At 52.4% G+C, this 56,928-nt stretch carries 57 protein-coding genes (2 of these 57 only partly in view); 37 read left to right on the forward strand and 20 right to left on the reverse strand.

The window, feature by feature from the left end; genetic code table 11:
* Together MUA00_RS16850 and greB are read right to left on the reverse strand one after the other, a co-directional pair.
* Positions 1–34, reverse strand: partial view of a Tex family protein gene (locus MUA00_RS16850; RefSeq protein ID WP_271124178.1) — the start only. 2,297 nt of this gene lie to the left of the window's left edge; the window shows 34 of its 2,331 coding nt (coding positions 1–34); its start codon is at positions 32–34; the stop codon falls past the left edge of the window.
* A gap of 120 nt (positions 35–154) precedes the next feature.
* Positions 155–628 carry a transcription elongation factor GreB gene (gene greB, locus MUA00_RS16855; protein WP_271124179.1) on the reverse strand — a complete coding sequence of 158 codons (474 nt, stop codon included), beginning with the start codon at positions 626–628 and terminating at the stop codon, positions 155–157.
* A 235-nt stretch (positions 629–863) separates the two neighbouring features.
* Between greB and ompR the strand changes: the two genes are divergently transcribed.
* Positions 864–1,583 (forward strand): osmolarity response regulator transcription factor OmpR, encoded by a 720-nt coding sequence (gene ompR / locus MUA00_RS16860; RefSeq protein WP_001157751.1) that lies wholly within the window; start codon positions 864–866, stop codon positions 1,581–1,583.
* Positions 1,580–2,932: a two-component system sensor histidine kinase EnvZ gene (gene envZ, locus MUA00_RS16865; protein ID WP_271124180.1), complete on the forward strand. Its 1,353-nt coding sequence runs from the start codon at positions 1,580–1,582 to the stop codon at positions 2,930–2,932. Before ompR ends, envZ begins: the two co-directional genes overlap by 4 nt.
* Before the next feature lie 164 nt (positions 2,933–3,096).
* Here envZ and pckA read toward each other — a convergent pair whose 3' ends face one another.
* From pckA to MUA00_RS16890, 5 genes are all read right to left on the reverse strand, one after another.
* Entirely contained in the window at positions 3,097–4,716 is a 1,620-nt protein-coding gene (pckA, locus tag MUA00_RS16870) for a phosphoenolpyruvate carboxykinase (ATP) (protein WP_271124181.1), read from the reverse strand.
* A gap of 302 nt (positions 4,717–5,018) precedes the next feature.
* Entirely contained in the window at positions 5,019–5,897 is an 879-nt protein-coding gene (gene hslO / locus MUA00_RS16875) for an Hsp33 family molecular chaperone HslO (protein ID WP_271124182.1), read from the reverse strand.
* Between the two features lie 24 nt (positions 5,898–5,921).
* Positions 5,922–6,323: a ribosome-associated heat shock protein Hsp15 gene (hslR, locus tag MUA00_RS16880; protein WP_271124183.1), complete on the reverse strand. Its 402-nt coding sequence runs from the start codon at positions 6,321–6,323 to the stop codon at positions 5,922–5,924.
* Entirely contained in the window at positions 6,320–7,003 is a 684-nt protein-coding gene (gene yrfG, locus MUA00_RS16885) for a GMP/IMP nucleotidase (RefSeq protein WP_271124184.1), read from the reverse strand. The genes hslR and yrfG overlap by 4 nt, the downstream gene beginning before the upstream one ends.
* A gap of 58 nt (positions 7,004–7,061) precedes the next feature.
* Positions 7,062–9,203 (reverse strand): intracellular growth attenuator family protein, encoded by a 2,142-nt coding sequence (locus MUA00_RS16890; protein WP_271124185.1) that lies wholly within the window; start codon positions 9,201–9,203, stop codon positions 7,062–7,064.
* A 334-nt stretch (positions 9,204–9,537) separates the two neighbouring features.
* Here MUA00_RS16890 and nudE point away from each other — a divergent pair, with 334 nt between their 5' ends.
* Positions 9,538–10,098: an ADP compounds hydrolase NudE gene (gene nudE, locus MUA00_RS16895; protein ID WP_271124186.1), complete on the forward strand. Its 561-nt coding sequence runs from the start codon at positions 9,538–9,540 to the stop codon at positions 10,096–10,098.
* Between the two features lie 43 nt (positions 10,099–10,141).
* On the opposite strand, the gene mrcA is transcribed toward nudE, so the two are convergent.
* Positions 10,142–12,694, reverse strand: coding sequence for a peptidoglycan glycosyltransferase/peptidoglycan DD-transpeptidase MrcA (mrcA, locus tag MUA00_RS16900; protein ID WP_271124187.1), 2,553 nt, complete (start codon positions 12,692–12,694; stop codon positions 10,142–10,144).
* A gap of 80 nt (positions 12,695–12,774) precedes the next feature.
* On the opposite strand from mrcA, the gene MUA00_RS16905 reads away from it, so the two are divergent.
* The 12 genes from MUA00_RS16905 to trpS all read left to right on the forward strand — a co-directional run bounded on the left by MUA00_RS16905 (position 12,775) and on the right by trpS (position 22,841).
* Positions 12,775–13,638 (forward strand): type IV pilus biogenesis protein PilM, encoded by an 864-nt coding sequence (locus MUA00_RS16905; protein ID WP_271124188.1) that lies wholly within the window; start codon positions 12,775–12,777, stop codon positions 13,636–13,638.
* Entirely contained in the window at positions 13,635–14,171 is a 537-nt protein-coding gene (locus MUA00_RS16910) for a PilN domain-containing protein (RefSeq protein ID WP_271124189.1), read from the forward strand. Before MUA00_RS16905 ends, MUA00_RS16910 begins: the two co-directional genes overlap by 4 nt.
* Positions 14,161–14,634 carry a HofO family protein gene (locus tag MUA00_RS16915; RefSeq protein ID WP_271124190.1) on the forward strand — a complete coding sequence of 158 codons (474 nt, stop codon included), beginning with the start codon at positions 14,161–14,163 and terminating at the stop codon, positions 14,632–14,634. Before MUA00_RS16910 ends, MUA00_RS16915 begins: the two co-directional genes overlap by 11 nt.
* Complete coding sequence (locus MUA00_RS16920; RefSeq protein ID WP_271124191.1) at positions 14,624–15,010, forward strand: HofP DNA utilization family protein; 387 nt, start codon at positions 14,624–14,626, stop codon at positions 15,008–15,010. Before MUA00_RS16915 ends, MUA00_RS16920 begins: the two co-directional genes overlap by 11 nt.
* Positions 14,949–16,196, forward strand: a complete 1,248-nt coding sequence (pilQ, locus tag MUA00_RS16925) for a type IV pilus secretin PilQ (protein WP_271124192.1) — start codon at positions 14,949–14,951, stop codon at positions 16,194–16,196. The genes MUA00_RS16920 and pilQ overlap by 62 nt, the downstream gene beginning before the upstream one ends.
* Before the next feature lie 320 nt (positions 16,197–16,516).
* Positions 16,517–17,038: a shikimate kinase AroK gene (aroK, locus tag MUA00_RS16930; protein ID WP_121267467.1), complete on the forward strand. Its 522-nt coding sequence runs from the start codon at positions 16,517–16,519 to the stop codon at positions 17,036–17,038.
* 57 nt (positions 17,039–17,095) lie between these two features.
* Positions 17,096–18,184 (forward strand): 3-dehydroquinate synthase, encoded by a 1,089-nt coding sequence (aroB, locus tag MUA00_RS16935; protein ID WP_271124193.1) that lies wholly within the window; start codon positions 17,096–17,098, stop codon positions 18,182–18,184.
* A gap of 98 nt (positions 18,185–18,282) precedes the next feature.
* Positions 18,283–19,536: a cell division protein DamX gene (gene damX / locus MUA00_RS16940; RefSeq protein ID WP_271124194.1), complete on the forward strand. Its 1,254-nt coding sequence runs from the start codon at positions 18,283–18,285 to the stop codon at positions 19,534–19,536.
* A gap of 64 nt (positions 19,537–19,600) precedes the next feature.
* Entirely contained in the window at positions 19,601–20,416 is an 816-nt protein-coding gene (gene dam / locus MUA00_RS16945; RefSeq protein WP_271124195.1) for an adenine-specific DNA-methyltransferase, read from the forward strand.
* A gap of 44 nt (positions 20,417–20,460) precedes the next feature.
* Positions 20,461–21,138: a ribulose-phosphate 3-epimerase gene (gene rpe, locus MUA00_RS16950; protein ID WP_271124196.1), complete on the forward strand. Its 678-nt coding sequence runs from the start codon at positions 20,461–20,463 to the stop codon at positions 21,136–21,138.
* On the forward strand, positions 21,131–21,844 hold the full coding sequence (locus MUA00_RS16955) for a phosphoglycolate phosphatase (protein ID WP_271124197.1): 714 nt from the start codon (positions 21,131–21,133) through the stop codon (positions 21,842–21,844). The genes rpe and MUA00_RS16955 overlap by 8 nt, the downstream gene beginning before the upstream one ends.
* Positions 21,837–22,841, forward strand: coding sequence for a tryptophan--tRNA ligase (trpS, locus tag MUA00_RS16960; protein ID WP_271124198.1), 1,005 nt, complete (start codon positions 21,837–21,839; stop codon positions 22,839–22,841). The genes MUA00_RS16955 and trpS overlap by 8 nt, the downstream gene beginning before the upstream one ends.
* Before the next feature lie 57 nt (positions 22,842–22,898).
* Here trpS and cysG read toward each other — a convergent pair whose 3' ends face one another.
* From cysG to nirB, 4 genes are all read right to left on the reverse strand, one after another.
* A complete protein-coding gene (cysG, locus tag MUA00_RS16965; RefSeq protein WP_271124199.1) occupies positions 22,899–24,272 on the reverse strand; it encodes a siroheme synthase CysG in 1,374 nt (457 codons plus the stop codon).
* Between the two features lie 13 nt (positions 24,273–24,285).
* On the reverse strand, positions 24,286–25,092 hold the full coding sequence (nirC, locus tag MUA00_RS16970) for a nitrite transporter NirC (RefSeq protein ID WP_271124200.1): 807 nt from the start codon (positions 25,090–25,092) through the stop codon (positions 24,286–24,288).
* A 168-nt stretch (positions 25,093–25,260) separates the two neighbouring features.
* On the reverse strand, positions 25,261–25,590 hold the full coding sequence (gene nirD / locus MUA00_RS16975; protein ID WP_271124201.1) for a nitrite reductase small subunit NirD: 330 nt from the start codon (positions 25,588–25,590) through the stop codon (positions 25,261–25,263).
* Complete coding sequence (nirB, locus tag MUA00_RS16980; protein ID WP_271124202.1) at positions 25,587–28,136, reverse strand: nitrite reductase large subunit NirB; 2,550 nt, start codon at positions 28,134–28,136, stop codon at positions 25,587–25,589. Before nirB ends, nirD begins: the two co-directional genes overlap by 4 nt.
* Before the next feature lie 228 nt (positions 28,137–28,364).
* Between nirB and MUA00_RS16985 the strand changes: the two genes are divergently transcribed.
* Entirely contained in the window at positions 28,365–29,660 is a 1,296-nt protein-coding gene (locus MUA00_RS16985; RefSeq protein WP_271124260.1) for a cytosine deaminase, read from the forward strand.
* 18 nt (positions 29,661–29,678) lie between these two features.
* On the opposite strand, the gene tsgA is transcribed toward MUA00_RS16985, so the two are convergent.
* Complete coding sequence (gene tsgA / locus MUA00_RS16990) at positions 29,679–30,866, reverse strand: MFS transporter TsgA (RefSeq protein ID WP_271124203.1); 1,188 nt, start codon at positions 30,864–30,866, stop codon at positions 29,679–29,681.
* Between the two features lie 280 nt (positions 30,867–31,146).
* Between tsgA and ppiA the strand changes: the two genes are divergently transcribed.
* The 12 genes from ppiA to argD all read left to right on the forward strand — a co-directional run bounded on the left by ppiA (position 31,147) and on the right by argD (position 42,629).
* Positions 31,147–31,719 (forward strand): peptidylprolyl isomerase A, encoded by a 573-nt coding sequence (ppiA, locus tag MUA00_RS16995; RefSeq protein ID WP_271124204.1) that lies wholly within the window; start codon positions 31,147–31,149, stop codon positions 31,717–31,719.
* Between the two features lie 106 nt (positions 31,720–31,825).
* Positions 31,826–31,996 (forward strand): YhfG family protein, encoded by a 171-nt coding sequence (locus MUA00_RS17000; RefSeq protein WP_271124205.1) that lies wholly within the window; start codon positions 31,826–31,828, stop codon positions 31,994–31,996.
* Positions 31,986–32,588, forward strand: coding sequence for a putative adenosine monophosphate-protein transferase Fic (locus MUA00_RS17005; RefSeq protein ID WP_271124206.1), 603 nt, complete (start codon positions 31,986–31,988; stop codon positions 32,586–32,588). Before MUA00_RS17000 ends, MUA00_RS17005 begins: the two co-directional genes overlap by 11 nt.
* Before the next feature lie 504 nt (positions 32,589–33,092).
* Positions 33,093–34,262 (forward strand): carbohydrate porin, encoded by a 1,170-nt coding sequence (locus MUA00_RS17010; protein ID WP_271124207.1) that lies wholly within the window; start codon positions 33,093–33,095, stop codon positions 34,260–34,262.
* Positions 34,263–34,440: 178 nt separating this feature from the next.
* Positions 34,441–35,820, forward strand: coding sequence for a glycoside hydrolase family 1 protein (locus MUA00_RS17015; protein WP_271124261.1), 1,380 nt, complete (start codon positions 34,441–34,443; stop codon positions 35,818–35,820).
* 10 nt (positions 35,821–35,830) lie between these two features.
* Entirely contained in the window at positions 35,831–36,136 is a 306-nt protein-coding gene (locus tag MUA00_RS17020; protein WP_271124208.1) for a PTS lactose/cellobiose transporter subunit IIA, read from the forward strand.
* A gap of 18 nt (positions 36,137–36,154) precedes the next feature.
* The gene (locus MUA00_RS17025; protein ID WP_271124209.1) at positions 36,155–37,867 is read left to right on the forward strand and encodes a PTS transporter subunit EIIC; all 1,713 of its coding nucleotides are present in this window, start codon (positions 36,155–36,157) and stop codon (positions 37,865–37,867) included.
* A gap of 9 nt (positions 37,868–37,876) precedes the next feature.
* Entirely contained in the window at positions 37,877–38,908 is a 1,032-nt protein-coding gene (locus MUA00_RS17030) for an oxidoreductase (RefSeq protein ID WP_271124210.1), read from the forward strand.
* A gap of 5 nt (positions 38,909–38,913) precedes the next feature.
* Positions 38,914–39,765 (forward strand): DUF7916 family protein, encoded by an 852-nt coding sequence (locus MUA00_RS17035; RefSeq protein ID WP_271124211.1) that lies wholly within the window; start codon positions 38,914–38,916, stop codon positions 39,763–39,765.
* A 64-nt stretch (positions 39,766–39,829) separates the two neighbouring features.
* Complete coding sequence (locus tag MUA00_RS17040; RefSeq protein WP_271124212.1) at positions 39,830–40,537, forward strand: GntR family transcriptional regulator; 708 nt, start codon at positions 39,830–39,832, stop codon at positions 40,535–40,537.
* Positions 40,538–40,755: 218 nt separating this feature from the next.
* On the forward strand, positions 40,756–41,319 hold the full coding sequence (gene pabA / locus MUA00_RS17045) for an aminodeoxychorismate synthase component 2 (protein ID WP_271124213.1): 564 nt from the start codon (positions 40,756–40,758) through the stop codon (positions 41,317–41,319).
* Between the two features lie 86 nt (positions 41,320–41,405).
* Positions 41,406–42,629 (forward strand): bifunctional acetylornithine/succinyldiaminopimelate transaminase, encoded by a 1,224-nt coding sequence (argD, locus tag MUA00_RS17050; RefSeq protein WP_271124214.1) that lies wholly within the window; start codon positions 41,406–41,408, stop codon positions 42,627–42,629.
* A gap of 49 nt (positions 42,630–42,678) precedes the next feature.
* On the opposite strand, the gene MUA00_RS17055 is transcribed toward argD, so the two are convergent.
* Both MUA00_RS17055 and crp read right to left on the reverse strand, forming a co-directional pair.
* Positions 42,679–44,769 (reverse strand): YccS/YhfK family putative transporter, encoded by a 2,091-nt coding sequence (locus MUA00_RS17055; protein ID WP_271124215.1) that lies wholly within the window; start codon positions 44,767–44,769, stop codon positions 42,679–42,681.
* A gap of 63 nt (positions 44,770–44,832) precedes the next feature.
* Complete coding sequence (gene crp / locus MUA00_RS17060; RefSeq protein WP_003852956.1) at positions 44,833–45,465, reverse strand: cAMP-activated global transcriptional regulator CRP; 633 nt, start codon at positions 45,463–45,465, stop codon at positions 44,833–44,835.
* Between the two features lie 314 nt (positions 45,466–45,779).
* On the opposite strand from crp, the gene MUA00_RS17065 reads away from it, so the two are divergent.
* The gene (locus MUA00_RS17065; RefSeq protein WP_271124216.1) at positions 45,780–46,184 is read left to right on the forward strand and encodes an OsmC family protein; all 405 of its coding nucleotides are present in this window, start codon (positions 45,780–45,782) and stop codon (positions 46,182–46,184) included.
* 33 nt (positions 46,185–46,217) lie between these two features.
* On the opposite strand, the gene MUA00_RS17070 is transcribed toward MUA00_RS17065, so the two are convergent.
* From MUA00_RS17070 to MUA00_RS17080, 3 genes are all read right to left on the reverse strand, one after another.
* The gene (locus MUA00_RS17070) at positions 46,218–47,087 is read right to left on the reverse strand and encodes a phosphoribulokinase (protein WP_271124217.1); all 870 of its coding nucleotides are present in this window, start codon (positions 47,085–47,087) and stop codon (positions 46,218–46,220) included.
* A 63-nt stretch (positions 47,088–47,150) separates the two neighbouring features.
* On the reverse strand, positions 47,151–47,369 hold the full coding sequence (locus MUA00_RS17075; protein ID WP_271124218.1) for a YheU family protein: 219 nt from the start codon (positions 47,367–47,369) through the stop codon (positions 47,151–47,153).
* Position 47,370: 1 nt separating this feature from the next.
* Complete coding sequence (locus MUA00_RS17080) at positions 47,371–48,387, reverse strand: hydrolase (RefSeq protein ID WP_271124219.1); 1,017 nt, start codon at positions 48,385–48,387, stop codon at positions 47,371–47,373.
* 62 nt (positions 48,388–48,449) lie between these two features.
* Between MUA00_RS17080 and MUA00_RS17085 the strand changes: the two genes are divergently transcribed.
* A complete protein-coding gene (locus tag MUA00_RS17085) occupies positions 48,450–49,049 on the forward strand; it encodes a LysE family translocator (protein WP_271124220.1) in 600 nt (199 codons plus the stop codon).
* Between the two features lie 20 nt (positions 49,050–49,069).
* On the opposite strand, the gene MUA00_RS17090 is transcribed toward MUA00_RS17085, so the two are convergent.
* Positions 49,070–50,974, reverse strand: coding sequence for an ABC transporter ATP-binding protein (locus MUA00_RS17090; protein WP_271124221.1), 1,905 nt, complete (start codon positions 50,972–50,974; stop codon positions 49,070–49,072).
* Positions 50,975–51,096: 122 nt separating this feature from the next.
* Between MUA00_RS17090 and kefG the strand changes: the two genes are divergently transcribed.
* From kefG to slyD, 4 genes are all read left to right on the forward strand, one after another.
* Positions 51,097–51,651 (forward strand): glutathione-regulated potassium-efflux system ancillary protein KefG, encoded by a 555-nt coding sequence (kefG, locus tag MUA00_RS17095; protein ID WP_271124222.1) that lies wholly within the window; start codon positions 51,097–51,099, stop codon positions 51,649–51,651.
* Positions 51,651–53,456 (forward strand): glutathione-regulated potassium-efflux system protein KefB, encoded by a 1,806-nt coding sequence (kefB, locus tag MUA00_RS17100; RefSeq protein ID WP_271124223.1) that lies wholly within the window; start codon positions 51,651–51,653, stop codon positions 53,454–53,456. The genes kefG and kefB overlap by 1 nt, the downstream gene beginning before the upstream one ends.
* 156 nt (positions 53,457–53,612) lie before the next feature.
* Entirely contained in the window at positions 53,613–53,813 is a 201-nt protein-coding gene (locus MUA00_RS17105; RefSeq protein WP_121267443.1) for a YheV family putative zinc ribbon protein, read from the forward strand.
* Between the two features lie 94 nt (positions 53,814–53,907).
* Positions 53,908–54,492 carry a peptidylprolyl isomerase gene (gene slyD / locus MUA00_RS17110; RefSeq protein ID WP_167614281.1) on the forward strand — a complete coding sequence of 195 codons (585 nt, stop codon included), beginning with the start codon at positions 53,908–53,910 and terminating at the stop codon, positions 54,490–54,492.
* Positions 54,493–54,550: 58 nt separating this feature from the next.
* On the opposite strand, the gene MUA00_RS17115 is transcribed toward slyD, so the two are convergent.
* Positions 54,551–54,769, reverse strand: coding sequence for a protein SlyX (locus tag MUA00_RS17115; protein ID WP_121267441.1), 219 nt, complete (start codon positions 54,767–54,769; stop codon positions 54,551–54,553).
* Positions 54,770–54,995: 226 nt separating this feature from the next.
* On the opposite strand from MUA00_RS17115, the gene fkpA reads away from it, so the two are divergent.
* The 3 genes from fkpA to tusD all read left to right on the forward strand — a co-directional run.
* The gene (fkpA, locus tag MUA00_RS17120; RefSeq protein ID WP_271124224.1) at positions 54,996–55,808 is read left to right on the forward strand and encodes an FKBP-type peptidyl-prolyl cis-trans isomerase; all 813 of its coding nucleotides are present in this window, start codon (positions 54,996–54,998) and stop codon (positions 55,806–55,808) included.
* A 178-nt stretch (positions 55,809–55,986) separates the two neighbouring features.
* Positions 55,987–56,715: a helix-turn-helix transcriptional regulator gene (locus MUA00_RS17125; RefSeq protein ID WP_271124225.1), complete on the forward strand. Its 729-nt coding sequence runs from the start codon at positions 55,987–55,989 to the stop codon at positions 56,713–56,715.
* Positions 56,716–56,928, forward strand: the 5' portion of a protein-coding gene (gene tusD, locus MUA00_RS17130) for a sulfurtransferase complex subunit TusD (protein ID WP_271124226.1). It continues 174 nt past the right edge of the window; only the first 213 of its 387 coding nucleotides appear in the window; the start codon lies at positions 56,716–56,718; the stop codon falls past the right edge of the window.

The raw sequence follows: 56,928 nt of genomic DNA on the forward strand, positions 1-56,928 counted from the left end.
CGGCAATAATGCGGCAGAGTGAATCATTCATCATGGCGTTATCATCTGTTTCATGCGGAAATTTCAGAGGACAGTTATACGGATTGGAAGGCAAAAATGCCAGCCACAGCGCCTTTGTTGCGCGGAATCGGACTGGTCTGCCTGTAAGCGCTGCTTATTTCACATACTCGATTTCATTGACGTACCACTGGGCTTCTCCAGCGGGTGTTTGCACTACGGCTAAATCACCCACTTCTTTTTTCAGCAGCGCGCGAGCCATGGGCGAGTCGATAGAGATGTAATCCTTGCGGCCAAAAATTTCATCGTAGCCCACGATACGAAAGCGCAGTTGGTTACCTTCGTCGTTTTCAATTTCGACCCAGGCGCCAAAGAAAACTTTGCCTTCCTGCTGGGGTGAATAATCGACGATTTTCAGGTTTTCCAGGCATTTCGTCAGATAACGTACCCGGCGATCTATCTCGCGCAGCCGTTTTTTGTTGTACTGGTAATCGGCATTTTCGCTGCGATCGCCAAGGCTCGCCGCCCAGGTGACTTTTTTAGTCACTTCCGGACGCTCTTCGCGCCATAAATAATCCTTTTCTTGTCTGAGCTTTTCGTAACCCTCACGGGTAATCAATGGCGTTTTCATCGTTGGGCCTGCAAGGTGGATGACAAAAAGTGATTTAAACCGATAAATCAGGGTGATGGCAATCCCGGCGATTTGCGAGGCAGGTCATCGTTTTAGCAAAAACGCGTCTATAACCGACTGTTTAATATGCTTTGTAACAATTTCGACTAGAATATATACCAGATTTGACTGGTCGTATTGACGCAGTTTTTTAAGAATACGCACTCAACTGTTCGAGCCTTTGGGAGTTATAAGAATGCAAGAGAACTATAAAATTCTGGTTGTGGATGACGACATGCGTCTGCGCGCGCTGTTAGAACGTTATCTCACAGAGCAAGGCTTCCAGGTCCGCAGCGTGGCCAACGCAGAACAGATGGATCGCCTGTTAACCCGTGAGTCTTTCCACCTGATGGTGCTGGATCTCATGCTGCCTGGCGAAGACGGCCTGTCTATTTGCCGCCGTCTGCGTAGCCAGAGCAACCCGATGCCGATAATCATGGTTACCGCAAAAGGCGAAGAGGTTGACCGTATTGTTGGCCTGGAAATCGGCGCTGATGACTACATTCCAAAACCTTTCAACCCGCGCGAACTGCTGGCCCGCATCCGTGCCGTGCTGCGTCGGCAGGCAAATGAACTGCCGGGCGCGCCTTCCCAGGAAGAAGCGGTTATCGCCTTCGGTAAGTTTAAGCTGAACCTTGGCACCCGCGAGATGTTCCGTGAAGATGAACCTATGCCGCTGACCAGCGGCGAGTTTGCCGTGCTCAAAGCGCTGGTGAGCCACCCGCGCGAGCCGCTTTCCCGCGATAAATTAATGAACCTGGCCCGCGGTCGCGAATACAGCGCCATGGAACGTTCGATTGATGTGCAAATCTCCCGCCTGCGTCGCATGGTGGAAGAAGACCCGGCGCACCCGCGTTATATCCAGACCGTATGGGGTCTGGGCTACGTATTCGTGCCGGACGGTTCTAAGGCATGAGGCGAGTCCGCTTCTCACCCAGAAGCTCGTTTGCCCGTACGCTGCTCCTGATCGTCACCTTGCTGTTCGTCAGCCTGGTGACGACCTATCTCGTGGTGCTTAACTTCGCGATTTTGCCGAGCCTGCAGCAGTTTAATAAGGTCCTCGCCTACGAAGTCCGTATGCTGATGACCGATAAACTGCAGCTTGAAGACGGTACGCAACTGGTGGTGCCACCGGCTTTTCGCCGTGAGATTTACCGCGAACTGGGGATTTCCCTGTATTCCAACGAGGCGGCGGAAGACGCGGGTCTGCGCTGGGCGCAGCATTATGAGTTTTTAAGCCATCAAATGGCGCAGCAGTTGGGCGGCCCGACGGAAGTGCGCGTTGAGGTCAACAAAAGCTCGCCCGTTGTGTGGCTGAAAACCTGGCTGTCGCCGAATATCTGGGTGCGGGTACCGCTGACGGAAATTCATCAGGGCGATTTCTCGCCGCTGTTCCGCTATACGCTGGCGATTATGCTGCTGGCGATAGGCGGCGCGTGGCTGTTTATCCGCATCCAAAACCGACCGCTGGTGGATCTGGAACACGCGGCCCTGCAGGTGGGCAAGGGGATTATTCCTCCGCCGCTGCGTGAATACGGTGCTTCGGAGGTGCGCTCTGTTACGCGAGCGTTCAACCATATGGCTGCGGGCGTTAAGCAACTGGCGGATGACCGCACGTTGCTGATGGCGGGCGTAAGCCACGACCTGCGCACGCCGCTGACGCGTATTCGTCTGGCAACGGAAATGATGGGCCAGGAAGACGGCTACCTTGCCGAGTCGATTAATAAAGATATCGAAGAATGTAACGCGATTATCGAACAGTTTATCGACTACCTGCGCACCGGACAGGAAATGCCGCTGGAAATCGCCGATCTTAACGGCGTGCTGGGCGAAGTGATTGCAGCCGAAAGCGGCTATGAACGTGAAATTGAAACCGCGCTGCAGGCGGGCGAGCTGCTGGTGAATATTCATCCGCTGTCGATTAAACGCGCCGTGGCCAATATGGTGGTCAACGCGGCTCGTTACGGCAATGGCTGGATAAAAGTCAGCAGCGGCGGCGAACTTAATCGCGCCTGGTTCCAGGTGGAAGATGACGGTCCGGGCATTAAGCCGGAACAACTTAAGCATCTGTTCCAGCCGTTTGTGCGCGGCGACAGCGCGCGCAGCACCAGCGGCACCGGGCTTGGGCTGGCGATAGTGCAGCGTATTGTCGACAACCATAACGGCATTCTGGATATTGGCGTTAGCGAGCGGGGCGGTTTGCGGATAAGAGCTTATTTGCCTTTACCGATAAGCAAAGTCGTCCAGCAGAGCAAAGAAAGCTAAGCGGTCTGCAATGAAAAACGAACCCCTCGGGGTTCGTTTTTTTATGGCTATTGTCGGATGGCGCTGCGCTTATCCGACCTACGAAGTGAGAGCATCGTCCGGGTGAATGTAGGGTGGATAAGCGCAGCGCTATCCACCTTGCCATCCACCATCCACCGAATGATTTAAATCTTTGGCCCTGCGCTCACCAATGCCGCACCCGCCGGGGTATCGGTGTACTTCTCAAAGTTAGATACAAACAGCCTGGCCAACTGCTCGGCTTTCTCCTGCCACTGTTCTGGCGACGCATAGGTACTGCGCGGGTCCAGAATGCGAGTATCGACGCCGGCAAGTTCGGTAGGGATCGCCAGATCGAACATCGGCAGCGTAAACGTCTCTGCGTCGTCAAGCGAGCCATCCAGAATCGCATCAATAATCGCGCGGGTGTCTTTGATGGAGATACGTTTACCCGTGCCGTTCCAGCCCGTATTAACCAGATAAGCCTGCGCGCCAGCAGCCTGCATGCGTTTTACCAGCACTTCCGCATACTGCGTCGGGTGCAGCGAGAGAAACGCCGCGCCAAAACAGGCTGAGAAGGTTGGCGTCGGCTCGGTTACGCCGCGCTCTGTGCCAGCGAGCTTGGCGGTAAAGCCGGACAGGAAGTGGTACTGAGTCTGGTTTGCCGTCAGGCGCGAAACCGGCGGCAGTACGCCAAACGCATCTGCCGTCAGGAAGATAACCTTCGTGGCATGTCCCGCTTTGGAAACCGGCTTAACAATGTTGTCGATGTGATAAATCGGGTAGGAGACGCGGGTGTTTTCAGTTTTTGAACTGTCGTCGAAGTCGATGGAGCCGTCTTCGCGCACGGTGACGTTTTCCAGCAGCGCATCACGGCGGATGGCGTGGAAAATATCCGGCTCGGCTTCTTCGGATAAACGAATGGTCTTCGCATAGCAGCCGCCTTCGAAGTTAAATACGCCGTCGTCATCCCAGCCGTGTTCGTCATCGCCAATCAGGCGACGTTTTGGATCGGTGGAAAGGGTTGTTTTACCCGTGCCGGATAAGCCAAAGAACACCGCGACATCGCCATCTTCGCCCACGTTTGCCGAGCAGTGCATAGAAGCAATGCCCTTCAACGGCAGCAGATAATTCATGATGGAGAACATCCCTTTCTTCATTTCGCCGCCGTACCAGGTGCCGCCAATTAGCTGCATCCGCTCGGTGAGATTAAAGGCGATGAAATTTTCGGAATTCAGTCCTTGCTCCTGCCAGTTGGGGTTGGTGCATTTAGCGCCGTTCATCACCACAAAGTCAGGTTCGAATGTTTCCAGCTCTTCAGGGGTTGGGCGGATAAACATATTCTTAACGAAATGAGCCTGCCAGGCCACTTCGGTAATAAAACGTACCGAAAGACGGGTGTCTGCATTGGCGCCGCAGAACGCGTCGACAATGAACAAGCGCTTGCCTGAGAGCTGTTGGGTGACGAGACCTTTAAGGCTTTGCCAGGTCTCCTCTGAGAGGGGTTTGTTGTCGTTCTTACCTTTGCCGTTATCCGCCCACCAGAGCGTGTCGCGGGTCGTGTCGTCACGAACAATGTACTTATCTTTCGGTGAGCGACCGGTAAAGATGCCGGTATCAACGGCGACAGCGCCGAGGTTGGTTTTTACGCCACGTTCAAAGCCTTCCAGACTGGGATCAAGCTCTTCGCGATACAGAGTGTCGTAATCGGGATTGTAGAGCACTTCACTCACATCGTTAATACCGTAAGCCTTGAGATCCTGCGGGGTTATACCTTTAACTCGCATGTCACTACTCCTTAGCCAATTTGTACTGCCTCAGATTGTAGGGTTGTTTATTGGTTGTTAACCGCGACCAAACTCATAGATTTGAGCATCCGACTCAAATCAAGTAGCGGAAAACGCTGTGAAGCTAGTCACAACGGGGTGAGAGTATGGCAGGAATTGGCTAAACGTCGGGTAAAATATTCCGAATATGTTAAAAAGTAGTGCGATAAACGGATGCTTTGTGAATGAGAGCGCTATCGTCAGAAACGCGTTGAAAAAGCAGGGCGGATAAGCGGGAAGTCGCTATCCGCCGCGGGGATAAATTAATGAACCTGCGGGTCCGCCGGGGAGGCATTGTTGCGAATTGCGGCAATGTCCATGGCGTCGAACACATAGTGATTACCGCAGTAGTCGCAGTTCATGTCGATTTCGCCATCGTCTGCGATGATGCTGTCCACTTCTTCGTCCGGCAGGGTTTTCAGCGCGTCGGCGCAGCGTTCGCGGGAACAGGTGCACTTAAACTCAACGGCTTGCGGATCGTAAAGCGTCACTTCTTCTTCATGATACAGGCGCCACAGCACGTCATTAGCTGGCAGCGTCAATAGCTCTTCAGCCTTGATGGTTTCAGTCAGCGCAGCCAGGTGAGTGAAGTCATCAGCCTGAGCATTTTGCGCCGGCAGAACCTGCAGCAGCATGCCGCCCGCGGCCGGCTGGCCTTCAACGTCGCCGGTACGGATGAACAGGCGTGTAGGTAGCTGCTCGGAGCGCAGGAAGTAATCTTCCAGGCAGTCGGCCAGCGTATCGCCTTCCAGCCCTACAACGCCCTGATAGCGCTCACCTTCAGCAGGGGTAATGGTAATAACCAGGTAACCGTTGCCGACCAGGGTTTTCAAATCGGCATCAGCCGGGATATCGCCCTGAACGCGAGCCACGCCGCGCATTTGCTGTTTGTTATTGCCGTTGATTACCGCGAGGGTCATCGGACCGTCGCCCTGCAACTGAACGGTGATGTCGCCGTCAAACTTCAGGGTTGCCGTCAGCAGGCTAGTCGCGACCAGCAGTTCGCCGAGGATTTTTTTTACCGGCTGCGGATAATCATGGTTTTCCATGATGTGCTGCCAGGTTTCGGATACCGTTACCAGTTCGCCGCGTACGGCATAGTTTTCAAACAGGTAACGATGGAGTTGGTCGTGTTGAGCCATAGTTTTCTCTCATTCAGGCGGCAGCTAGTCGTTGCCGCCGTGTTTAAATTTCATCAGGTCCCGGCGCTCTTTTTTGTCCGGGCGACGGTCCGGGTGCGGCATGGTCAGCGAGTTCATTTTGCGTGCCAGCGCCGTTTTTTCCCGTTTTTCGATACTCTCCGCCGTCTCTTCATAAAGCTGCATAGCTTCCGTTGCCGGGCGACGCTGCTCGGTGATGCCAAGCACTTTAACCGTGCGTTCGTCATTGCCCTGGCGCAGCGTTAGCATGGCGTTGAGTTCAACAATCTTACTGGGTTTACTGCGCTGCCCGTTGTAATGCACCTTACCGCCTTCAATCATTTCCCGGGCTACGGCGCGGGTTTTGTAGAAACGTGCTGCCCAAAGCCATTTATCAAGGCGTATGCCTTCGGACGATTTCTCTTTCATGGCGACTCCTTAACCCGAAGCGAGGGAATCAGGCGACGGTAATCATTCAACGCGGGATGACGCTGGTAGATTTTGTCTGCCATCCCGGAGTCCGGATTAGTGACGCCAAGGCAGTAACGAATACCAAACTTTGCCGCCGCATCCAGAATCGGCTCGCTGTCATCAATAAATACGGTTCTTGCTTCATCCAGCCCCGTATGTGCCGCAACGGCCTGCCACAAACGTTGATCCTCTTTCGGATAACCAAATGTGTGGGTGGAAAGCAATAAATCAAGGTGCTGCGCTAAACCGGTGTGTTCAAGTTTGACTGCCAGGTTATAGGGATGCGCGTTGGTCAGCAGAATTCGCCGTTTACCACAGGCTTTTAACGCATCAAGGAACGGGGCGGTATCTTCACGCAGCACGGCATTTGGTCCCTGAGCGGTGGTCATGGCGCAGATATCCAGCCCAAGCCTTTCGCTCCAGTAATCCAGACAGTACCAGTTTAGCGTATGTTGCACGGCATGATATTCACGGGCAATCAGCAGGTGTGCTTCATCCAGGGAAATGCCTCGCTCAAGGCTTACGGTTTCCGGAACCAGTTTTTGCCAGAAGTGGTTGTCAAATGCGAGATCCAGCAGCGTGCCGTCCATATCGAGCAAAACGGTGTCGACGTCCTGCCAGGCAATATCAATATGCATGGGTTAAACCTGATTGGGGGAAAACTGCGCGACAGGTTAGCACACTGTCGCGTGAAGTTTAGAACAGCGAACGCACTGCGGGGAGCGGCGTCAACGACGGATTTATGCAGCTTTCGTAGTATTGCTGGATCTGCGCCAGGCGATTACGGCTGCGGCGATAACGGCGCAGTGCAAGAATACCGTTAACCGCAAGGCTGACTAACATACTAAAAAGAAGCAACGTCGTGGCGATATAACGCCAAAGGCTGCCGCTGTCCGGGATGCGGTGCAGCGTGACGTGCTGCGTGCCGTTCGCATCGGTGCTCAGGCCGGTAATAATACCTTCGGCGCCAAAAGGCGTCTGAAGCAGCATATCGGCAAGGCGCTGGAATTCTTGCCATTGCTCCTGTGCGGGGTAGTCATACAGAGAAACCGGAGGCAGCGGTTGATCGACCAGATCGCTTCCTTCGTCGCTGATAATGACAAATCCGCCGGGCGCCGGGCTGTTGAGCTTCTGCGCGGCGCGGGCGGTTTCACGGACGAAGAACGGGGCGGTGGATGTGGTCACCAGATTATCGAGCGACTCGGCGCTGACCGGGCGTAACAGGACGTTTACGCCGTCGAGTTTGCCTGCGTCGGCTCGTTTGATCAGGGAATCCCAGTCTTTAGTATTGCCAAGGTTAATCAGAGCGTTTTTCAGCCGCACACATTCATCATCCGCCGTGCAAAGCGCCTGGGTTTTTTGCACGATACCGGCGAAATCATCCAGCAGCACCATCCCCGATTTTTGAATAGCGGTTCTTAACTGCGGATTAACCTTAGAGTCGGCTTCGGTTTGCGGGTGGATTTGACCGCTCACGGCCTGAATGAGGGCGGTGGCCTTATCCATGATATCTGATTCCGGCAGCGGTAACGGGCGTGCGGTATTCCAGACAATTTGCGAGCAGTCAAATGGCGTAAACGGGTAGTTCTGTCTGCTGGAGTAAGTGCCGGGCAAATGGATATTACACATGCCGGTGCCTTTGACGCGTAGCGTATCGCCGACGCGTAGCTTAGTGTTATTCAGATCTGCAACGCTTGTGGCTTCGATTGACTGCGCGCCTTTCAGCCAGGAGATACTTAACTTAAGCGGCATCTCAAGCGGAACCCAAATGGTCAGCATCAACAGCACCACCAGTGCACCGGTGGCAATCACCAGGTTGCGCACCCAGTGCTGAATCGGGAAGTTTTTGACCTCATCGTGCAGCGACAGAAAGCGCCCCTGGCGCACAACGTTGCGATCCAGATAGATATCAATGTCGGTTTCTTGCCCCAGATCCTGCGCCACGTAGGGCTGCCAGTGCGGGGGGTAAACCAGATCGATAATGCCCAGAGAGATGTTGTTGATCTGCTCCTGGTTGGATTCGCCAAATAAACCCCAGCGCTTTGGCGTGCCGCGCAGGCAGTGTATTTCGCGCAGCGTGTTCTTTGCAGGAGGCGCGAATAGCCCCCAAAGACTTGCTGCCAACAGCATGACTGCGCCGCCCAACAGCCACGGCAACACCACGGAAGGGCTAACCAGACAAAAGAATAACATCATGAACGCGACGCACATAAGAATGGCTTCACGCAGCCCGTCCGGCCGACTCAGCGCGGCTTCTTCCGGCGTTTCCTGGCGGATATTCAGCAGCTCGATTTGCTCGCTTTCTTCACCGCGAATGGAGGCCTGGCTGGCCGTGGTGCGTTCAAGGGCGAAGCCCCGATTTTCGCTGCTGTCTTCGCTTAGCGTGTGGCCATTGAGCGAGATCACCAGCGGCACGGTTTCAGTGCGGATCAGCTCAACGTTATTATCGTTGGTGATGTACTGCTCCCAGAAAGGAGGGAGATGAACTTCAACGGAATCAAGGTAATATCGCCATTTGTTGGCGTCGTCAGTGGACAGGCCATAGCGAGTGATAGAGCGAGTCAGAGAGAGAACCGTATTGCTCTGCGCATTAAGAACCAGCTTCACCGGCGCGGTACTGGCGCCAGAAGGCCCGACGATATCCTGCGTGCGGGTTAGCGTCTCAATGTAGTTTTCAACAGCAGTGCGTTCTTCGGCGGTTAACTTGCGCGAGGTCGCTCCGGTAAAGGATTGCGTGTGTGGCAAACGGGCACGCAGCCTGAGGCTGCGCCAGACCAACCATCCGGCAATCAATACACAGGCCAGCATAGCAGCTAAAAGAAGTAGTAAGGTGCTCATGCTTTCCCCATCAAATAATCGTTTTCTTATTCAAGCGCAGCAAGTTGCACCCCTTCACAATGTTATGGGTGTAAGAATTGTTATCGGCAGGTATGAATAAGAACTTGAGACATATTTATAAGGGCACAACCTGCGGTAAACTGATGTTAGCAAAGCGACTTCCCGGTAAATATCAGCAAATTCCTATTTCATTGCTGGCTATTGACATATAAGTCAGCGCCGTTCATGGCGATATGAAGTTACAAAAATGTAAATAATAACCAATGTACATTGCGCGAGATGTGCGGCATACCGCACAATAGCTTTCTGTTCCCACAGTTAAATCCAGCCCCCCATGAGCAAATCCTTACAAAAACCGACCATTTTACATGTTGAAACCGTGGCCCGTTCACGTCTGTTTAATGTCGAAACGGTGGACCTGGAGTTTAGCAATGGCGTTCGTCGCGTGTATGAACGTATGCGTCCTTCTTCGCGCGAAGCGGTGATGATAGTCCCAATTGTGGACGACCATGTGATCCTGATTCGTGAATACGCCGTTGGCACAGAATCTTATGAGCTTGGCTTTTCTAAAGGGCTGATTGATCCGGGTGAAACCGTATTTGAAGCGGCAAACCGCGAGCTTAAAGAAGAAGTGGGTTTTGGCGCAAATGAACTGACCTTCCTCAAAAAGCTCACCATGGCGCCGTCTTATTTCTCAAGCAAAATGAATATTGTGATTGCGGAAGGCCTTTATCCTGAATCTCTGGAAGGTGACGAGCCTGAAGAACTCCCGCAGGTTCGCTGGCCGCTGACGTCGTTAATGGATTTGCTGGATGAAGAAGATTTCAGCGAGGCGCGCAACGTCAGCGCCCTGTTCCTTGTCAGGGAATGGCTGAAAGAGCAGGGACGTTTGTAGAAATTCATAAAAAAGCCCTTCAATCTGAAGGGCTTTTTTTGCATCAGAACAGCTCGTGCTCTTCGCCGTTATCAATAATCGTTGTGCCCACTTCATGCACCGCCTGTTGCGTTGGCTGGGTGCCTTCAATGAAATATTCTTCACGACTGTTGCCGCCATTAGCCAACTGCCCGGTGCTGCGATCGATATTCACCGTCACAATGCCCGGCGGCGGGGTCAGCGGCTCTTCAGGTACGCCGTCCAGCGCCACTTTCATGAAATCATCCCATGCTGGTTGAGCGCTCTTGGCACCGCCTTCATAGCCTGAAATCTGATCTTTAATGGCGCCGCTTGCAGAGGTGCGGCCAAGATCGCGGCGATGATCGTCAAAGCCAATCCACACGGAAGTCACAACGCCCGGACCATAACCTGAGAACCATGCATCTTTTGAGCTGTTGGTCGTACCGGTTTTGCCGCCGATATCGCGGCGTTTTAAATCGCGTCCGGCGCGCCAGCCTGTACCCTGCCAGCCCGGTTCTCCATAGATATTGGTATTGAGCGCGCTTTTTATCAGGAACGACAGCGGCGTGTTAATCACATGCGGCGCGTATTCCGGCGCGGTTGTTTGGGCGACCAGTTCGTTGTTCGCCTGCTCCAGTTTTGGCATTGGCACGCTGGAATTTTGCTGCTCCTGAGAAACGGCCACATCTTCAACGTCCTGATTTTCCAGCACGTCAGATTTCTGCGTTTCGCCATAAATAACCGGCAGATCGCACTCGGCGCAGGCTATTTTCGGCTTAGCTTCAAAAATGGTTTGACCGTTATCGTCAACGATTTTGCTGATGAAATATGGGTCAACCAGGAAGCCGCCGTTTGCCATTACCGAATAGCCGCGAGCGACCTGCATCGGCGTGAATGAGGCGGAGCCCAGCGCTAAAGATTCGGTATGCACAATATTCTGCGCCGGGAAGCCGAAACGCTGCAAATACTCGGCGGCGTAATCCACGCCCATTGCACGCATCGCACGAACCATCACCACGTTTTTCGACTGGCCCAGGCCCTGACGCAGGCGAATCGGCCCGGCATATTCCGGCGGTGAGTTTTTAGGACGCCAGTCGGAACCGGCGCCAGCATCCCATCGTGAGACAGGCACATCGTTCAGGATGCTTGCCAGAGTTAAGCCTTTGTCCATCGCGGCGGTATAAAGGAACGGTTTAATATTCGAACCCACCTGGCGCAGAGCCTGCGTGGCCCGGTTAAATTTGCTTTGGTTGAAGTCGAATCCGCCGACCAGGGCCAGCACTGCGCCGTCGCGCGGGTTGATGGAAACCAGCGCGGAATTCACATCCGGAACCTGTCCTAGCCACCAGGCATCATCAACTTTGCGTACCCAAATCTGCTGCCCGGTCTGGATCACATCAGTGATTTTGCGCGGGGTAGGGCCTTGCGAGGTATCCGAACGATACGGGCGTGCCCAGCGTACGCCGCTCATGCCTAGCGATACAGAAGTACCGTCGGCCATTAGCGCCGTTGCTTCAGTTGGATTCGCAGCGGTAACAACCGCCGGGAACAGCGGACCATAAACAGGCAGATTTTTCAGGGAATCGATGATTTTCTTCTCATCCCAGGCGCTTTCACCCACTTTCCACAGCACGTTTGACGGGCCACGGTAGCCGTGGCGCATATCGTAAGCCATAACGTTGTTGCGTACGGCCTGCTGGGCGCCCTGCTGAATTTTGCGGGTAATGGTGGTGTAAACCTTATAGCCGTCTTCATAGGCTTTATCGCCGTAGCGGCTTACCAGATCCTGGCGCACCAGCTCTGACAAATAAGGCGCTGAGAAGGCTATTTCCGGCGCGTGATAGTTCGCAACGATTGGCTGGCTGCGAGCTTCATCGTATTGCGACTGGTTAATGTAGTTTTCACTTAACATACGAGAGAGAACAACATTGCGGCGCGCGGTTGATCTTTCCAGTGAATACAGCGGGTTAAATGTAGACGGCGCTTTTGGCAAACCGGCAATAACCGCCATTTCACTAAGCGTGAGCTGATCGACTGATTTACCGAAATAAACCTGAGCCGCCGCGCCAACACCGTACGCGCGATAACCCAGGTAAATTTTGTTCAGATAGAGTTCAAGGATTTCATCTTTGCTCAGCAGTTGCTCAATACGTACCGCCAGAAACGCTTCCTTTATCTTACGCATCATGGTGCGTTCGGGGCTCAGGAAGAAGTTACGCGCTAACTGCTGAGTAATGGTGCTCGCGCCCTGTGAAGCATGACCTGAAAAGAGAGCAACGCTTGCAGCACGGAAAATCCCAACCGGGTCAACGCCGTGATGCTCGTAGAAGCGGCTGTCTTCGGTAGCGATGAACGCTTTCACCATTTCCGGTGGGATTTGGTTGAGCGTCAGCGGAATACGACGTTTCTCACCGTACTGGGCAATCAGTTCCCCGTCAGCGCTGTAGACCTGCATTGGAATCTGCAGCCGCACATCTTTTAGCGTGGCGACATCAGGTAGCTGCGGCTCTATATATTTGTATAACCCGTAAATCGAGCCGGCTCCCAGCAGAATGCAACACACTGCAAGGATTAATAAATACTTTACGAACTTCACCTTAAATTTCCCATTACGTTTCCATTGGGCAGTTTATAAACAAACGCGCGGTAGTATAAATGCAAGCCAGAAGCTTTGATATGCCAAATTCGAAAGCAAAGGATACGGAGATCGTCACTATGGTTATCACTGCCTGGCAAATAGGCCTGGAAATTCAACATGAAACATTGCGCGCGGTGGCGGTACAGCGGCGGCGTCAGGGGTGGCAATTGCGCCACTGGTGGCTTATTCCACTGCCAGAAAACACCTTTCGGGAAGGGGTTCTGCAATCGCCAGAGAACCTGATAAAAGGGCTGGCGCAATGGCGGCGGGAGCTGCCGCTACGTCATCAACTTCGCGTCGCTTTCCCTACCCAACGCACCTTACAACGACCTGTTCCGACTCCAGATAATCGTCTGCAGGAACCGGCCCGTGAAAGCTATCTCGCCGCTGCCGCCGCAAGGCAGTTACAGATGACGCCAGCTCAACTGAGCTGGGATTACACGGCGATGCCGCAGGATCCGGCTCAATTACGGGTAATAGCCGCACGGTACAGCGAAGTTCAGGAAATGCTTACAAGCCTTGCAAAGCAACGCCTGTTTCCAGCGACGCTTACCCCCGGTGCGAGTGTGCTTCCCGCTCTCGGCAGCTTATGCGGCCCGGCTAAGCCGCGTTTTCTGGTGCATCGCGAGTGCGATCACTGGCTTTGGGCAACCTCAAGCGATGAGCCCGAGTGGGGCTGGGTGGATGCCCGTCAGGCGCAGACCTTCTCCGATTTATGCCTGCAACTGGCGGTAGAGCCACACGAAGTTGCCTTCAGCAGTGCGGTAGCGGAACCCGTGCCTTCGGGGGCGCTTCCCTTAGACGCCTGGCGTGCGTTGGTTCGGCTGCAGCCGCCATTACCACAACATGGCGGGAGTTTTACGGTGGCTATTGGACTGGCAATCGGGCGGGTCAGCCGATGACGCCTTATATCAATCTACTGCCCTGGAGAAAACAATGCCGCCAGCGGCAGTTACGCTACTGGATTTTATTTGCCGCAGGATGCGTGCTTTTGGTGATGCTGGCGGGTATCGCCAGACCTGCTTTGACTGCGTGGCAGGAGGATAAACAACGCATACGGGCCGAATATTTGTCGCAGCTTCGTAGCTCGTTGCAGCGCAAATATCAGGAGGCGCAGATGCTGGATAAGCGACAAAAATTACAGGAAAGGCGTAAAGCACAGCGGTTAGCGGTAAGCAGGTGGGAGCCGCGGTTTATCCAACTGGCTAGTTTATTGCCCGCCAGCGTCTGGCTTACCTCTCTTTCCATGAAAAATGGGCAGGTAGTCATTCACGGCCATGCGCAAAAGGCTGCGGATATTCGGCTGCTGGAACAAAATCTGCGGCAGCTTCCTGGCGCGGTTGATCTGGAGGCGAAGGGAATTCAAGGCAAAACAAACAGCCCGCTGGCATTCACCTTTACTTTTAAATCCACGGAGGCAGGTCATGCTGAGTGAGCGTTGGCTAACCGCGCCTCGCTGGGTGAAATGCGCGAGCATGGCCGCTGTTAACGGCGCTGCGATTATCCTGTTGGTATGCTTCGTTATGCAGCCGCAGCAGGCGAAGTTACAGAAATCTTTATTTAAAAATCAGCAAGAAAGCCGAAAGATAACCTTGCTGCGCCACAGCCTTGTCTCTTTGGTTTCGTCAACCCGTGAAACGGGTCAACATATTGCCGCCGCGCCGCTTGAGCATTTTTCAGCGGTGGATCTTGCCCACCACTGCGCAGGGAAACTTGAAAAATGGCAGCCGGAGAGCAAACCCGCAATGCTTGAAATGCTGTTGCCATGGGAAAAGCTCCCTTCTTTGTTTGCTCGTTTGTCTGGCTACCGCGCCGTTGCGCTGCAGAGTTTTATCGTCGAACCAAAAGGCGAACTGCTTAAGTTGACCATGGCCCTGGACTTTATCGATGAACCGTAACCTCCTTTTTGTTCTGCTGATGGTGGTTCATTCGGCCTCTTCCATGCCTCGAAATCCATTTCAACCGCTGCTTGCGCCTTGCGATGCCTTGCTTAAACAGTTGGCTCGCTGGTCAATCCATGGCGTGATTAGCTCTGAGAAAGGCGCAATTGCCGTAATGCATGATCCACAGCAAAACTGGCGCCGTATCACTCGCGGTATGCAGATGGAGCACGGTGTGCAGGTGCTCGAAATCAATCAACAGCTTTTATCCGTAACGGTGCCTGCAGAATGCGAGCAGCCTCTTTATTCATGGAAAATAGAAGGGAAAAAATATGGCATGGATGCGTACGCTCGTTCTGCTGATAGCGTGGCCGTTAGTCAGCCTCGCGGATAAAGGCGTGTCTCTGGTGCTGGATAATGCACCCGTGGCCCATGTTTTACAGGCGCTGGCAGAAAACCAGAACGTCAACCTACTGATTGCCCCCGGCGTGGAGGGCGTCGTGTCATTACATCTGCAAAACATTCCCCTGAAACAGGCCTTCAGGCTGGTGCTGGAAACCGCGGAGTTAACTCAGCTTCGCGAAGGAAACGTCCTGCAAATCGTACCGAAAGCAAGGCTTCAGCAACAACAGGCCGTGCAGGATGAGCGGCGAAAGCAGCAGGCGTTAAAGCAGCCATTGCTTAACCAGGTATTTTCACCGGCTCATGCCGACGCAGGCGAGTTAGCCGCATCGCTCAAAGCTGCGGGCGAGAAATTATTAAGCCCACGCGGGAGCATCACCGTGGACAAACGTACCAATCGTCTCATCGTTAGGGATAACAAACTCGCTTTAAAGCAGATAGCCGGCTGGATGAAAGAAATGGATCTCCCTATGGGTCAGGTGGAAATCGCGGCGCATATCGTCACGATTAACCAGAACAAGCTGCATGAACTGGGGGTGAAATGGAACCATGCGCAGGATAACAAGAGTAGCGCTGCCCCTGATTTCACAGGGTTAGGGGCCGATGTTTCCGTAAACAATGCCACAACGCGTATCGGATTTAATATTGCGCGCATTGATGGGCGATTCCTTGAAATGGAACTGTCTGCTCTTGAGCAACAGCAGCAGCTTGAGATTATTGCGAGTCCTCGTCTGATGGCCGCCCATCAGCAGCCAGCGAGTATCAAGCAGGGTACGGAGATCCCTTATCAGGTTTCCAGCGGGGACAAAGGGTCAACGTCCGTTGAATTTAAAGAAGCAGTGCTGGGTATGGAAGTGACGCCAACCATCCAGCCGCAGGGTAACATTCGTTTAAAACTGCGAATTAGCCAGAATATGCCGGGACGCAGCATTGAGCAGGCTAATGGAGAAGCGCTGGCAATAGATAAGCAAGAAATCGAGACCGTCGTGTCAGTGAAAAATGGAGAAACGCTCGCGTTGGGGGGAATTTTTCAGCAACATAATAAAGACAGTCGCGACAGTGTTCCCTTGCTAAGCGGTATTCCGCTGCTTGGAGGCCTGTTTCGCCACGATGCGAAAGATAGCCAACGCCGCGAGCTTGTGGTTTTTATTACACCCCGACTTATCCCGATTCCGTAGCGTTTTCTAAAGTCGCCGAGGGATTTTTCTCGTAATCGTCGCTCAGGTGTTTGACGCCAGAGAGGAATTAGCTTACAAGGTGTACCGTTTCGAGAGGCAGGGTAATAATTTCCTGCGACCGATAAACCTGATTTATACTTTTCGTCCCTCACCTGGGACGTTGAGTGATTTAATCGGTTGCCAAACTACCTTGAGTGTTGAGATAATTTTTAGTCTGACTCTCGCACTATCGCTTATGAGGTTTCAGTTCATGTCCCGCCGCAGCAGGTTGTTACCGGGCGGGTTTATCATCAACGAATTGTCTTAGTAGTACCGAAAAAATGGCAGAGAAACGCAATATCTTTCTGGTTGGGCCTATGGGTGCCGGCAAAAGCACTATTGGGCGTCAGTTAGCTCAGCAACTCAATATGGAATTTTTCGATTCTGATCAAGAGATTGAGAAACGTACCGGAGCTGATGTGGGCTGGGTATTCGACGTTGAAGGCGAAGAAGGCTTCCGCGATCGCGAAGAAAAAATCATCAACGAACTCACTGAAAAACAGGGCATTGTGCTGGCGACTGGTGGCGGCTCTGTGAAGTCTCGCGAAACCCGTAACCGTCTCTCGGCCCGTGGCGTTGTGGTTTATCTTGAAACCACAATTGAGAAGCAACTTGCTCGCACTCAGCGCGATAAAAAGCGCCCGCTGCTGCAGGTTGAGACGCCACCTCGTGAAGTTCTTGAGGCCCTGGCGCAAGAACGCAATCCTCTTTACGAAGAGATTGCTGATGTGACGATTCGCACTGACGACCAAAGTGCCAAAGTGGTTGCTAACCAGATTATTCATATGTTGGAAAGCAATTGATTCTGGCTTAATCGAACAACGCCTGCGGGCAAAGCTTCTTAAGGTGGACTTCGCGTTATGGAGAGGTTAGCTGTTACTCTCGGGGAACGTAGTTACCCTATCACCATCGCTGCCGGGTTATTTAATGACTCGGCGTCCTTTTGGCCGCTGAAAGCTGGCGACCAGACGATGCTGGTGACCAACGAGACCCTTGCGCCACTTTACCTGGATAAGGTTCGTGGTTTGCTTGAGCAAGCGGGCGTTAAAGTCGATACCGTCATTCTTCCGGATGGCGAAAAATTCAAAAGCCTTGCTGTACTCGATACCGTCTTTACGGCACTGCTGGAAAAACCGCACGGTCGTGACACAACGCTAATTGCCCTGGGCGGCGGCGTAGTGGGCGATCTGACCGGTTTTGCGGCAGCGAGCTATCAGCGCGGTGTACGTTTTATTCAGGTTCCCACCACTTTGCTTTCGCAGGTGGACTCCTCCGTTGGCGGCAAAACAGCCGTTAACCATCCCCTCGGTAAAAATATGATTGGCGCGTTCTACCAGCCTGCTTCGGTGGTGGTGGATCTCGACTGTCTGAGCACGTTGCCGAAACGGGAGCTGGCGTCGGGCCTGGCTGAAGTTATCAAATACGGCATTATCCTGGATGCGGCGTTCTTTAGCTGGCTTGAGGATAACCTTGATGCTTTGTTAGCGCTGGACGGCAAAACGATGGCTTATTGCATTCGCCGTTGTTGTGAGCTGAAAGCAGAAGTTGTTGCCGCCGACGAGCGTGAAAGCGGCTTACGTGCTTTACTCAATCTGGGCCATACCTTTGGCCATGCGATTGAAGCCGAAATGGGCTATGGCAACTGGTTACACGGCGAAGCGGTTGCAGCCGGTATGGTCATGGCCGCACGTACAGCGTTTCGTTTGGGACAGTTCAGTGAGGCTGACGTTCAGCGTGTCATTACGTTGCTACAACGTGCCGGGTTGCCCGTCACCGGGCCGAAGGAAATGTCAGCAGACGCATATATGCCCCACATGATGCGTGACAAAAAAGTCCTGGGGGGCGAGCTGCGTCTTGTGCTGCCGCAGGCTATAGGAAAGAGTGAAGTGCGTGGCGGAGTGCCACACGATGTCGTTCTGTCAGCCATTGCTGATTGTCAGCAGGCTTAACTATTAGAAATGATTGGTCGCAGCGTTCTGGCGATTTTTAACTTCGGGTGATGTGCAAAGTACGTATCGCTGGCATAAGCCTTTGAGTGGGGTGTTAAATGGATGAATTCAAACCGGAAGACGAGCTGAAACCCGATCCCAGCGATCGTCGTCGAGATCGTTCACGCAAATCTGACGAGTTCGAGAACGAACCGCAGATCAACGTCGATGATGTTGACCTTGATGCTGATGAACCTCGTTCCTCGCGTTCGCGTCGCCCTCGCGACGAAGAAGAATATGAAGGTGATGACGGTCTGAAAGTTGAAGCCGCCGAACGCCGCCCCGCGCGTGGGCGTAAAAATGCGCCAAAACAAAAAGTACCTGTTTCTCGTCAGCATCTGATGATGGGGATTGGTATTCTGGTTCTGCTACTGCTCATCATTGGAATCGGCTCCGCGCTCAAGTCGCCTTCAACCGACACGGAAACCGCCAATAAAAATCCGAACGCCGAGAAGAGTATCGATCTTTCTGGCACGAATGATTCCGTCGCCAATCAGGTAAATGGTTCTCAGCCACAGCCCGGTGAAGCAACCGTTGCTAATCAGACTGCTAATGCAGACCAGCGACCGCAGGAAGTTAATTTACCTCCTATTTCTTCTACCCCAACCGAAGCGCAAACGCAGCCGACTCCTGAAGGCCAGCAGCGTGTGGAAGTGCCGGGCGATCTGAACAATGCGCTCACTCAGCAGCAGGGCCAGATCGACAACGCAGCCAACGGTTCTACTCTGCCGACGCAACCCGCTACGGTTGCTCGTGTTGCGGGTAGCAATGCCTCTTCTGCGCCGACGCAGGCTGCTTCAAATAATGAGCCAGCCCGTCAGCCTGCCCCACGTCCAGAGCGTAAAAAAGTGGTGATTGAGCCGCACAAAACTCAGCCAGCGCAAACTAAACCTCAGGCGACGGCAAAAACTAACGTAGCGGAACCAAAACCGGTTACGACCGCAAAACGTAACGAGCCTGCGGCAACGGCGGCGCCGAAAGCATCAGCAAGCGCCGCTGCGCCAGCGGCAGGCGGCGCAACGGTGACCGGCGATGCAAGCGCAATTAAAGGCGCGCCAGGTAGCCATTACACGCTGCAGCTCAGCTCTTCTTCTAACTCTGCAAATCTGAACGCATGGGCGAAAAAAGAGAATCTGCAACATTACATGGTGTACCAGACTGTGCGTAACGGTCAGCCGTGGTATGTGCTGATAAGCGGTGTTTACGCCAGCAAAGACGAGGCGAAACGTGCCGTTTCAACTCTGCCGGCTGACGTGCAAGCGAAGAATCCGTGGGCAAAACCAATTCATCAGGTTCAGTCCGATCTGAAGTGATGAACAAGCGCAGTCGCTGTCGGAACCTTTCCACAGCTGGAGAAGGTGTAAATAGTTAGACAGCATGAAAAAAAATCGCGCTTTTCTGAAATGGGCAGGGGGGAAATACCCCCTGCTTGACGACATAAAGAAGTATCTGCCAGAAGGTGATTGTCTGATTGAGCCGTTCGTTGGTGCAGGCTCTGTCTTTCTGAACACTGACTATTCACGCTATATCCTTGCGGATATCAACAGCGATCTGATTAACCTGTACAACATTGTCAAAGCGCGTACCGACGAGTATGTTCAGGAAGCCCGCAGCCTGTTTACGCCGGAATGTAACGACGGTGAAGCGTTCTATCGTTTCCGTATCGAGTTTAATCAGTGCAAAGACGCGTTTCGTCGCGCGGTGCTGTTTTTGTATCTTAATCGCCATTGTTACAACGGCCTTTGTCGTTATAACCTGCGTGGTGAATTCAATGTGCCGTTTGGCCGCTACAGCAAGCCCTACTTCCCCGAAGAGGAACTGTACCATTTTGCCGAGCAGGCCCAACACGCTACTTTTGTCTGTCAGTCGTATGATGTGAGCATGATGGATGCCGCCGCGGGCTCGGTGGTGTATTGCGATCCGCCGTACGCGCCGTTGTCGGCCACGGCGAATTTCACGGCTTATCATACGGATAGCTTCAGCATAGTGCAGCAGCGACACCTGGCTGCGCTTGCAGAAAGTTTGCAGGAAAACCGTATCCCGGTGCTGATTTCCAATCATGACACCGAACTGACGCGGATTTGGTATCAGCAGGCGAAGCTGCATAAGCTGCAGGTCAGACGCAGTATCAGCAGAAATGGCGGAACGCGTAACAAGGTGGACGAACTGCTGGCGCTTTACGGCGTAGCCTGAGCCGTTTCGTTCGCCTCAAAAATGACAATATATTGGAGAAGCGGATGAAACAGTATTTGATTGCCCCCTCAATCCTGTCTGCCGATTTTGCCCGCCTGGGCGAAGACACGGCCAAAGTATTGGCTGCAGGTAGCGACGTCGTCCATTTCGATGTTATGGATAACCACTACGTTCCAAACTTGACCATCGGTCCAATGGTGCTGAAATCACTGCGTGATTACGGCATCACCGCGCCGATTGACGTGCATCTGATGGTCAAACCTGTCGATCGCATCATCCCGGATTTTGCGCAGGCCGGCGCCAGCATTATCACCTTCCATCCCGAAGCTTCCGAGCACGTTGACCGTTCCCTGCAGCTCATTAAAGAGCACGGCTGTAAAGCAGGCCTGGTGTTTAACCCAGCAACCTCGCTTAGCTGGCTGGATCACGTGATGGATAAACTGGACGTCATTTTGCTGATGTCCGTAAACCCGGGCTTCGGTGGACAGTCGTTCATTCCGCATACGCTGGAAAAACTACGCCAGGTGCGTGAGCGCATCGATGCTTCCGGATATGATATTCGCCTTGAAGTCGATGGCGGCGTGAAAGTTGATAATATTGCGGAGATTGCCGCGGCGGGCGCGGACATGTTTGTCGCAGGTTCGGCCATCTTCAGTCAGCCTGATTATAAAGCAGTCATCGATCGCATGCGCGATGAACTGGCAAAGGTAAGTCATGAATAAGTTAGAAAAAATTCGCGGTGTCGCCTTTGATCTGGACGGCACCCTGGTGGATACGGCGCTGGGCTTAAGCCAGGCGATGGATCAGACGCTCTACGCGCTTGAATTGCCAACGGCCGGCGAAGAAAACGTCGAAAAATGGATTGGAAACGGCGCTGACGTGCTGGTTCAGCGCGCGCTAACGTGGGCGTTAAAAGGCCAGGAGCCGCAGTTCGATCAGTGCCTTATCGCGCGTAAACTGTTTGATAACTTCTATGCGCAAACGGTCGACGAAGGCAGCTTCCTGTTCCCACACGTCGCCAGCACGCTGGCCGCGCTGGCAGAAAATGGCCTGCCAATGGGCCTGGTGACCAATAAACCCACGCCGTTTGTTATGCCCCTGCTTGAGAAACTAGGCATCGCGCAATACTTCCAGGTAGTTATCGGCGGCGATGATGTGGAAAATAAGAAACCGCATCCGGAGCCGCTGTTTAAGGTCATGGAAAAGCTTAACCTGAGCGCGGAAGAGCTGCTGTTTGTGGGGGATTCCCGCAATGATATTCTTGCCGCACAGGCTGCGGGCAGCCCTTGTGTTGGCATGACCTACGGTTACAACTATGGTGAAGCTATTGAGCTGAGCAAACCGGACGTCGTGTTTGATAAGTTCAGTGACTTATTGCCCGCTCTCGGGCTCCCTTGCAAAGAAAATCAGGAAACAGAACATGAGTAAGCCCATCGTTTTTAGCGGCGCACAGCCTTCAGGTGAATTAACCATTGGTAACTACATGGGTGCGCTGCGTCAGTGGGTTCACATGCAAGACGATTACCACTGCATTTACTGCATCGTTGACCAGCACGCGATCACCGTGCGTCAGGATGCGAACGCGCTGCGTAAAGCGACGCTCGATACGCTTGCGCTATATCTGGCCTGCGGCATCGACCCGGCTAAAAGCACTATCTTCGTTCAGTCCCACGTGCCGGAGCACGCGCAGCTAAGCTGGGTGCTGAACTGCTATACCTATTTCGGCGAGCTGAGCCGCATGACGCAGTTCAAAGACAAATCATCGCGTTACGCTGAGAATATCAACGCCGGGCTGTTCGATTATCCGGTACTGATGGCCGCTGATATTCTGCTCTACCAGACCAATCTTGTGCCGGTGGGCGAAGACCAGAAGCAGCACCTGGAGCTGAGCCGCGATATCGCTGCACGCTTTAATGCGCTGTATGGCGACATATTTAAAGTGCCGGAGCCGTTTATTCCTAAGTCCGGCGCGCGCGTAATGTCCCTGCTGGAACCGACCAGGAAGATGTCCAAATCTGACGATAACCGCAACAACGTTATCGGCCTGCTGGAAGATCCAAAATCGGTGGTGAAAAAGCTTAAACGCGCGGTAACCGACTCCGATGAGCCGCCTGTTGTACGCTACGACGTAGTAAACAAAGCCGGGGTTTCCAACCTGCTGGATATCATGTCTGGCGTAACAGGGAAAACTATCCCGGAACTCGAGCAACACTTTGAAGGCAAAATGTATGGTCACCTGAAAGGTGAGGCTGCCGAAGCCGTCTCAGGTATGCTGATTGAACTTCAGGAGCGCTATAACCGCTACCGCAATGACGAAGCCTTCCTGCATCAGGTTATGAAAGACGGCGCTGAAAAAGCTCGCGCGCACGCCAGCGCAACGCTGAAAAAAGTGTACGAAGTGATTGGCTTTGTTGCCCAGCCGTAAGGCCAGAGCAATAAAAAAGGAGGCGAAAGCCTCCTTTTTACGTTCTGTGCATAACGATCAGTGATTTGAGAACCAGTTCAGCTTATCGCGCAACGCAACCACGCGCCCGACAATAATCAGCGACGGGCTTTCAACCTGCGTCGCCAGTTCGCCAAGTTCACTCAGCGCTCCGCTGACGACACGCTGCTTAACGGAGGTGCCGTTTTCCACCAGCGCTACCGGCATATCGGCAGGCATTCCGTGACTGATGAGGTTTTGTTGAATAGCTGGCGCCTGGTTCAGGCCCATATAAAACACCAGCGTTTGCTTTTCTGCCGCCAGGTTTTCCCAGTCCAGTTCGCCGCCCGTTTTCAGGTGTCCCGTTACCAGCCGCACGCTTTGCGCATAGTCACGGTGAGTTAACGGAATGCCGGAATAAGCGGAACAGCCTGACGCCGCGGTAATTCCCGGCACAACAGAGAAAGGGATACCGCCGCTACACAGCGTTTCCAGCTCTTCGCCACCGCGGCCAAAGATAAACGGATCGCCGCCTTTCAGACGCACCACGCGCTTACCTTTCTGGGCTTCACGCAGTAGGATCTGATTAATTTCCTCCTGCGGCACACAGTGGAAACCTGCTCGTTTACCGACAAACACACGATCCGCATCGCGACGAACGAGGTTCATGATGTCATCGGAGACGAGACGGTCATAAACCACAACGTCCGCCTGCTGGATCTGTTGCAGCCCTTTAAGGGTCAGCAATCCTGCATCGCCAGGTCCCGCGCCTACCAGCACCACTTCGCCACGGTTATCCAGCTCGGCGGCAAACATAGATTCGGTTTCCTGGGCGATAGCCTTCTGGTCTTCGTTTGCCAGATACTGCGCCAGCCGGTCGTTGGTGAAGAATTTTTCCCAGAAGCGGCGGCGTTCGCCCATGGTGGTAAATTTCGCTTTGACTCGCCCGCGCAGCGTACCTGCATAGCCGGCAATTTTGCCCAGATGCAGCGGCAGGATGGATTCGAGTTTTTCCCGCAGCAAACGCGCCAGCACCGGTGAAGTGCCGCCTGAGGAGACGGCGACCATCAGCGGCGATCGATCGATAATCGACGGCATAATAAAGCTGGCTTGTTTAGGCGCGTCGACCACGTTGCAGAAAATGCGGCGCGATTCGCACGTATCGCTGACCTGCTGATTAACTTCGTCGTTATCGGTTGCGGCAATCGCCAGCCAGCAGGTATCAAGCAGCGAAGGGGAGAATTCACCCGGTTCAAGAGTGAGCATGCCCTGTTCCGCCCACACTTTGAATTGCGGTGTGAAGTCCAGGGCATTAACGGTGACGCGAGCACCTGCCTCCATCAATAAACGTGCTTTACGCTCTGCGACATCGCCACCGCCAACCAGCAGGCAGGCGCGATCTCGTAGCTGACAAAATATGGGCAGGTGATCCACGGTCAATCCTCAATTATTGGCGTACAGTCTCAGGCGCAGCGATTCGCTCTGGCTGTGGGCGTTCGGCTTTTGGCGTAGCATACCAATAACCCAGACCCATGAATACTACACCGGAAAGGGTATTCCCAAGCGTTACCCACAGCAGGTTATGGCCGATTCCGCCTAGCGTATAAGCCTCGCTATGGTGACCAAACCAGGACAATGCAAACAGCGTCATATTGGCGATGGAGTGTTCGTAGCCGGAAGCGATAAACGCCAGCAGACACCACCAGATAGCGATGAATTTCGCCGCGCCTTCGGTACGAATTGCCATCCAGATCGCCAGACAAACCAGCCAGTTACACAGCGCGCCTTTGAAGAACAGCGTCATTGCTGGCGCGGTGGTTTTTGCCAGCGCGACGGTGTGGACGATGCTGGTATCAACCGGCAGCAGGCTACCGCCTCCCCAGCTATACAGCAGTGCGACAAACACCGAACCCACCAGGTTGCCCAGCCAGGTTTGCGGCAGAATCGCCCACATCTGGCCGTGAGAAATAGTCCCCGCTTTAACGCCAAAGGTCAGGAACATGGTGTGGCCGGTGAACAGCTCGGAGCCTGCGATGATGACAAGCGTCAGGGCGATACCAAAGGTCGCTCCCATAACCAGTGGGCGAATAGAAGGATCGAGCAAGTTTCCGAGGGTGAAGATAAGGATAATGCCGAGGCCGACGTAGGCGCCCGCCATTGCAGAGCTGACCCAGAAACCGAGCGGGCTGTTTTTCGACAGCTGGGCAATACGAGCGGCATTCGCCGCACATTTATTAATGGTATCGGTGAACATTTTTGTTATCCCAAATAGTTGAAAATAATAAATAAAAGATAAGTCAGGTAATGTGTGCTTTCCGATCCTGAATATCGCAGGGCGAATAAGCGGCGCGCCATCCGCCGCCTAAAAGATGCGGTGGAAGGCGCTACGTTTTTCCACCCTACGCTTCGGTCGGAATAATTTTTATTGAGCTTTTATCTGTACCATGCCGTCCTGAACGCGCGCTGCAAAATGCGCGACGGAGCGGCTTTCATCTTCCATGCACAGCCCGTCACGCAGACGGAAACGCTGTTTTTTCAGCGGGCTGGCAACCCACAGTTCGTTCTGGTGCTCGGCAATTAACCCGCGAGACAGCACGCTCGCTTTAAAGAAGGGGTCGATATTGCTGATGGCGTAAATCTGCTCGTCGTTGCGCGGGCGGAAAATCGCTACCTGCTCATCGCCCAGCAGCGCGCAAACGCCGGTTGCTGGCAGAATGTCGTTTAACTGACAAACGGTAGTCCACTGGCTCATACGATTTCCTCCGCTTCTACCATGGTGACTGGGATACGCTCGTAAGGCGTGGCCGGACGGTGCTGAGCGCGCTCGGGTACAATTTGCACGTTCGGGTCACGCTGCGGGCTGTTGATGAAGTGTTTGAAGCGAACCTGCGCTTCTGGCGTGTTCACCGTTTCGGTCCATTCGCAGATCACTTTCTCACGCAGGCGAGCCAGTTCCGCTTCGAGCTGGGCGTTCAGACCCAGTTTGTCTTCGATAATGACTTTTTGCAGATACTCAATGCCGCCTTCCAGGTTTTCCAGCCACACGGAAGTACGGGTCAGCTTATCGGCGGTACGAATGTAGAACATCATGAAGCGGTCGAGATAGTTAATCAGCGTGTCGCGATCCAGGTCCGCCGCCAGCAGATCCGCATGGCGTGGTTTCATGCCGCCGTTACCGCAGACGTACAGGTTCCAGCCTTTTTCGGTGGCGATAATGCCCACGTCTTTACCCTGCGCTTCCGCACATTCACGGGTACAACCGGATACGCCGAACTTCATTTTGTGCGGAGTACGGATACCTTTGTAACGGTTTTCCAGCTCTACGCCGAAGCCTACGCTGTCGCCGACGCCGTAACGGCACCAGGTGCTGCCCACGCAGGTTTTCGCCATGCGCAGCGCTTTCGCGTAGGCGTGGCCGGTTTCAAAGCCTGCCTCAATCAGTTGACGCCAGATTTCTGGTAAATCATCTTTCTGCGCGCCGAACAGGCCGATACGCTGAGAGCCGGTGATTTTGGTATAGAGGTTGTATTTACGAGCGATGCGGCCTACTTCCATCAGCCCTTCCGGCGTGATTTCGCCGCCGGCGGAACGCGGGATTACCGAGTAGGTGCCGTCTTTCTGGATGTTGCCCAGGAAGTTGTCGTTGGTGTCCTGCAGCGGGGTGTGCTGAGGCTCGAGCACATAATCGTTCCAGCAGGAGGCCAGCAAAGAACCCACGGTTGGTTTACAGACTTCGCAGCCGTAGCCTTTACCGTATTTAGTCAGCAGTTCGTCGAAGGATTTAATGCCTTCAACACGGATCAGATGGTAAAGCTCCTGACGGGAGAACGCGAAGTGCTCGCACAGGTTGTTGTTAACTTCGATGCCCTGTTTGGCCAGCTCGGCGTTCAGCACCTGGGTTACCAGCGGAATACAGCCGCCGCAGCCGGTACCGGCTTTGGTTTCTGCCTTCAGCGCCGCAACGGTGTGGCAGCCTTTGTTGATGGCGTTAACCAGATCGCCTTTGGTGACGTCGAAGCAGGAGCAAATCTGCGCGGTATCCGGCAGTTTATCGACGCCGATGGAAGGTTTGCCGCTGCCGGCATGAGAAGGCAGAATCAGCGCGTCCGGGTTTTCCGGCAGCTCAATGGCGTTCAGGACAAGCTGCAGCAGGTTGCCGTAATCGCTGGTGTCGCCAACCAGGACCGCGCCCAGCAAAGTTTTATTGTCTTCGCTGACTACCAGACGTTTATAAACTTCTTTGCTTTCGTCCAGGTAAACGTAGCTACGGGCGTTTGGCGTGCGAGCGTGCGCATCGCCAATCCCGCCAACGTCCACGCCCAGCAGCTTGAGTTTGGCGCTCATGTCTGCGCCTTCAAAGGCGTTTTCGCTGCCTAACAGATGGTCGGCCGTGACCTGCGCCATTTTGTAGCCCGGGGCAACCAGGCCATACACGCGGTTGTTCCAGCTTGCGCATTCGCCGATGGCGTAGATGTCCGGATCGGAGGTCTGGCAGCTATCGTTGATGGCGATACCACCACGCTGTGCTGTAGCCAGGCCACATTGGGTAGCCAGTTTGTCGCGCGGACGGATACCGGTTGAAAAGACGATAAAGTCGATTTCAAGCTCGCTGCCATCGGCAAAGCGCATAGTTTTACGCGCTTCTTTCCCTTCCTGAACGATCTCCAGGGTGTTTTTGCTGGTGTGAACCCGCACGCCCATGCTTTCGATTTTGTTGCGTAACTGCTCGCCGCCCATCCGATCAAGCTGTTCTGCCATCAGCATTGGCGCAAATTCGATAACGTGAGTTTCCACGCCGAGGTTTTTCAGGGCGCCTGCCGCTTCCAGACCAAGCAGACCGCCGCCGACGACGGCGCCGCGTTTACTGCGGCGAGCGCAGGCTTCGATTGCGTTCAAATCTTCAATGGTGCGGTAGACGAAACAATCTTGCGTTTCGGAACCTTTAATTGGCGGGATCCACGGGTAGGAGCCTGTCGCCATAACCAGTTTGTCGTAATACACGGTACGACCGGTATTAGAATGAATCACTTTTTCCTGGCGGTTAATGGTGATGGCGCGTTCGCCCACCAGCACATTGACGCCGTGCTTCTCATAGAAGCCTTCGCGAACCAGGGATAATTCTTCAGCGGTATGGTGGGAAAAATAGGAAGAGAGATGCACGCGGTCGTAGGCTTTGCGCGGCTCTTCACAGAAAACGGTAATGTCGAACTGGCCGGGCTGGGCTTTATCAAGTAAGTCCTCGATAAAGCGATGGCCGACCATGCCATTACCGATAATTGCGATTTTGACTTTGCTCATAATTGCCTCAATTTCTTTTCTATTACCGCCTACCTTAACGATTCAGCAAAGCCGATTATTGATGCAAATCAAATACGCCTTTATATACCCATTAAGAGGTATATGGTTGATTTGAAGGGATTTTTCTAAGTTATGGAATTGGTTGGTTTTTCACCATGAGGGAAAATCAGGCGTTAAACGCAGAGATTGTGCTAGAAGTAAGCACAGGGCTATCGCAATGGAGGCATGATGAGAAACGCATCCCTGGAACTGATTCAAAATGTTCGCCTGACCGGGCGGCCTGGAGTGTGGCAAATAGCCATTGAAGGCGGACGTTTTACCTCGATAAAACCCATGGGCGAAACGCTGCCGGAAAGCCAGCTAACCCTTAATGGCCGTGGCGGCCTGGCCGTCGCCCCTTTTATTGAGCCGCACATTCATCTCGACACAACGCAAACAGCAGGACAGCCGAGCTGGAATCAATCCGGCACGCTGTTTGAAGGCATTGAACGCTGGGCGGAGCGCAAAGCGCTGCTTAGCCATGAAGATGTTAAGGAGCGTGCGTGGCAGACGTTGAAATGGCAGATAGCCAACGGTATTCAGTATGTGCGTACCCATGTTGATGTCTCTGACCCGACGCTGACGGCGCTAAAGGCGATGCTGGAAGTTAAGCAGGAAGCGGCGCCCTGGGTCGAGTTGCAGATAGTCGCGTTTCCGCAGGAAGGCATACTTTCCTATCCGAACGGCGAAGCTTTGCTGGAAGAAGCGCTCCGGCTGGGGGCGGACGTTGTAGGCGCGATCCCGCACTTCGAATTTACCCGCGAATATGGCGTTGAGTCGCTGCATAAGGCCTTTACGCTGGCGCTGAAATATGACCGTCGGGTGGACGTTCATTGCGATGAAATCGACGACGAGCAGTCGCGCTTTGTGGAAACCGTGGCGGCGCTGGCCCACCGCGACGACATCGGTGAACGCGTTACCGCCAGCCATACCACCGCCATGCATTCCTATAATGGCGCTTACACGTCGCGCCTGTTCCGTCTGCTGAAACTTTCCGGCATTAACTTTGTTGCCAATCCGCTGGTGAATATTCATCTGCAGGGGCGTTTTGATGATTATCCGAAACGGCGCGGCGTAACCCGCGTGAAGGAGTTGCTGGAAGCCGGAATTAACGTCTGCTTTGGGCATGATGACGTTTTTGACCCATGGTATCCGCTGGGCACCGCCAATATGTTGCAGGTGCTGCATATGGGGCTGCACGTGTGCCAGATGATGGGCTATCAGCAAATCGATGAAGGACTAAAGCTAATCACGGATAACAGCGCCCGAACGTTTGGCGTGAAAGAGTACGGAATTGACGAGGGTAAACCGGCGAATTTAATTATTCTGCCAGCGGAAAGCGGTTTTGATGCGGTGCGCCGTCAGGTGCCGGTGCGCTGGTCCGTGCGTGAGGGAAGGGTGATTGCGACAACACAGCCGTCACAAAGCTGGGTGATGCTCAATGAGAAAGAAGAGATTCGATATGGCGGACCCTCTCCCCGCTGAAGGGAGAGGGGCTCAGGTTTAGTGCGCAGCAGCCGCTACGTTATGCTGACGGTGTTTGGTCACCAGACCGAGCACCACGCACATAACAAAGACGACGGCATACAGACCGTTTGCCGTTTGCAGCGCCGCATGTGGGCCGCTGTGGGCAACAATCGGGCCGGTGACCACGAAGGTCAGCATGGTGCCGATGGTGCCGCAGGTCAGGACGAAGTTAACCAGTTTTGGCGAAGCGACTTTGGTTTGCAGAGAACCAAGCGTAATGATGGTGGTGTAGATGGCGCTGGAGAAGAAGCCCAGAGCCAGGATAAACCACGCAAGATGTGTAGGTTCGCCGGTGTTGAACAGGTACATCAGCACGGTCGCCGCGCCCGCAAGCACCATCAGGATGCGTTGCAGATCGAAGAAGCGCAGGACAAAACTGAATATCCACATGCCAACCATGTATGACATCCAGAAGTCGCTCACCAGTTTGCCCGCATCGTTAATGTCCATGCCCAGGCTTTTGGCGTATTCAGGGACCCAGGAGATAAAGCCCAGTTGACCGAGGATGTAGCACAGGGCAGCGATAGACAGGAACAGCACGCCGATGCCCCATTTTTCTTTTGCGACCGGCTGAGCGTCATCTTTTTTCGCGTGTTTGCCCAGCACCGGGAATTCGCACCCTAAGGTCAGCAGGAAGATAGCGACATACACCAGACCGATGCAGACATAGACCCAGTACCAGTTAATGCTGCGCGCCAGAAGGATCGCGGCGACCATTGGGAAAATCATCCCCGCCATGCTGAAGAAGGAGTCGGTAAACAGCAGACGGGAACCGCGCTGACGTCCTTCGTACATATGGGTGATAAGGAAAGTACCAATCGACATGGTTATCCCGCTCACCAGGCCCAGAACAAACATGGACGCGGAGAAGATAGTCAGGTTGTGGCCCAGAATCAGCCCGGCTACGGCCAGAACCATCAGCAGGAAACCAAAGCGTAACTGGGTTTTCAGCGGCACAATTTCCATCAGCCAGGCGTTCAGGAAGATTGAGATCAGGATGCCAGCGTTCAGGAAGGTGAAGGTGTTACTCATGCTGGAAACGGGCACCTGGAAGTAATCTGCGATGTTTCCCATCACCATCCCGGTGACAATCACCAACGCACCGGTCAGGGCGTAGGAAAAAAAGCTGATCCATAGCAGCTTGGTACGGTTGCTGTTAGTCATATCTTGCCTGTGAATAGAAGTGTAAAGCGCATTGACAGCGCTGTGGGCGGGTGAATTTTAGTCGCGAACGTGATCAATTTAAACATTCAATGTAATTATGTTTAGAAATTGCCGTTCGTTTCATGAGTTGGCTCACATATTTCAATGTGTAAAATCGATTCATACATGCAAGTTATTGATTTGCCGAAAAGTAAAAAACCGTAAAGGGCTGGCGCCGCTCGTCCCTCCTCTTTACACTCTAGCAACTTGCTTCATTCACTGCCTTCGTAAGGAATTCCTGATGCTCAAATCGACTCTGGCGGCTGTTGCAGCTGTATTCGCCATCTCGGCTATTTCCCCTGCTGCACTGGCGGCAAGCGGCGATCCCCACGTCTTATTGACGACCTCTGCCGGTAACATTGAGCTTGAATTAAATAGCCAAAAAGCCCCCGTATCGGTGAAGAACTTTGTTGATTACGTCAACAGCGGTTTCTATAACAACACCACCTTTCACCGGGTGATCCCGGGCTTTATGATTCAGGGCGGCGGCTTTACTGAAGATATGAATCAGAAGCAGCCGAACCCGCCTATTAAAAATGAAGCGGATAACGGCCTGCGCAACACTCGCGGCACCATTTCTATGGCGCGTACCGCAGATAAAGACAGCGCAACCAGCCAGTTCTTTATAAACGTTGCGGACAATGCGTTCCTCGATCACGGCCAGCGCGACTTCGGTTATGCGGTATTTGGTAAAGTTGTGAAAGGGATGGAGGTGGCTGACAAAATTTCTCAGGTGCAGTCCCATGACGTTGGCCCATACCAAAATGTTCCGTCAAAACCGATAGTTATCCTCTCCGCTAAAGTCCTGCCTTAATTTCCTGCGCGCGGGTTGGTTTGACCCGCGCTCCGCCCGCTCCCGGCAACTGTGCAGAATGCTGCTTATACTTGTGGCAAACCAGTGACGCATTAAGGGAGGCGATATGGGCAAGAAACTCACCGATAAGCAAAAATCCCGTCTGTGGCAGCAGCAGCGCAGCCGTTCGTTTCAGGCCAGCAACCGGCTGGAAGGCATCGAAGTTCCGCTGATTACGCTCACGCGTGATGAAGCTCTGGCGCGTATTAGCGAACTGCGGGGTCACTATGAGCGATAAATTCGGCGAAGGGCGCGATCCCTATTTCTGGTCTGGTATTAATGTGCTGCGTAACCGGCTCGATATACGTGAGACTGAACGGCTAAAAGAAGCGGAGTATGAGCTTACCGCGCTACGGGCGGCGACCATTGAGCTGGGCCCGACGCGCATGGGCCTGCCGTGGCTGTGTTCTCTCCATCAGCAGCTTTTTCAGGACATATTTGACTGGGCGGGCGAGCTACGTAAAGTTGATATCTATCAAGGCGATACGCGGTTCTGCCATTTCGAGTATATCGAAAACGAAGGCAACGACTTAATGCAGGAGTTGGAGGATGAACGTTATCTGACCGATCTTGCAAAGCCGGAGTTTATCGAGCGGCTGGCGCATTATTATTGTGAAATAAACGTCCTTCATCCGTTCCGCATTGGCAGCGGTCGGGCGCAGCGTGTGTTCTTCGAGCAACTGGCAATCCATGCGGGTTATGTGCTGGACTGGAACGAAGCGGAGCAAGATGCCTGGCAGGCCGCCAACCAGGCGGGAGCGTTAGGCGATCTCAAGCCGCTCACGGCGATTTTCACTAAAGTGGTGAGCGAGGCGCGGGAAAGCGAATAGAATAGCGCGGTTCTTTTTTTATCCGGGGCCGCTCCCTCGTTCGGCTCCGGCTTATCAAAGAAGCGGGGACCTCACTGCTGCACCGGTTGCCGCAGTAGACTACACCTTTCTCGCTGGCTTACCTCACCCAGCCCCATTATCAGCTGAGTATTATTACTGAAAATCACCGTCATCTGGAATTGTCCTGACGGCAGGTTGTACATCTTATCTTTAATATTATTCACCAATTTTTCTACCCTCTTCCCTGTCATCGCCATCACCTCTGAATGAATGATGAATTTAATTTGTGGTTATCTTGTTAATCTATCCAGTAAAATAAAATACAATAAAAACACTTAAATTTCATGATGATATATTGTTTTTATGCTGTTTTTTTGATTTTTTGTTTTTCTAATTACTCTTTCAAAAATGTGATCTTATACATTTTAATGTAAAACTATATAGTATTTATAATACAGTCGTGCCTAAACAGGAGACCTCAAAATAACTCAAAAGGGATGTTTTATGAAAAAACTATTGTTAGTCACAGCTATCTCTCTGGTGTGTTTCAAAACTGCCGCTGAAATGACCTTCGATACGGCAGCAGGGCAATATAAGCTGTATGGCGACGTTGAATTTGACCTTGATGCGGCCAGTAGTTCGATGCCATTAGATTACTCCAGGCGCAGCGAGTACGATAATGACCGCTGGGACGCGGGCGGACGTATTCTGTTAGGCCTGGATGGCCGCCGTGAGCTTGCCAGCGGGAATTTTGCGGGTTTCCGCGTACAGCCGCTGGCAACCATGCATGACGGAATGTCTCTTGATGACGCGGTATTTTACTTTGGGCAAAAGGATGGGGATAAGAATACGTGGTCGACAAGCATTGGGCGCTTCGAAGCCTACGATATGTTCCCGCTGAATCAGGATACTTTCATTCAGTATTCCGGTAACACGGCGAACGATCTCTACAAAGATGGATTTGGCTATATCTACATGATGAAAGAAGGCCGTGGCCGTAGCAACAGCGGTGGCAATATCATGTTAAATAAAACCATTGATAATCTGTATTTTGAACTTAATGCTCTGCTAGAAGACGGCGTCAGGCTGTTTGGTGACGAGTCTTACCATAATCAAAATCTTACCCGTAAGAAAAATACTATTTATTTACGTCCGGTTATCGCCTGGCACGGCAGTAACTTTTCTACAGCAGTCGCATCAGAAAACAACATTATTAATAATGCTTACGGCCACCAGGATGAAAATGGAAAGTTTAAGGATCTGTCCAGACGAAATGGTTTTGGCTGGACAACCACCCTCAGAGCTGATAACGATATTACCGCTAATATTAATGTTGCCTGGATGAATGCCCAGGATGAAAAAGATTTCACCGCTGCGGCAAACATCCTGTGGGATAAATTTGAAGTTGGCTATATTTACGCGCATAACAAAATTGAGAAATTCTACACGGCCACTGTTAATGGTGACGATTTTATCAATAGCTCTGGTAAATATAACATTAATACCATTCATGCTTCATACCGTTTCGACAACATATTAGATATGGATAATTTCAATATTTATCTTGGTTCCTATTGGTCGCAAATTAAACGTGACTCAGGCGACCTGTATAATGGGGATGATAATTCCGATAACCGTTATGGTGTCCGCGTGCGATTTAAATATTTCTTCTGAGAAGTAAAGTAATTAATTAGATTACGTGTTCTTGTTTATTCAGTTCTCTCTTTTTTGATGTCAACCCTGGAGAGGCTGCGCATCTATATCCATCTGTCATTCAAGGTTCGCAGAGAATAGTAACTATATCATCCGCATATATATTTATATTCTGGTGAGCTGATTTATTGAGGTTATGATGAAATATCGTTTTAAGGATAATTTCTGGTTTGGCTGCGCCGAATCTGCGGCTCAAATTGAAGGATTCTCTGCTGAGAACAGTAAAGCGCCCTCAACCTGGGATCACGCATTTGCTACTCAGCGACACCGTTTCTTTCATCAGCATGGCCCTGATGATTCGCGCGGTTTCTGGCAGAATTATCAGGCCGATATTAAGTTAATGCAGAAAGTCGGTATTAATAGTTACCGCACGTCTGTTTCATGGGCGCGTCTGATGCCGGACGGATATACCATTAACGAAGCTTCCGCTGCCGTCTATCGGGATATGCTGGTTCATCTTAAGGAAGCGGGGATTGAGCCGGTCATCACGCTGATGCACTTTGATATGCCGCTTATTATGCAGCAAAAAGGCGGCTGGCTTTCTGAAGAGGTAGTTGATGCTTTTGCCGGATATGCCAGGCAGTGCTTCGCTCTGTTTGGCGATCTGGTCAATAACTGGATTACTTTTAACGAGCCAATTGTCCCGATTGAGGGGGGATATTTGTATGATTTCCACTATCCTTTCCAGCGTAATTTTGCAAACGCAGCGCAGGCTGCATTTAATACACAGCTTGCCCATTCTAAGGTAGTAAACTACTTTCACGATCGGAATTGCGCCGGACGTATTGGTATCGTACTGAACCTGACACCTTCTTATCCCCGTTCGACACATCCGGCCGATGTTCACGCGGCGACGATTGCGGATCTGTTTTTTAATAAGAGCTTCCTCGAACCAGCCCTGAACGGACGCTATCCTCAGGCGTTGGTTGACCTGCTCAGGCAATATGGAGAATTGCCTGACGTCACGCCGCAGAATTTAGACATCATCGCTCGTTCCAGAGTGGATATGCTGGGGGTTAACTATTACCAGCCACGTCGCGTACAGGCTAAGCAAACGGCGATATCCCCTTCTTCTCCTTTTATGCCGGACTGGTTTTTTGACAGCTACGAAATGCCGGGCCGCACCATGAACACCTCACGCGGGTGGGAAATCCACCCGCAGGGCATTTACGATATTCTGACCGATCTGCGTCTGAACTACGGCAATATTCCGGTATTTATTTCTGAAAATGGGATGGGTGTTGAAAACGAAGAGCGCTGGATGGAAAACGGTGAGGTCAACGATCAATATCGCATCGATTTTATGCGTCAACATCTTGCCTGTATTCATCAGGCCGTTAGCGAAGGCAGCAATTGTTTTGGCTATCACTGCTGGACGTTTATTGATAACTGGTCATGGCTGAACGCCTATAAAAATCGCTACGGGCTTTTTCGCCTGGATTTGTCTACGCAACGGCGCCTGCCGAAGGCCAGCGCTAAATGGTACGGTGAATTAATTAAAAATAACGGATTTAATTAAGGATATTAATATGATGCCTGAAAATTATGAAGAAATCATTATGGGATTAATTACCCACGCCGGTTCCTGCAAAAGCCTCTCTTTTGCTGCGCTACAGGCCGCGAAGCAACGTGACTTTACTCGCTCCGGGGAATTATTAGAAGCAGCAGATAGTGCTGCGAAAGAAGCGCATAAAATTCAGACCGCCTTAATTAGTATGGATGAGGGCGAAGGTAAAATTCCGGTCCACCTGATTATGGTTCATGCACAGGATCACCTGATGAATGCGATGCTCGCCAGAGAATTAATTGCTGAACTCATCGTTCTTTATAAGTAAACATATTGAAGGTATTCCATGGCACTTTCACTAGACAGCATTGCCAGTTTTTCGCAAAAGCTGGCAGGCCAGATTCATTTAAGAAGCCTGCGCGATAGCTTTATTGTCGCCATTCCTTTTCTTGTCCTTGCCGGGTTATTCATTATGATTAACTACGTTTTTCTCGATCCGGCCGGATTTATGAAAAACGTTATTTCCGCTGACACCATGATGCACTATCGGGGAATTGGTGAGCGAGTTCTGAACGGTACAATGAACATTTTATCGGTGATGCTCGCGGTGCTTATTGCCTGGTCCCTGGCCTGCAAGCGCAAATTTGAAAGCCCCATTATTGCGGCAATGGTGTCGCTGGCGTGTTTCTATGTACTGATGCCAACGTCCGTTTCCGTTGCGCTGCCTGAAGGTGGCGCAAACGTTATGGTTGGCGGCATGGTTCCCTATGCGCTTACCAACGCGGGCGGGGTCTTCCTTGCCATCATCTGCGCGTTCTTATCTACCGGCATCTTTTTGAACATTTCCGCCAGCCCTAAGCTGCAAATATCGCTGGGTGAGGAAGTGCCGCCTATGGTGCAACAGTCGTTTAACGCGTTGTTTGCCATTATGATCACCGTTGCGCTGTTTGCTGGCGGCACCTTCCTGATAACCAGCCTGTTTGATACCGAAATCTTTGCGCTAATTCAGACTCTGGTGCAGAAGCCGCTGGTGCATTTGACTACCAGCCTGCCGGGCTTTATTACCTTGACCACCCTCACTAATCTGCTGTTTGCGCTGGGTATCCATCCTTCCGGTATTATTAACCCAATACTGGAGCCGCCGCTGCTGGTTGCCATGCAGGAAAATATGGCCGCCTTCGCCGCGGGGCAGATCCCTCCGCACATCATTGTGCTGCCGTTTCGCGATATTTACGGTCATATGGGAGGGACGGGCTCGACGCTTGCCCTGCTGCTGGCGATTATTCTGCGCAGCCGCATGAGCAGCCATAAAAAGTTTGCCAAAACGGTGATTGCTCCCGGCGTTTTCAACATCAACGAGCCGGTTATTTTTGGCCTGCCGGTGATTCTCAATCCGCTGCTGATGATTCCGTTTATCGTCTTCCCGCAGATAAGTTTTATTATCGCCTGGTTCGCCACGTCCTGGGGCTGGGTATCGCATATCGTAGCCTACGTGCCGTGGTCGGTACCGCCTTTACTGTCCGGCTGGCTGGGTTCCGGCGGCGATCTGCGCAATGTGGTGTTGCAGGTGATATTAATCGCGATTGGCGTAGCGGTGTATATGCCTTTCCTCATTGCCTACGAACGTTCCATTATGAATAAAAAAACGCAGACCATCGTTGATGATATCCAGCAGATACCGCCGCAAAACGCAGCTGTAAATCACGATGAAACCCAGGCTGCCGCCGGCGAGGATGATGCCCATCACGTGCTTAACGGCAAAAAAATCGTCCTGATGTGTAATGAAGGGATGTCCACCTCAATGGTGGCAAGAAAGATGAAGCAGTATGCGCAAAGTATTGGTTGTACGGCGAATATCAGCGCAACAAACATTGGCAGTCTGGAAGATATTTACCCACCAACCGATTTAATTATTCTCTCCCCCCAGCTGGCCTATATGGAGAGTAAAGTTCGGGAAACCGTAAAGAATCAATGTCGAGTAACTCTGGTCAATCCACAACATTTCTCTCATATGGATGGTAAATCCATAATCGAGCACGCCATCACGCTGTTTAAATAAGGAAGGAACATGATTAATTGTGCATTCATCGGGTTTGGTAAAAGCGCTACTCGCTATCATTTACCTTATGTATTAATTCGCGAGAAATATAAGGTAAAGACGATTTACGATATTACACCAAAGCCTGATATTGAAGCCCTTCCTCAATATAAGGAGATTCATTTTACCCGCGATGTTAACGATATCCTTAATGATAAGTCTGTTCAGCTGGTGGTGGTGTGTACCCATCCGGATACCCATTACGCCTATGCCAGGATGTGCATTGAGCACGGTAAACATGTGATGGTTGAAAAGCCGTTCACCACCACGCTTAACGAAGCCGAAGAGCTGTTAGCCTTAGCGAAAAAGCATAATGTCACGGTAACGCCGTTCCAGAACCGTCGCTTTGACTCCTGCTTCCTGACGACCAGGGAAGTGATTAACAGTAGCCTTATTGGTGACGTGGTGGAAATCGAAAGCCACTTTGATTATTTCCGTCCTGAAACCCAGGCGCAGGAAAACCATCCGTTCTTCGGCGCGTTTTACGGTCTTGGCATTCACACGCTGGATCAAATGCTTTCTTTATTCGGCAGACCGCAGCACGTCGCCTACGATATTCGCAGCCTGCGCCTGCCGGAGAATCCTGACGATACGTTTGAAGTACAGCTTTACTACGGAGAGATGAAAGCCATCATCAAAACCAGCCACCTGGTCATGACGCCTTATCCTAAGTTTATCGTTCACGGCACGCGCGGCTCCTTCACCAGACACCATATCGATCAGCAGGAAACCTGCTTAAAAGAAAATATTATGCCGGACAGCCCGCTATTCTGTGCCGATAACGAAGCCGGCTTCGTTGAATATCTGGACGAAAATAATGAAAAAGTAACCAAAGAGATCCCAGCCGTGCGTGGGGACTATGGCCGCGTTTACGACGCGCTATATGAAACCATAGTGAATGGCGCACCGAACTACGTCAGTGAAGCTGAGATCCTCACCAATCTGGAAATCCTTGAGCGCGGTTTTCAGCAGCCTTCTCCCTCCATCATCAAGCTGGATTAATAATAATGAAACGTATTTTGAACTGCTGCACTTCTGATTTTAACGCTCAGCCAGGCGCCGAAGAGCTGTTCGCCGCGATGAAAGCTTCCGAAGGGCGCACCCTCCTTGCTGAAGTCGCAGCGGACACCGTACCGCTGTATCCTGACGTAACCAATGCGGAGCTGGTCAGCGCGTTTGGGGCGGATCTTATCCTGCTTAAAGGCTACAACACCGAAGCGCATTCCGTTGCCGGTGCGCCAGGCGAAGGCGGCTATAAACACATTAAACTTCTTACTGGCCGTCTGGTTGGAGTTAGTCTGGAAGTGGTTGGCAATCCGGATATTGAAAACCCTCGCTGCCTGACCCAAAAAACGCTTGAGCGCGTTCGGGATGCGGATTTTCTCTGTCTGACTGGCTATGACAAGCCGGATGTCGATAAGCAGACCATGCTGGAGGCCATTAAGCTCGCGCAGGCGTATTTTCCAGGCTTCCTGATGGTTGCTAAATTTTATGCTAAAGGGCTGGCAGAGGCCGCTGAATACGCAGAGTACATCAGCGCTGGCGCCCATGCTGCGGTTATTCCAGCCCCCGGTTCTTGCCCGGGAAGCAGAGAAGAAGTGGTAAGCCGCGCGGTTGATGCGGTACACCGGGCTGGTGGCCTGGCGATGACCACTATCAGCAGCAGCCAAGAAGGGGCCGATCCCGAAACGGTGAAGCTGATTGGCCTCGCCAGCAAGCGCTGCGGTAGCGACGTGCATAACTTCGGTGACGCTGGCTGCGCCGGGATAGCGGCACCGGAAGCTATTCAGGCCCTGTCCATTGCCATTCGCGGGAAACGTCATACCTATGTGAGAATGGCCTCGTCCATTTTACGCTAACATTTCTATCTCCTCTCAACAATGGTATAACAGGCCTACGTTTCCAGGCCTGTTTATTATAAAAATGCCAAAGTATATTGATATTTATAACGAGCTAAAAAAAAGAATTGTTTCTGGCTACTATCCGCAGAACAGCCAGTTACCAGAAGGAAAAAAGCTGGCGTTTTTTTTTGACTGTAGCGAACTGACAATTACCAGGGCACTTAATATATTAGTGAAGGAAGGTTTTGTTGTCCGTAAAAGGGGGCTGGGTTCATTTGTTAAAGTTCCCTTTAACGCTTCCTTTACGAACCACCTTAAGGGAACCACCGCGCGCTGCATGGAATCCGGGCAGGTCATTGAAACCCGCGTGATTGAGTTTTTTGCCCTGCCCGCGAGCGAAGAGATTCAGGAAAAATTGCAGCTCAGCAGCGACGAAATGGTCTATTCAATTATGCGTGTCAGGGTGATAAACGGCATTCCTTCGATTATTGAAAGAACTTATATGCCAGTGCGGATCATACCCGGCCTTAATAATTCTACGGTAGAACATTCTATCTATAATTATATTACGGAAGGCTTGGGTTATAATGTGCACAGCAGCCATATGATTGTCACCGCCAATATATCCAACGAGCAGCAGAGTGAATTACTTGAACTCTCCGTCCCTGAGGTTGTTATTCACGTCGAGCAAACGGCTTACCTGGATAATGGCAAGCTCTTTGAATATTCCATTGCCACCCACCGCTATAATACTTTCAAATTCGCTACCGAGTTTATTCGCTATAACTAAACGGGTACGTTTGCACATGTTGTCAAGTTTCTACCCTACTGATGTTGTCCATGCAGTGGGGCTGGGTCGGAAATTATCGATATAACACCCGATAATCCGCAGCCGGCAGCGGAATAGCTCCCTGTTCAGGCCCGCAGAGGAATATTTTCACCAAAGTGGTGAGCGAGGCGCGGGAAAGCGAATAGAATAGCGCGGTTCTTAATTTTGCCGGAGCCGCCATGTTACTGCTTATCGACAACTACGATTCTTTTACCTGGAATCTGTACCAGTATTTTTGCGAGCTCGGCGCTGAAGTGGTGGTAAAGCGTAACGATGAAGTTACGCTTGCGGAAATTTCCACCCTTGCGCCTGCAAAACTTGTGATTTCGCCGGGCCCTTGTACGCCGTCCGAAGCCGGAATCTCGCTCGCGGCCATTGAGCATTTTGCCGGAAAACTGCCCATTCTTGGCGTATGCCTGGGGCATCAGGCTATTGCGCAGGCTTTTGGCGCAACGATTATCCGTGCTGAAAAAGTCATGCACGGCAAAACTTCAGCCATTTCCCATAATAATAGCGGCGTCTTCCGCGGCCTGAATAATCCCCTCACCGTGACGCGTTACCACTCTTTGATTATCGACTCCGCTACCTTGCCGGACAGTTTCGACATCACCGCCTGGACCGATAAACGCGAGATCATGGGCATCCGCCACCGCGAGATGGATCTGGAAGGGGTGCAATTCCATCCTGAAAGTATTCTCAGCGAGCAGGGGCATCAGCTCCTGGCCAATTTCCTCAGTCGGTGATTTTTATTGCCAGCCAGTGATTTTTTATGCATATTTCGTGATTATATTTTCAAAATATCTTCTGTATAAAACCGGATGGGGAAGCAATGGCCACTGAACAATCAGCAATTACCCGCGCGACTTTCGATGAAGTTATTCTGCCAGTCTATGCACCAGCAGAGTTTATTCCAGTAAAGGGTAAAGGCAGCCGCGTGTGGGATCAGCAGGGCAAAGAGTATGTTGATTTCGCAGGCGGCATCGCGGTTACAGCGCTGGGCCATTGCCATCCGGCGCTGGTGGATGCCCTAAAAACTCAGGGTGAAACGCTGTGGCACACCAGCAACGTTTTTACTAATGAACCCGCTCTGCGTCTGGGCCGCAAACTGATTGATGCCACGTTTGCCGAGCGCGTGCTGTTTATGAACTCCGGCACAGAAGCGAACGAAACCGCGTTTAAGCTGGCTCGCTACTACGCTTCTACCCGCCATAGCCCGTACAAATCGAAGATTATCGCCTTCCATAACGCTTTCCATGGCCGCTCGCTGTTTACCGTTTCGGTTGGCGGGCAGCCGAAGTATTCCGATGGTTTTGGCCCAAAACCTGCCGATATCATCCATGTCCCGTTTAATGATCTGCATGCGGTAAAAGCCGTCATCGACGATCACACCTGCGCAATCGTCGTTGAGCCGATTCAGGGCGAGGGCGGAGTCACCGCCGCAACGCCTGAGTTTTTGAAGGGGCTGCGTGAGCTGTGCGATGAACATAATGCGTTGCTGGTGTTTGATGAAGTGCAGTGCGGTATGGGGCGTATCGGCGAGCTGTTTGCCTATATGCACTATGGCGTGACGCCGGACATTCTGACCAGCGCCAAAGCGCTCGGCGGTGGTTTCCCGGTGAGCGTGATGCTGACGACGCAGGAAATCGCTTCGGCGTTCCATGTTGGTACTCATGGTTCCACTTACGGCGGCAATCCTTTGGCCTGCGCCGTAGCGGGCGCTGCGTTCGATATCATTAACACGCCGGAAGTCCTGCAGGGCGTGACGACGAAACGTCAGCTTTTCGTGAAGCACTTGCAGCAGATCGACGAGCAATTTGATGTATTCAGCGATATTCGCGGGATGGGGTTATTGATTGGCGCGGAGCTGAAACCCCGGTACAAAGGCCGTGCCCGTGAATTCCTGTATGCCGCCGCTCACGAAGGCGTAATGGTGCTGAATGCTGGTCCGGACGTGATGCGTTTTGCGCCAGCGTTGATTGTGGATGAGGCGGATATCGAGGACGGCATGCAACGCTTCGCGAAGGCCGTCAGTAAGATCGTTAAAGCGGTGTAAGTCGGGTAAGCCTGCGCCATCCGAGGGTTTTTGCTGGCTGGCGCTTCGTTTATCCACCCTGTGGCCGCCGCAGGCTGCTGTTTAACCAGATCCCATGATGCGGGCGTTGACGCCATGCCACTGAAGAAATGGTGTGCATGGTGTTGAGATGCCCAAGTACCCGCTGTAAATGCTGCTCCATGGTGCTTAATGGCCCGGTGGGCAGCGCTTCTGCATCCAGAATAACCGCGTCTTTCGTCTCCCCTGGCCCGTCATACTCAAGCCGCTGCTGGCATCTTTGCAGGGCGATTTCGCACGCCTGTAAGTAACGCTGCGCCAGCTCCGGAGTAAGCATGTTGTGTTCGCGAGCGAGCGTGGTCATTGCGTTGATATGTTCAACGATAAACTGGCTGTGCGTCACCCACAGTTTCATGTCTTCCAGATAATGCGAGTTAAAGCCCGGCTCCTGCATCGCCTGGTTTAAGGAGTTAAACAGCGCATTATGAGCCTGATTTACTTTCATGCGCTGATAAGCCAGCGGCGTGGGTTCAGGGTCGTTGCTTAGTATCAAACGGATGGCGTCCTGATCGGTTTCCAGCGCGTCGTGGGCGTTCTGGCGCAGCAGGCCGCTTTGCCACTGCGGCCACAGCCAGACCATGCCGCCAAAGGCAATTAAGCAGCCGAGCAGGGTATCTATCAGGCGGGGCACTATGTATTGCTCGGCGCTCAGAGTAATCAGTTGCAGGGTAAATACAGCGGTGACGGTAAATCCAATGGTCGCCCAGCCGTAGCTTTTGCGGATAAACAGGTAGCTCACCAGCGTGATGATAAGCATCGCCGTTAAGGCAATGTATTGCGGGAAATGGAAGTGCAGGGCGATGCCCGCGATTGCCAGCCCGGCAATAGTGCCAGCCGAACGGTGCAGAATACGTACCCTCGTCGCGCCGTAGCCGTTTTGCGTCACAAACATTACGGTCATCAGGATCCAGTAGGGCTTGGGCAGATGTAAAAATGCGCCGAGCAGGCTGGCAACGGTCAGCATGACGCCGAGCCTGGCTGAGTTACGCAGCGCGGCGGATTTAAATGACAGATAACTTTTCAGGGCGGCCCACAGCGGCTGGCGACGCTGGCGGTCTTCCATCAAATCGCGAACGTATAAAGGACGCTGGGTGCGTAGCACGCGCGCGATGCGGCTGAAGTGATAGTGACAAAATTGCCCGACGGGATTGTCCGGATTATGGCGCGCAATTTTTTCCAGCGCTTCGATTTGCTTATCCATGACGAAACGCTTCGGAAAGCGGTGATACAGAATGTCGTCGGCGAGCACCCGTAAACGCGCTGCGATAGTTTGCGCGTTCCAGCGAATGACCGCTTCGGCGTGGCTTTGCTCCACGAGCTTTTGCACTTCCTCCGGCTGATGCAGGCTAACGGAGATGTGCTCCTGCAGATCGAGCGCAACCTGAAAAACGCGCAGCAGGCGTTTGTAGCCGTTCTGCTGATTCGCCGCCAGCATGTGCAACTGCTGATAACAGACGGTTATCAGGTCGACGGCCTTTTGCTGTCGGGCCAGCAAAGGCGGCAGCGCTTTCTCGGGATCTGTGTGCTGGGTCAATAAGCCGTATTTGGCTTCACAATAGTCCGCAAGCTGGCGATAGAGCAGACTTAGCGATTCACGCAGCGGCTGTTCACGCCACATCCAGTACCAGAACCAGTTAAACAGCCCGTACCAGATGGTGCCGGAAACATAGAGCACCATCGGTTTCCAGATGGGCATATTGCCGGCCATGCTTAGCGTGAAGATAGCCGCAATGAGCGAAGCGGGTAGAAGACGGGCGTGAAGCGCGCTGATTTCTGCGGTGACGCCCAGCAGCAGCGCCATACCGATAAGGATAACCGGCAGCGGCACGGGCGTATAAAGCAGCATGAGTTGCATCAGCAGGCTGCTGATGGCGAACAGGCTACCGCCGACTATCAATCGCTTAAAGAAGCGCTTATGGGGCGTATCCAGACCGGCGATGTTGCAGCAGGCGGGAACCAAAGAAAAAAGCAGGCCAGCCTGCAGATTGCCTAAAATCAGACCTACCGCCACGGGAAGACACAGCACCAGCGTTTGCCGCAGTGCGTAGTTAACCTCGGGGTGATAAATCAGTCGGCGCCACATATCAGAAGTGTAGAAACAAAAATGGCGTGTTACCGAAGCGACACGCCATTTTGTGAGCGGAAATTAACGAGTGCCGTAAACGACGATCGTTTTACCGTGAGCGGAAATCAGGTTTTGATCTTCCAGCATTTTCAGGATACGGCCAACGGTTTCGCGAGAACAGCCGACGATCTGACCGATTTCCTGACGGGTAATTTTAATCTGCATGCCGTCCGGGTGGGTCATGGCATCAGGTTGTTTCGCCAGATTCAGCAACGTTTGAGCGATGCGGCCGGTTACGTCGAGGAAAGCGAGGTTGCCTACTTTTTCCGACGTGACCTGCAGGCGGCGCGCCATCTGAGAAGACAGACGCATCAGGATGTCAGGATTGACCTGAATAAGCTGGCGGAATTTTTTATAGGAAATTTCAGCCACTTCACATGCGCTTTTCGCACGAACCCAGGCACTGCGCTCCTGACCTTCTTCAAACAGGCCTAATTCACCGATAAAATCGCCCTGATTCAGGTAAGAGAGGATCATTTCCTTGCCCTCTTCATCTTTGATCAGCACTGCCACGGAGCCCTTGACGATGTAGTACAGCGTCTCTGCTTTTTCACCCTGGTGAATCAGCGTGCTCTTCGATGGATACTTATGAATGTGGCAATGGGACAAGAACCATTCGAGGGTCGGATCTGTTTGCGGTTTGCCAAGCACCATGCGCGGTTATCCTCTGTTATAAACTGGCTACCAAAGACAGGATGCAAAACCTCCTGCCCGGCGTTGCAATCGTTAGAATATTTCCCACTCGGGGGAAATGGCTGCAAGTCAATCTTGCCGCCTGTAATTAGTGATGTCCTCTGCAGACATCCATCACGTCAATGTATCGAATGTTGCATCCGGATTGTTTTAGCATAGCTTTTGACAAGTGTCTCCTATTGTCTCGTTTCAGCATGACGCAGGTCGCCTTCCGTTGCCAGTTTTGCTGCATCCGCGTACTCTGGCAGGAAATTTCTTCAACGGGAGTAAACAAAATGCAGGCACGAGTTAAATGGGTTGAGGGGTTAACTTTCCTGGGTGAATCAGCTTCAGGCCATCAGGTGCTGATGGACGGTAATTCAGGCGATAAAGCGCCAAGCCCGATGGAGATGGTGTTGATGTCCGTTGGCGGTTGCAGCGCCATTGACGTGGTGTCTATTTTGCAAAAAGGTCGCCACAACGTGACGGACTGCGAAGTAAAACTGACTTCTGAACGTCGTGAAGAAGCGCCGCGTTTGTTCACGCACATAAATCTGCATTTCATCGTGACCGGCAAGGATCTTAAAGACCATGCTGTTTCCCGCGCGGTGGATCTCTCTGCTGAGAAATACTGTTCCGTTGCGCTGATGCTTGAGAAAGCCGCAAACATCACGCACAGCTATGAAGTGATCGAAGCTTAATTCGATGTGATATCAGGGCGGCAGACTGTCGCCCTAAACGACTTTTCTGCCTTCCGCCAGCCGTTGCACCAGCGGCGTCATTATTAACTCCATTGCGAGCCCCATTTTCCCGCCTGGCACCACTAATGTATTGATGTGGGAAATGAATGAACCCTGCAACATTGCCAGCAGATAAGGGAAATCGATGTTATCCAACCCGCGAAAGTGAATCACCACGAAACTTTCATCCAGAGAGGGAATACCGCGTGCCGCAAAGGGATTAGAGGTATCTACCGTCGGGACGCGCTGGAAGTTGATATGGGTGCGGGAGAATTGTGGCGTTATATAGTTGATATAGTCATCCATCGATCTGACAACGGAATCCATCACCGCTTCGCGCGAATGGCCGCGTTCGCTTGTGTCGCGCACCAGTTTCTGAATCCACTCAAGGTTAACGATGGGCACCACGCCTACCAACAAATCTACAAAATTCGCCACATCGTGCTGCGGGGTAACTACGCCGCCATGAAGTCCTTCATAAAAGAGAACGTCCGTCGGTTCCGGCAACGGTTGCCACGGCGTGAATGTCCCGGGGATTTGGTTCCAGGGCACGGCTTCGTCATAAGTGTGGAGATATTTGCGGGATTTGCCCTGGCCGCTGCGCCCGTATTCAGCAAAGGTTTGTTCAAGCAGGCTGAAATCATTGGCTTCGGGGCCAAAATAGCTGATGTGTCGGCCGAGGTCGCGCGCTTTACGGATCGCCATATCCATTTCCGGCCGGGTATAACGATGGAAGCTGTCCCCTTCGACTTCTGCGGCGCGCAAGTTTAGCTGCTGAAAGATCTTACGAAAGGCCAGGCTGGTGGTGGTGGTTCCTGCGCCGCTGGAACCTGTAACGGCAATAACCGGATGTTTGGCTGACATAGGGCGACAACTCCGTGGGTGTAAAAATTATGCAGTATAGACCGTGCCCCATGGAACGAGCCGTTAGCCGCGGAATTGTCCACGCGGCATAATATTCACCGTTTCATGAAGCTCTGACCAGACCAGAACCGCTTCACCGCTTTGCAGTTGTCTTTTCACATCTGCAACTTTCTGAGACAGCGAGCGCTCTTGTTCACCATAATCTGTACCCTCGCGTAACACAAAGGATTCGATAAGATTGTCGAGCGTCTCGGCGTCGATATCTTGCCAGGGAATTATCATGTTATTTGTCCAGATACGTTGTCAGCCAGTCAGGGATGCGTTGCTCAAGCCACATTTCCGGTTTGCGCAGCGTGCCGCCGACAAAACCGACGTGCCCGCCATGGCTTGTGAGTTGATATTCAATATTTGCGGGTAACGATGCTTTATCAGGAATGACGTGATGATCCATAAAGGGATCGTCTTTGGCATGGATGATAAGCGTCGGTTTAGCGATATCCGGTAATAATGGCATGGCGCTGCACTGACGGTAATAGTCCAGCGCATCGGCAAAACCGTGAATTTTTGAAGTAATGAGATCGTCAAAATCACGGATGCGGCGTACGCCTTTAAGCTGTCTTAAATCAACAGGCAGCGTGCCGGGATAGCTTCTCAGTTTCCGTGCGGCATTCTTTTTCAGCAGATTTAAGAGATAGCGCTGATAGAAACGCGAGAACCCTTGTTCCATATGATAGCAGCACTGCTCGAGCATCAGCGGAGCGGAGACCACAACGCCTGCTTTTAAAGTGCAATCCACGCCCTGTTTCGCCATCAGGCAGGCCAGCATATTCCCGCCGAGCGAGAAGCCGACCGCCGCCGTGGGCATTTCGCCATAGCGCTGACTCAGCCAGTTGAGGAAAAAGGTGCCGTCTTCGGTTTCACCGGAGTGATAAATGCGCTTCATGCGATTGGGTACGCCGCTACAGCCGCGGAAATGCATCACCACGCCCAGCCAGCCGCGTTTTTGGGCCGCTTCCATCAGGCCATGCGCGTAAGGGCTGTGCAGGCTGCCTTCCAGACCGTGGAAAACCACCAGCCGGGGTTTATGCGAAGCCTCTCGTGGGTCTTCGCTCCAGGCGAGATCGACGAAATCCCCATCCGGCATATCGAGACGCTGCCAGTGAGGTTTAAAATTGACTCGACGACGGAAAACGCGCGGCAGCATGGTTTGCAGATGAGGGTTGCTCAATCCGCGCATCGGACGGAATTCCTGGCCGTCATCATGATTAAAATTCAATTCTACAGGGCTTGTCTGATCCATATCACACTGTTAGTTTCATTTTGTTTGCTAATTATTATCTTTGGGTGTGGAGCACCCACGTCATGGAAACGCTTTTCTTTTCAATGCTTGGTTTTCTTTGGGTCGCAGCCATCACACCGGGTCCTAATAATACGTTACTTACCTCGTCCGGAGCCAACTACGGTTTTTTGCGCAGTTTACCGCTGATGATAGGCATCATGCTGGGCATGCAGTGCATTCTGTTGCTGGTGGCCTGTGGCGTGGGCAGCCTGATTCTGGTGTATCCTGCGCTGCACCTTATCCTGAAGATTGCCGGTAGCGCTTATCTTTTGTGGCTGGCCTGGAAAATCGGTACGGCGACCTACGAACGCCTGGAAACCGATGCCCCTGCGCCTGCTCCCATCCCGTTCTGGCAGGGCGGCTTGCTTCAGGTAATCAACCCAAAAGCGTGGCTGATGGCGCTTGGCGCAGTAGCCAGTTTTAGCCTGGCCGGTTCAGAGTATCTGCATTCCGTTGTGTTAATCAGCATCGGCATTGCGCTGGTCAACATTGTGGCAGGCGTTATCTGGATTGCCTTTGGCAGTCTGATTGGCAAACTGCTCCGCAGCCGCCGCGCCTGGGCCATCTTTAACATCTTTATGGGCTTGCTGACAGCGGCCTGTGTACTGCTGATTTGGCACTAAATCAGTTTTGATGTGGGCGATTATTCGCCCTGCATCATCTGTTCTAGCTGCTCGTGTGCGTCCAGCCATTCCATTTCGCACTCCTCAAGCGCCGACTTCACTTTCACCTGGGTTTGCAGGCATTCGGTCATTTCCGCTTTACGGCTTTGATCGTAAATGGCGCTGTCGGCCAGCTTCTCTTCTACTTCCGCAAGCTGTGCGTTCAGCTTTTCCATCTGCTTCTCAAGCCGGGTGATTTGCTTGCGCAGCGGCTGCGTCTGGGTGCGTAATTCCGCTTCCCGGCGTTTTTGATCTTTACGGGCCTGGGCGCTGTTGACGTTATCTTTTGTCGCGTCTTCCGGCAGGTTTCCCTGCTTTTGCAGATCGCTCAGCCACTGCTGATAATCTTCCAGATCGCCATCAAAGGCTTCGACTTTGCCGTCATGCACCAGGTAAAGGTCGTCGGTAGTTGAGCGCAGCAGGTGACGGTCGTGCGAGACAACAACCAGCGCGCCTTCGAAATCAATCAGCGCTTCGGTCAGCGCCTGGCGCATGTCGAGGTCAAGGTGGTTGGTCGGTTCATCGAGCAGCAGCAGGTTAGGGCGCTGCCAGACAACCAGCGCCAGCACGAGGCGGGCTTTTTCACCGCCGGAAAAACGTGCCGTTTGCTCTGTAACTTTATCGCCCTGGAAACCGAAGCCGCCAAGGTAGTCGCGTAGCTGTTGTTCCAGCTCTTTAGGCGCAATGCGCGCGAGATGCTGAAGAGGCGATTCGTCGGCACGAAGATATTCAAGCTGATGCTGCGCGAAGTAGCCAAGCTTGATGCCCTTCGCCAGACCAATATCGCCCTGCAGCGGCGCCAGTTCGCCCGCCAGCAGCTTAATTAGCGTTGATTTACCCGCGCCGTTGCGGCCTAACAGGCCGATACGTGAACCGGGAACCAGATTCAGTTTGATGGAATTCAAAATCACACAGTCGCCATAGCCCGCGCTGACTTTTTCCATACGCAGTAACGGATTAGGCAGGCTTTCCGGCGCGCGGAAGCTGAAATGGAACGGATTGTCCACGTGCGCCGGGGCAATCAATTCCATACGTTCTAGCATCTTAACGCGGCTTTGCGCCTGCTTCGCTTTGGAGGCCTTCGCTTTAAACCGATCGATAAAGCTTTGCAGGTGCGCGACGCGTTCCTGCTGGCTTTCGTACATCGACTGCTGCTGAGCAAGGCGCGTCGCGCGCTGGCCCTCAAATGAGGAATAGTTGCCGGTATATTCGAACAGGCTTTGCTGCTCGATATGAATGATTTTGCCGACAACCGGGTCGAGGAAATCGCGGTCATGCGAAATCAGAATCAACGTGCCCGGATAGTTTTTCAGCCATCTTTCCAGCCAGATGACGGCATCCAAATCCAGGTGGTTGGTTGGTTCATCAAGCAGCAATAAATCTGAGCGGCAAATCAGCGCCTGCGCGAGGTTTAAACGCATGCGCCAGCCGCCGGAAAAATCGCTTACCGGACGTTCGAGCTGTTCATTGCTAAAACCTAAACCGTGAAGCAGGCTTGAGGCGCGGGAGCGGATAGTCCATGCGTCAACCGCATCAAGCTTGCCATGCACGAGAGCGATGGCGTGTCCGTCGTTGCGAATATTCGCCTGCTCCAGCTCAGCTTCAAGCTGACGGAACTCACGATCGCCATCAATAACGTATTCAATGGCGGGCATTTCCAGCGCCGGAGTTTCCTGATTAACCCAGGCCAGCGCCCAGTTGCCCGGGAAAGTCATACTTCCACCATCGGCGCTAATCTCGTTCTTTAAAAGCGCCAGCAGCGTGGATTTACCGCAGCCGTTTTTACCCACAAGCCCCACTTTCTGGCCCGGGTTAATGGTGGCGGTGGCGTTATCCAGCAGGACGCGGGTGCCGCGACGAATTTGTAACGAGGAGAAAACAATCATAAAGCGCCGTATGTTCAGAGTATGTTAAATTGTCATTATATTTGGGTAACGTGATGCGTAGGGCACCGCGTCGGGCTGCATGGTAGCCCAAAAAAATCACTATGACGACGCCCTGGAGGGTAATGATGTCGCAGCCGCCGAAAGTTTTGCTGCTGTATGCCCATCCGGAATCACAGGACTCGGTGGCAAACCGGGTTTTGCTCCAACCGGCCGAGCAGCTTGCAAATGTTACCGTGCATGACCTTTATGCGCACTATCCTGATTTTTTTATCGATATCTATCATGAGCAGGCATTGCTACAAGAACATGATGTCATCGTCTTCCAACATCCGCTTTATACCTATAGCTGCCCGGCGTTGCTTAAAGAGTGGCTGGACCGCGTACTAAGCCGTGGCTTTGCCAGCGGCGTGGGAGGCACAGCCCTTGCGGGAAAGTACTGGCGGAACGTCATCACAACGGGAGAGCCGGAAGGCGCTTACCGTCACGATGGCTTTAACCGTTCTCCCCTGACCGATATTTTGCGGCCTTTTGAGCTGACGGCGGCGATGTGCCGCATGCACTGGATGAATCCCATTATTGTTTATTGGGCTCGTCGACAATCCCCCGTGGAACTTGCCAGCCATGCGAAGGCGTATGGTGAATGGTTGGCTTCGCCGTTACCGCCGGGAGGACGTTGATGGAAAGTTCTGACTTATTGTTCGCGGGCGTGCTGTTTTTATTTGCGGCGGTTGTCGCGGTTCCCATTGCCGCCCGTCTGGGCATTGGCGCGGTGCTGGGCTATTTGCTGGCGGGGATTGCTATCGGGCCGTGGGGGTTAGCTTTTATCAGCGATGTGGATGAAATCCTTCATTTTTCTGAGATGGGCGTGGTGTTCCTGATGTTTATCATCGGGCTGGAATTGAATTCTTCAAAACTCTGGCAGCTACGGCGTTCGATATTTGGCGTCGGTGCAGCGCAGGTTATTCTGAGCGCCGTTATCCTCGCCGGGCTGCTGATTCTGACCCAGTTCTCCTGGCAGGCGGCGGTTATCGGCGGCATCGGACTTGCTATGTCTTCAACCGCGATGGCCCTGCAACTGATGCGTGATAAGGGCATGAATCGTAATGAAGCAGGGCAGCTCGGGTTTTCGGTGCTGCTGTTTCAGGATTTGGCTGTTATCCCTGCTTTGGCGCTGGTGCCGCTACTTGCAGGCAATGACAACGGCCACACGGACTGGATAAAGGTCGGTTTTAAGGTTCTTGCTTTTGCAGGCATGCTGATTGGCGGTCGTTATCTTTTGCGGCCTTTGTTCCGCTTTATTGCCGGTTCCGGCGTGCGTGAAGTCTTTACGGCTGCGGCGCTGCTGCTGGTGCTGGGGTCGGCGCTGTTTATGGATGCCCTGGGGCTTTCGATGGCATTGGGAACCTTTATCGCAGGCGTGCTTCTGGCTGAGAGCGAATACAGGCATGAACTGGAAATTGCCATCGATCCGTTTAAGGGATTATTGCTGGGTCTGTTCTTTATTTCCGTGGGGATGGCCCTGAATCTGGGCGTGCTCTATACCCATTTATTATTCGTGCTTCTCGGCGTTATTGTGCTGGTGGCGGTGAAGTTTGCCGTGCTTTACGGCATCTCTCACGTTTACGGGTTGCGAAGTTCTGAAAGGCTGCAGTTTTCAGGCGTGCTGAGTCAGGGCGGTGAATTTGCTTTTGTTCTGTTTTCTACTGCCTCTTCGCAGAAGCTGTTTCAGGGCGATCAGATGCCGCTGCTGTTGGTGACGGTCACATTATCTATGATGACCACGCCATTATTAATGAAGGGCGTGGATGCCATTCTTGCGCGGCGTTTTAACAGTGATGACGAGCCGGATGAGAAGCCTTATGTTGAAGACGATCAGCCGCAGGTGATTATCGTTGGCTTCGGGCGTTTTGGGCAGGTGATCGGCCGCTTGTTAATGGCCAATAAAATGCGTATCACAGTGCTTGAGCGGGATATCAGTTCTGTCAGCCTGATGCGCAAATATGGCTATAAAGTTTATTACGGCGACGCGACCGAGTATGAGCTGTTGCGCTCAGCGGGCGCTGAAGCGGCAAAATCTATCGTCATTACCTGTAACGAGCCGGAAGACACGATGCGGATCGTCCAACTATGTCAACAGCACTTTCCACATCTGTCGATTCTGGCGCGGGCCCGCGGGCGTGTTGAGGCGCATGAGCTTTTACAGGCTGGCGTGAAGCAATTCTCGCGTGAAACTTTCTCCAGCGCGCTGGAGCTAGGACGCAAGACTTTGATGACGCTCGGCATGCATCCTCACCAGGCGCATCGCGCGCAACAGCATTTTCGTCGTCTGGATATGCGTATGCTGCGTGAACTTATGCCAATTCATACCGATACCGCGCAGATTTCCAGAGTGAAGGAAGCGCGTCGGGAGCTGGAGGAGATATTTGAACGTGAAATGCAACAAGAACGTCGCCAGCTCGATGGCTGGGATGAATTCGAATAGCAAACCAGGCCATTGAAAAAATCTCTGTAATAGACAAATCGTCAGACGGCGAAAATAAATAAACCAGGAAAATCAATTTATTGGTTTTCGGCAGATAACCACAAAGAGGGAAAACCACGTTTTTTCCCTTTTTGTCAGCAACTTCAGGTGAAGCCAATGTCAGTGCGCAAGCGTTTTATTGCCGGTGCGGTGTGCCCTCATTGCCAGGCTCAGGACTCTCTCGCCATGTGGCGTGAAAACAATATTGATATTGTTGAGTGTGTTAAGTGCGGGCATCAGATGCGTGAAGCGGACAAACAGGCCCGCGAACATGTGCGTGAGCAAGAGCAGGTGATCGGCATTTTTCATCCGGACTAGCGAGATCCCCCGAGTTTTTTTAAGCTTAAGGGTACACCGGCGTCGATTTCCGCTACAATCGTCGCCAGTTTTTTTCCCACGCTCAGGAGATATCATGAAAGTAGCAAAAGACCTGGTGGTCAGCCTGGCCTATCAGGTACGTACAGAAGACGGTGTGTTGGTTGATGAGTCTCCGGTGAGTGCGCCGCTGGACTATCTGCATGGTCACGGCTCCCTGATTTCAGGGCTGGAAAACGCGCTTGAAGGCCACGTAGTTGGCGATCGTTTTGATGTGAGCGTAGGCGCTAACGACGCTTATGGTCAGTATGACGAAAACCTGGTGCAACGCGTACCGAAAGACGTCTTCATGGGCGTTGACGAACTGCAGGTCGGCATGCGCTTTATGGCGGAAACCGACCAGGGCCCAGTCCCGGTTGAAATCACCGAAGTTGAAGACGACCACGTTGTGGTTGACGGCAACCACATGCTGGCAGGTCAAAACCTGAACTTTAACGTTGAAGTTATCGCAATTCGTGAAGCAACCGCTGAAGAACTGGCTCATGGCCACGTTCACGGCGAGCACGATCATCACCACGAACACGGTGACGGTTGCTGCGGTGGTCACGGCCACGATCATGATCACGACCATGACCACGGTAAAGGTGGTTGCGGCGGTAACGGTGGCTGCGGCTGCCACTAAGCATGAAGCGATAAAAAAGGCGTGTCTCAGACACGCCTTTTTCTTTTATCAGGGGAAATTAATAGTGCGGAGGCGGAGTTTCCTCAGCCTGCGAGGCAATCATAGAAGGCTGGCTGGCTTTCAGTTTTTCAACCAACAAACGAAAATGCTCACGCAGTTTGACCATCTCCAGTTCGTGAGCCGTTACCGTCTGATTTAACTCCTCAATCGTTATCTCCTGGAAAGCGAGACGACTCTCAAGTTCTTCCAGCCGCTGTTCGGTCGTTTTTTGTTGCATGGCTTACCTCTTTGGCCTGCAGATGGACATTTTCCCGCGATTCTACTGAAAATTATCTCTTGTTACAGTGCCATTTGGCCTTTCACGAAACTTCTTTATACAAAAAGAGTCTGAATTTGACTCGATAACGAGCGCGGAGATTGTGTAGATTTCTCCCGCGACGTTATAGTACGTCTCTTAGTTGAAAATAACCTTGGGGTTAGAGGCCCCGGCCCTGGAGAAATGGATGAAATCATTGTTTAAAGTAACGCTTCTGGCGACCACGATGGCCGTTACCCTGAGCGCTCCGGCGTTTGCTGCTCCAGCCGCTGCCGCAAAAGATGCCGCTCCTGCGAGCAACGCAGCATTCAAAAATGACGATCAGAAGTCTGCGTATGCACTGGGTGCTTCGCTTGGCCGTTACATGGAAAACTCCCTGAAAGAACAAGAAAAACTGGGCATTAAACTGGACAAGGCTCAGTTGATCGCTGGCGTTCAGGACGCGTTTGCGGATAAGAGCAAATTGTCTGACCAGGAAATCGAGCAGACTTTGCAGGCGTTTGAAGCCCGCGTGAAGACTTCCGCTCAGGCGAAAATGGAAAAAGACGCGAAGGAAAATGCGGATAAAGGCAAAGCCTTCCGCGATACTTTCGCAAAAGAAAAAGGGGTGAAGACCTCTTCCACCGGTCTGCTGTACAAAGTAGATAAAGAAGGTACCGGTGATGCGCCGAAAGACAGCGACACCGTAGTCGTCAACTACAAAGGTACGCTGATCGACGGTAAAGAATTCGACAACTCTTACACTCGCGGTGAGCCACTCTCTTTCCGCCTTGATGGTGTTATCCCAGGCTGGACCGAAGGCCTGAAAAATATCAAGAAAGGCGGCAAAATCAAGATGGTTATCCCACCAGAGCTGGCCTACGGCAAAACTGGCGTTCCGGGAATTCCTGCTAATTCTACTTTAGTCTTCGACGTGGAGTTGCTGGATATCAAACCGGCTCCAAAAGCTGACGCCAAGCCTGATGTTGCTGCTGAAGCAGAAGCTGCCAAGAGCAAGTAATCAGTGATTAACCGCCGCCCCTGGGGCGGCGGTTTTTTATTTGTAGCGGGATATAATAATAAAAACTGGAAAGCGGGTCTTACGGTGTATTACCTTAGCGGTCAGCGTTTCCTGAGTTTGAGTCTGCCCTGATACCATTAAAGCGCGACAGGCTCTCTGTAGAGGGTGGTATTTTTAAATGTCCAATTCGCTTTTAACCAACGAAACCAGTGAACTCGATTTACTGGACCAGCGTCCCTTTGAACAAACCGACTTCGAAATATTAAAATCCTATGAAGCGGTCGTTGACGGGTTAGCGATGCTGATTGGTTCCCATTGCGAAATCGTGCTGCATTCCCTTCAGGATCTGAAGTGTTCAGCGATTCGTATTGCAAACGGTGAGCACACCGGGCGAAAAATTGGTTCACCGATTACCGATTTGGCACTGCGCATGCTCCACGATATGACCGGCGCGGACAGCAGCGTATCTAAGTGCTACTTTACGCGCGCTAAAAGCGGCGTACTGATGAAATCCGTTACTATCGCTATTCGCAACCGTGACCAGCGTGTGATTGGCCTTTTGTGTATCAATATGAACCTTGATGTGCCTTTCTCGCAGATCATGTCGACCTTCATTCCGCCAGAGACCCAGGATCAGGAAGTGCCGTCTTCGGTCAACTTCGCTTCTTCCGTTGAGGACCTGGTGATGCAAACGCTGGAATTCACCATCGAAGAGGTGAACGCCGATCGCAACGTGTCGAACAACGCTAAAAATCGTCAGATTGTCCTTAACCTTTACGAGAAGGGCATCTTTGATATTAAAGATGCGATTAACCAGGTGGCGGACCGTTTGAATATTTCTAAGCACACGGTTTATCTCTATATCCGCCAGTTTAAAAACGGTGATTTTCTGGGGCACGAAAAGTAAATGCGTTTCGCCATGATGGTGACCGGCCCGGCTTACGGGACGCAACAGGCGAGTAGCGCATTGCAATTTGCTCAGGCTGTTGTTGCCGAAGGGCACACTTTAAGCAGCGTTTTTTTCTATCGTGAAGGCGTGTTTAATGCCAATGAACTCACAACTCCTGCAAGCGATGAAGTTGATTTGGTGCGGGCCTGGCAGAAACTCCACGAACGTCAC

Source organism: Dryocola boscaweniae (assembly GCF_025215095.1).
GTDB lineage: Bacteria > Pseudomonadota > Gammaproteobacteria > Enterobacterales > Enterobacteriaceae > Dryocola > Dryocola boscaweniae.

Coding starts and splice junctions, on each gene's coding strand:
- greB (WP_271124179.1), bottom strand. CDS start 628: ATGAAAACGCCATTGATTACCCGTGAGGGTTACGAAAAGCTCAGACAA.
- ompR (WP_001157751.1), top strand. CDS start 864: ATGCAAGAGAACTATAAAATTCTGGTTGTGGATGACGACATGCGTCTG.
- envZ (WP_271124180.1), top strand. CDS start 1,580: ATGAGGCGAGTCCGCTTCTCACCCAGAAGCTCGTTTGCCCGTACGCTG.
- pckA (WP_271124181.1), bottom strand. CDS start 4,716: ATGCGAGTTAAAGGTATAACCCCGCAGGATCTCAAGGCTTACGGTATT.
- hslO (WP_271124182.1), bottom strand. CDS start 5,897: ATGGCTCAACACGACCAACTCCATCGTTACCTGTTTGAAAACTATGCC.
- hslR (WP_271124183.1), bottom strand. CDS start 6,323: ATGAAAGAGAAATCGTCCGAAGGCATACGCCTTGATAAATGGCTTTGG.
- yrfG (WP_271124184.1), bottom strand. CDS start 7,003: ATGCATATTGATATTGCCTGGCAGGACGTCGACACCGTTTTGCTCGAT.
- MUA00_RS16890 (WP_271124185.1), bottom strand. CDS start 9,203: ATGAGCACCTTACTACTTCTTTTAGCTGCTATGCTGGCCTGTGTATTG.
- nudE (WP_271124186.1), top strand. CDS start 9,538: ATGAGCAAATCCTTACAAAAACCGACCATTTTACATGTTGAAACCGTG.
- MUA00_RS16905 (WP_271124188.1), top strand. CDS start 12,775: ATGCCAAATTCGAAAGCAAAGGATACGGAGATCGTCACTATGGTTATC.
- MUA00_RS16910 (WP_271124189.1), top strand. CDS start 13,635: ATGACGCCTTATATCAATCTACTGCCCTGGAGAAAACAATGCCGCCAG.
- MUA00_RS16915 (WP_271124190.1), top strand. CDS start 14,161: ATGCTGAGTGAGCGTTGGCTAACCGCGCCTCGCTGGGTGAAATGCGCG.
- MUA00_RS16920 (WP_271124191.1), top strand. CDS start 14,624: ATGAACCGTAACCTCCTTTTTGTTCTGCTGATGGTGGTTCATTCGGCC.
- pilQ (WP_271124192.1), top strand. CDS start 14,949: ATGGCATGGATGCGTACGCTCGTTCTGCTGATAGCGTGGCCGTTAGTC.
- aroK (WP_121267467.1), top strand. CDS start 16,517: ATGGCAGAGAAACGCAATATCTTTCTGGTTGGGCCTATGGGTGCCGGC.
- aroB (WP_271124193.1), top strand. CDS start 17,096: ATGGAGAGGTTAGCTGTTACTCTCGGGGAACGTAGTTACCCTATCACC.
- damX (WP_271124194.1), top strand. CDS start 18,283: ATGGATGAATTCAAACCGGAAGACGAGCTGAAACCCGATCCCAGCGAT.
- dam (WP_271124195.1), top strand. CDS start 19,601: ATGAAAAAAAATCGCGCTTTTCTGAAATGGGCAGGGGGGAAATACCCC.
- rpe (WP_271124196.1), top strand. CDS start 20,461: ATGAAACAGTATTTGATTGCCCCCTCAATCCTGTCTGCCGATTTTGCC.
- MUA00_RS16955 (WP_271124197.1), top strand. CDS start 21,131: ATGAATAAGTTAGAAAAAATTCGCGGTGTCGCCTTTGATCTGGACGGC.
- trpS (WP_271124198.1), top strand. CDS start 21,837: ATGAGTAAGCCCATCGTTTTTAGCGGCGCACAGCCTTCAGGTGAATTA.
- nirC (WP_271124200.1), bottom strand. CDS start 25,092: ATGTTCACCGATACCATTAATAAATGTGCGGCGAATGCCGCTCGTATT.
- nirD (WP_271124201.1), bottom strand. CDS start 25,590: ATGAGCCAGTGGACTACCGTTTGTCAGTTAAACGACATTCTGCCAGCA.
- nirB (WP_271124202.1), bottom strand. CDS start 28,136: ATGAGCAAAGTCAAAATCGCAATTATCGGTAATGGCATGGTCGGCCAT.
- MUA00_RS16985 (WP_271124260.1), top strand. CDS start 28,365: ATGAGAAACGCATCCCTGGAACTGATTCAAAATGTTCGCCTGACCGGG.
- tsgA (WP_271124203.1), bottom strand. CDS start 30,866: ATGACTAACAGCAACCGTACCAAGCTGCTATGGATCAGCTTTTTTTCC.
- ppiA (WP_271124204.1), top strand. CDS start 31,147: ATGCTCAAATCGACTCTGGCGGCTGTTGCAGCTGTATTCGCCATCTCG.
- MUA00_RS17000 (WP_271124205.1), top strand. CDS start 31,826: ATGGGCAAGAAACTCACCGATAAGCAAAAATCCCGTCTGTGGCAGCAG.
- MUA00_RS17005 (WP_271124206.1), top strand. CDS start 31,986: ATGAGCGATAAATTCGGCGAAGGGCGCGATCCCTATTTCTGGTCTGGT.
- MUA00_RS17010 (WP_271124207.1), top strand. CDS start 33,093: ATGAAAAAACTATTGTTAGTCACAGCTATCTCTCTGGTGTGTTTCAAA.
- MUA00_RS17015 (WP_271124261.1), top strand. CDS start 34,441: ATGAAATATCGTTTTAAGGATAATTTCTGGTTTGGCTGCGCCGAATCT.
- MUA00_RS17020 (WP_271124208.1), top strand. CDS start 35,831: ATGATGCCTGAAAATTATGAAGAAATCATTATGGGATTAATTACCCAC.
- MUA00_RS17025 (WP_271124209.1), top strand. CDS start 36,155: ATGGCACTTTCACTAGACAGCATTGCCAGTTTTTCGCAAAAGCTGGCA.
- MUA00_RS17030 (WP_271124210.1), top strand. CDS start 37,877: ATGATTAATTGTGCATTCATCGGGTTTGGTAAAAGCGCTACTCGCTAT.
- MUA00_RS17035 (WP_271124211.1), top strand. CDS start 38,914: ATGAAACGTATTTTGAACTGCTGCACTTCTGATTTTAACGCTCAGCCA.
- MUA00_RS17040 (WP_271124212.1), top strand. CDS start 39,830: ATGCCAAAGTATATTGATATTTATAACGAGCTAAAAAAAAGAATTGTT.
- pabA (WP_271124213.1), top strand. CDS start 40,756: ATGTTACTGCTTATCGACAACTACGATTCTTTTACCTGGAATCTGTAC.
- argD (WP_271124214.1), top strand. CDS start 41,406: ATGGCCACTGAACAATCAGCAATTACCCGCGCGACTTTCGATGAAGTT.
- MUA00_RS17055 (WP_271124215.1), bottom strand. CDS start 44,769: ATGTGGCGCCGACTGATTTATCACCCCGAGGTTAACTACGCACTGCGG.
- crp (WP_003852956.1), bottom strand. CDS start 45,465: ATGGTGCTTGGCAAACCGCAAACAGATCCGACCCTCGAATGGTTCTTG.
- MUA00_RS17065 (WP_271124216.1), top strand. CDS start 45,780: ATGCAGGCACGAGTTAAATGGGTTGAGGGGTTAACTTTCCTGGGTGAA.
- MUA00_RS17070 (WP_271124217.1), bottom strand. CDS start 47,087: ATGTCAGCCAAACATCCGGTTATTGCCGTTACAGGTTCCAGCGGCGCA.
- MUA00_RS17075 (WP_271124218.1), bottom strand. CDS start 47,369: ATGATAATTCCCTGGCAAGATATCGACGCCGAGACGCTCGACAATCTT.
- MUA00_RS17080 (WP_271124219.1), bottom strand. CDS start 48,387: ATGGATCAGACAAGCCCTGTAGAATTGAATTTTAATCATGATGACGGC.
- MUA00_RS17085 (WP_271124220.1), top strand. CDS start 48,450: ATGGAAACGCTTTTCTTTTCAATGCTTGGTTTTCTTTGGGTCGCAGCC.
- MUA00_RS17090 (WP_271124221.1), bottom strand. CDS start 50,974: ATGATTGTTTTCTCCTCGTTACAAATTCGTCGCGGCACCCGCGTCCTG.
- kefG (WP_271124222.1), top strand. CDS start 51,097: ATGATGTCGCAGCCGCCGAAAGTTTTGCTGCTGTATGCCCATCCGGAA.
- kefB (WP_271124223.1), top strand. CDS start 51,651: ATGGAAAGTTCTGACTTATTGTTCGCGGGCGTGCTGTTTTTATTTGCG.
- MUA00_RS17105 (WP_121267443.1), top strand. CDS start 53,613: ATGTCAGTGCGCAAGCGTTTTATTGCCGGTGCGGTGTGCCCTCATTGC.
- slyD (WP_167614281.1), top strand. CDS start 53,908: ATGAAAGTAGCAAAAGACCTGGTGGTCAGCCTGGCCTATCAGGTACGT.
- MUA00_RS17115 (WP_121267441.1), bottom strand. CDS start 54,769: ATGCAACAAAAAACGACCGAACAGCGGCTGGAAGAACTTGAGAGTCGT.
- fkpA (WP_271124224.1), top strand. CDS start 54,996: ATGAAATCATTGTTTAAAGTAACGCTTCTGGCGACCACGATGGCCGTT.
- MUA00_RS17125 (WP_271124225.1), top strand. CDS start 55,987: ATGTCCAATTCGCTTTTAACCAACGAAACCAGTGAACTCGATTTACTG.